Raw genomic sequence first — 57,671 nt, forward strand, 5'->3', positions numbered from 1 at the left:
CGCCGACGGCCTGGACCACGGGTACCGAACTGCGCGGGCTCCCCGCGCCGGCCAGCGGCTTCGGGGCCAACGGGATCAAGGTGCACCAGGACGCGGTCTGGGTGACCAACAGCGACCGCGGGACGCTGCTGCGCATCCCGGTCGGCGCCGACGGCAAGGCCGGGGCGACCGAGACCCGGGCCACCGGCCTCACCGGCGTCGACGACTTCGTCTTCCCCGGGCACTCGGACGTCGTGCTCGCCGCGCTGAACCCGTCCAACGAGGTCGTCATGGTCCGCCCGGACGGCACCCGCAGCACCGTCCTCACCGTGCGGGAGGGCCTGTCCAACCCGACCTCGCTGGCCGTGAACGGCCGCGACGTGTTCGTGGCGGGCGGCGCCTCCTCCACCCAGCGCGACCCGAACCTGCTGAAGGCACGGCTGCGCGCCCACTTCGCCCGCTCGTAGCCGAGGAGGGGAGGCCCGGCACCGGCCGGCCCTCCCCTCGCTGCGGCCCCGGCTCAGGCGATCTCGACCAGCAGGTCGCCGCCCTCGACCTGCTGGATGCGGTTGATGGCGAGCCGGGAGATCCGGCCGGCCTTCGGGGCGGTGATGGTGGCCTCCATCTTCATGGCCTCGATCGTGGCCACCGTGGCTCCCGCCTCGACCTCCGCGCCCTCCTCCACGGCGAGGGTGACGACTCCGGCGAACGGGGCCGCGACATGGCCGGGGTTGGCGCGGTCGGCCTTCTCGGTGGCCGGGATGTCCGAGGCGGCCGCCCGGTCGCGGATCTGGATGGGCCGCAGCTGGCCGTTGAGGCTGGACATCACCGTGCGCAGCCCACGCTCGTCGGCCTCGCCAATCGCCTGGAGCTCGATGAGCAGGCGGACGCCGGGCTCCAGGTCGACCGCGTACTCCTTGCCCGGGCGCAGACCGTAGAAGAAGTCCTTGCTGTCGAGGACGCTGGTGTCGCCGTAGGTCTGACGGTGCGTCTCGAACTCCCGGGTCGGGGCCGGGAACAGCAGCCGGTTGAGAGTCGCGCGGGGCTCCTTGGCGAGGCCCTCGCGGTCCTCGGTGCCCAGCTCCGGTGCCGGCTTGGCGGCGCCGCGGCCCTGCAGGGCCTTGGTGCGGAACGGCTCGGGCCAGCCGCCGGGCGGGGTGCCCAACTCGCCGCGCAGGAAGCCGATGACCGAGTCGGGGATGTCGAACTTGTCGGGGGTCGCCTCGAAGTCCTCCGGGCTCACGCCGGCGCCGACCAGGTGCAGGGCCAGGTCGCCGACCACCTTCGAGGACGGGGTGACCTTCACCAGCCGGCCGAGGATACGGTCGGCGGCCTCGTACATCGCCTCGATGTCCTCGAAGCGGTCGCCGAGGCCGAGCGCGACGGCCTGGGTACGCAGGTTGGAGAGCTGGCCGCCCGGGATCTCGTGGTGGTAGACGCGGCCGGTCGGGGAGGCGAGGCCCGCCTCGAAGGGCGCGTAGACCTTGCGGACGCTCTCCCAGTACGGCTCCAGGTCCTCGATCGCCCGCAGGTCGAGCCCCGTGGGGCGCTCCGAGTAGTCGGTGGCGGCCACGATCGCCGACAGCGAGGGCTGCGAGGTCGTGCCGGCCATGGAGGCCACCGCGCCGTCCACCGCGTCCGCGCCCGCCTGGATCGCGGCCAGGTAGGTGGCCAGCTGGCCGCCCGCCGTGTCGTGGGTGTGCAGGTGGACGGGGAGGTCGAACTCCTGGCGCAGTGCCGAGACCAGCTTCGCGGCGGCGGGGGCGCGCAGCAGGCCCGCCATGTCCTTGACGGCGATGATGTGCGCGCCGGCCTCGACGATCTGCTCGGCGAGCCGCAGGTAGTAGTCGAGGGTGTAGAGCCGCTCGTCCGGGTTGGAGAGGTCGGCGGTGTAGCAGAGGGCGACCTCGGCGACCGCGGTGCCCGTCTCCCGTACCGCTTCGATGGCGGGGCGCATCTGGCCGACGTCGTTGAGGGCGTCGAAGATGCGGAAGATGTCGATGCCGGTGGCGGCGGCCTCGTGCACGAAGGCGTCGGTCACCTCGGTCGGGTACGGGGTGTAGCCGACGGTGTTGCGGCCGCGCAGCAGCATCTGGAGACAGATGTTGGGGACGGCCTCGCGCAGGGCGGCCAGCCGCTCCCAGGGGTCCTCGGCGAGGAAGCGGAGAGCGACGTCGTACGTGGCGCCGCCCCAGCACTCCAGGGAGAGCAGTTCGGGCAGGGTGCGGGCGACGACCGGGGCGACGGCGAGCAGGTCCCGGGTGCGCACGCGGGTGGCGAGCAGGGACTGGTGGGCGTCACGGAAGGTGGTGTCGGTGATGCCGATGGTCGACGACTCGCGCAGCCGGCGGGCGAAGCCCTCCGGGCCGAGCTCGACCAGGCGCTGCCGCGAGCCCGCGGGCGGCTCTCCGGCCGGCAGCGGGGGCAGCTTGGTGGTCGACTCGATCAGGTGGGGGCGCTCGCCGTGCGGCTTGTTGACGGTGACGTCCGCCAGATAGGTGAGCAGCTTGGTGCCGCGGTCGGCGGAGGAGCGGGCGGTGAGCAGGTGCGGGCGCTGCTCGATGAACGAGGTGGTGATCCGCCCGGCCTGGAAGTCCGGGTCGTCCAGGACGGCCTGGAGGAAGGGGATGTTGGTGGCCACACCGCGGATGCGGAACTCGGCGACGGCACGCCGGGCGCGGCCGATGGCGGCCTTGAAGTCCCGTCCCCGGCAGGTGAGTTTCACCAGCATCGAGTCGAAGTGGGCGCTGATCTCCGTACCGGCGTGGGTGGTACCGCCGTCGAGGCGGATACCGGAGCCGCCCGGGGAGCGGTAGGCGCTGATCCGGCCGGTGTCGGGGCGGAAGCCGTTGGCGGGGTCCTCGGTGGTGATACGGCACTGGAGGGCGGCGCCGTGCAGCTGCACCGTGTCCTGGGACAGCCCGAGGTCGGCCAGGGTCTCCCCGGAGGCGATGCGCATCTGGGCCTGGACCAGGTCGACGTCGGTGACCTCCTCGGTGACCGTGTGCTCGACCTGGATGCGGGGGTTCATCTCGATGAAGACGTGGTTGCCGTGCGGGTCGAGGAGGAACTCGACGGTGCCGGCGTTGCGGTAGCCGATCTCGCGGGCGAAGCGGACCGCGTCCGCGCAGATGCGGTCGCGCAGTTCGGGATCGAGGTTGGGCGCGGGGGCCAGCTCGATGACCTTCTGGTGGCGGCGCTGCAAGGAGCAGTCCCGCTCGAAGAGGTGAATGACGTTGCCCTCGCCGTCGGCGAGGATCTGCACCTCGATGTGGCGCGGGTCGACGACCGCCTTCTCCAGGAAGACGGTCGGGTCGCCGAACGCGGAGGCCGCCTCCCGGGAGGCCTGTTCGATGGACTCGCGCAGCGCGGCCGGGTCCTCGACCCGGCGCATGCCGCGGCCACCGCCGCCGGCGACGGCCTTCACGAACACCGGGAAGCCGATCTCGTCGGCGGCGCGGACCAGTTCGTCGATGTCGTTGGAGGGCTGCGAGGAACTCAGCACCGGTACGCCGGCGGCGCGGGCGGCGGCGACCGCGCGGGCCTTGTTGCCGGTCAGCTCCAGCGTCTGGGCGCTCGGCCCGACGAACGTGATGCCCGCCTCCTCGCAGGCGCGGGCGAGTTCCGGGTTCTCGGAGAGGAAGCCGTAACCCGGGTAGACGGCGTCGGCCCCGGCCCGCCGGGCGGCGGCCACGATCTCCTCGACGGAGAGGTAGGCCCGTACCGGATGTCCTGGTTCCCCGATCTCGTAGGCCTCGTCGGCCTTCAGCCTGTGCAGCGAGTTGCGGTCCTCGTGGGGGAACACGGCGACCGTACGCGCGCCCAGTTCATAGCCCGCGCGGAAAGCGCGGATGGCGATCTCTCCACGGTTGGCGACCAGCACCTTGCGGAACATCCCTGGATCCCTTCAGCCTGCCGGCGACGAACACCATGGTGTCAGCCGCGCCCTGCCGTAGCCCGCGCAACATTAGGGGTTGCCCGGACCGGCTGAAGTGCGAAAACCATCACATTGACGTTGTTGAGCAGTTCGGCGGGTCGGCCGCGTGACTTATGGGGTTTCGGGGAAGAAGGCAGGGTTGGGAGTCTCAGGGGATCCGGAGCGACGGTACGGGGCGCTGCGGTGGTTCGGGCCGGGATACGGGCGGGTCGGACCGGGGCGGGGTCGGCGGGGTGCCGAGGTGTTCGGCGGGGCGTTCGACGAGCCGGGCGGAGATCGGCAGCCTGCGGCCGTGCAGCAGGCCGAGGACGATCGCCGTGGCCACCGCGATCAGGTGCTCGCGGCCGGCGAGGTTCGGTACGGCGATGGACTCCCACACCATCGAACCGCCGGTCAGCGCGAAGACGACGGGCGCCCGGCGGACCACGGCCAGATAGGTGAACAGGCCCACCACGGCGGCGGACGGTCCCGTGTCGAGGATCCGGCCGGTCTGCGGGGGCAGTCCGAAGCCCCACCAGCCGGGGCCCAGCGCGACCATCACCCGGGCGGTCATGGTGCCGGCCAGGGTGGTGAGGTACGCGACGGCGAGGGTCCGGGCGCGGCCGAGGACGAGTTCGGCGAGGGCGAAGGCGAGGAAGAGCTGGGTGATGCCGGCCCAGACCGGGAGGTCGAGCGCGGGGACGTAGAGCGAGACCGGGGTGCGCAGCAGGGACAGCCACAGCGGGAGGTCGGCGGTGACACCGCCGAGGTGCCACACCAGCCTCCTGCCGAAGGGGTGCTGGGCGATGCCGTGGAAGAAGATGACGCCGAACGCGGCCACGAACGCCAGCACGATCCCGGAGAGACCACGCCGTACGAGCTGCCGTACCGGCTCCACGACGATGGAGCGCCATTCGCCGCACAGGGTCCGCCCTGCGAACCGGACCGCACGCGCGGCCGCCGTCCCCCAGCTTCCGTTCCCCGTCATGAAAGGCATCGTCCCCTCGACACCGGCCCCGGCCGTCGGCCCTGCGCCCCTGAAGAGCCTCTCCGCTCCCCGGCCGTTCCACGCGTCATCGTAGAGACGTTTGGATCATTTGCGGCGATGCGGGAGCTACTACCGGCCGGATATCGGCGTCGGGTTTGTCACCCGTCCGCGGCGGAACCCCCCGGGGCGTGATCACGTCCCCCTCATCGGAACCTCGGTAAAGGAGTGGTAATGCAGCAGCCGTCGCGCCGTGTTGTACTGACCGCGGCCCTGGGAACCGCGCTGCCCGCCCGCACCGCCCCGAAGACCACGGGCGGATTCCGGGCGCTGGAGCGCGCACACGGGGCCCGGCTGGGGGTGTTCGCCTGGGACACCGGCTCGGGGGCCCGGGTCCGGCACCGTTGCGGTGAACTCTTCCCGATGTGTTCGACGTTCAAGACGCTCGCGGTCTCCGCGGTGCTGCGGGACCTGGACGAGGAGGTGCTCGGCGAGGTCGTCCACTACGACCGGAGCGACGTCGAGAAGTCGGGCGGGGCGCCCATCACGGGCAAGCCGGAGAACCTCGCCGCCGGAATGACGGTCGCGGAGCTGTGCGCGGCGGCCGTCTCGTACAGCGACAACACCGCGGCCAACCTGTTGCTGGAGCAACTGGGCGGGCCGGTGGCGGTGACGCGGCTGTGCCGTTCGATCGGGGACCGGGTGACCCGGCTCGACCGGTGGGAGCCGGAGCTGAACTCGGCGGAGCCCGGCCGGGTCACCGACACCACCACTCCCGAGGCCATCGGCACCAGCTACGCGCGGCTGGTCGTCGGGAACGCCCTGGACGGTGCGGACCGGCGGCGGCTCACCGGCTGGCTGCTCGCCAACACCACCGGCGGGGAGCGGATCCGCGCGGGGCTCCCCGCGGAGTGGACCGTCGGCGACAAGACCGGAACGGGCGCCTACGGCACCGCCAACGACGTCGCGATCGCCTGGCCCCCGGGCCGCGCCCCGGTCGTCGTCGCCGTCCTGTCCACCCACACCGACCCCGCCGCCCAGGCCGACTCGGCGCTGGTGAAGGAGGCGGCCGCCGTGGTGGCGGAGGTGCTCACACGGGGCGATTCGTAAGATCGTTCACAGTCGGGACACGGCAAGTCGGCGTCATGGACAGCGGTTTCCCACAAGGGGACCGGAACTGTTCTGTTTCGATCACGAACTCTCGTATAGTGACGGCCAGTTCAGCACCGAGCGTCACATCCCCTTCACCGGAAACACTTCCCTACCCGCTCCGAGGACCAGACCGGACCGATGACCGCGCCCACGCATACCGGCGATCGACCTGCCCTCCGTACGCTCGTTCTCACCCTCGCGCCGACCGCGGTGGTGTCGGCCCTCGTGGTCGTCGCCGCGGTGACCGCCGCGCCGCCTTCGGTCCGCACCCCCCTCGCCCTGGGGGCCAGTGCGGCCGCGCTGGTGCTGTGCGCGGCGGTGACCTGGGCCGCCCACGCGGCCCGAGCCGCCCGGGGCGCCCGGCGCCGGCTGGAGACGGTGAGCCAGGACATCGGACGGCTGCTCCAGCAACAGGCCCGCACGACCGAGGAGGCACGCCAGGAGCAGCAGCGGCTGATCGACGAACTGGCCCAGCAGCGGAGCGAGTTCGCTGACTCCTTCGAGCAGGAGCGGGTGCGGATCCGCGAGGCCAGCAGCCAGAAGCTGGACTGGTACCGGCAGGAGAACGGCCGGCTCGCCGCCGACCTGGAGCAGGCCTCCCGGGAGCGGGCCGCGGCGATCGCCGCGGCCGGCAACGCGGCCGGCCGGATGCAGGCCCTGGCCACCGCCACCCTCGCCGACCTGCGGGCCATGGAGGAACGGCACACCGACGAGGCGGTGCTCGCCGACCTGCTGCACCTCGACCACCGCACCGCCCAGGCGGGCCGGATCGCCGACTCCATCGCCGTCCTGACCGGGGCGCGCTCCGGCCGCCGCTGGGCGCGTCCGATCAGCATGGAGTCCATCCTGCGCGGTGCGATGGGACGCATCAGCGGCTACCGCCGGGTGCGGGTGCACTCGGTGAGCGAGACCGCCGTCACCGGGCACGCGGCCGAGGGGGTCATGCACGCGCTGGCCGAACTCCTCGACAACGCCGCCAACTTCTCGCCCCCGACGGCCGAGGTCCACGTCTACGTGGAGGAGGTTCCCGCCGGGGTCATCGTGTCCGTGGAGGACAGCGGACTGGTGATGGGTGATGTGCAGCTGCGCCGCGCCGAGCGGGCGGTCGCCGGTGACACCACCGAGCTGGGCGGTCTCACCGGTACCCGGCTCGGGCTCGCGGTGGTCGGCAGGCTGGCCGGCAAGCACGGTCTGAAGGTGTCGTTCCGGCCGTCGGCGCGCGGCGGCACCGGGGTGCTGATGCTGGTCCCGCAGGACCTGCTGACCCGCCCGGTCGCCGACGAACCCGCGCTGCCCAGGCAGCCGGAGGCGGCCGAACCGGTGCCGGCCCTGCCGGACCCGGTACCCGTGCACGAGTCCGCGGAGCCCGACGAGGACGAGGAAGGCCCCACCGGACTGCCCAGGCGGCGCCGCGGCCGGACCCTCGCCGAGGCCGAGCGCCGGTCGGCGCCCCAGTCGGCCGAGCCGCGCCCGGTGCCCGCCGCCGAGGACGCCCGGGTCCGCGCCGCCCGCTTCGACAGCTTCCGGCAGGCCGTCCGCCCGGCCGCGGCCGACTCCGCCGAGGCCCAGGGCGCATCCGGCCACGCCGACGCCCTCGACTCCGCCGAGGCCCAGGGCGCGGCCGACGCCGCCACCGCCCCGTACACCCCCACCCCGGCGCACGACCCGGTCCCCGCGTCCCACCCGGAGTCCGGCCCCGAGCCCACGTCCCACCCGCACGCGCACCCGGAAGGCGACACCACTTCATGACCGGCAGGACCACCGCCGACGACAAGCTCACCTGGCTCATCGAGGGCCTCCTGGAGCGCACCCCCGGCGCGCGGCACGCCCTGGTGCTCTCCCGCGACGGGCTGAAGCTCTGCCGTACTCCGGAACTCTCCGTCGACCAGGCCGACCAGCTCGCGGCGATCGCCGCCGGCATCCAGTCGCTGTCGCACGGGGCGTCCGTCGAGTTCGGCGACGGCAGCGGCGGCGTGCGGTCGGCGATGACCGAGTTCTACGGGGGCGTGCTGTTCATCGTGGAGGCCGGCGACGGCGCCCATCTGGCCGTGGTGACCAGCGAGGACGCGGAGCCGGGGCTGGTCGGGCACAACATGAGCGAACTGGTCGAGCAGCTCGGCGAACACCTCACCGCGCAGCCCCGTACGTCATGAGCCGGCCCGGCAGGGACGACGCACCCGACCGCCTGTACACCATCACCGGCGGCCGCAGCAGCACCGGACCGGACAGCCCCTTCGACCTGGTCACACTGGTCGTCGCCGAGTCGGAGCCGACTCCGGGCATGCAGTCGGAGCACGCGGCGATCCTGCGGCTGGCCGAGTTCCCGACCTCGGTGGTGGAGATCGCCGCGGAGCTGAAGCTGCCGGTGAGCATCACCAAGGTCCTGCTGTGCGACCTGCAGGCGGCCGGCCGGGTCAGCGCCCGCCATCCGTACCGGCCGGCCATCACCGACCCCGACATCCTGGAGCAGGTGCTCGTTGGACTCCGCAACCTCTGACGCGCGTACCCCGTTGGGTGCCTCCGCCGACAACGGTTTCAAGATCGTGGTCGTGGGCGGCTTCGGCGTCGGCAAGACCACCCTGGTCCGTTCCGTCAGCGAGATACGTCCCCTCAACACCGAGGAGACGATGACCCAGGCCGGCGAGGAGGTCGACGACATCCGCGAGGTGCGCGGCAAGTCCGCCACCACCGTCGCCTTCGACTTCGGCCGGATCACGCTGGACGCCCGCAACGTGCTCTACCTGTTCGGGGCGCCGGGCCAGGAGCGGTTCTGGTTCCTGTGGGACCGGCTGTTCTCCGGCACCCTCGGCGCGGTGGTGCTCGTCGACACCCGGCGGATCGACGACTCCTGGTACGCCATCGACCGGCTGGAGAAGCACGGCACCCCGTTCATCGTGGCCTGCAACGACTTCGGCGGCCCGGTGCACACGCCCGAGGACGTCCGGCACGCGCTCGACCTGGACCCGCACATCCCGCTGGTCACCTGTGACGCCCGCTCCCGGGAGTCCGGCAAGCAGGTGCTCATCCAGCTGGTCCAGCACGTCAAGAACCGGTACGCCGGCCCCTCGGCACCGGCGGACCTGCCCCGACAGGAGTTCGTGTGATTCCCGAAGCCGTGCCGCTCGGCGGCCCCCGGTTCCAGACCGAACCGGCGCGTCTGTACCGCGAGATGCGGCGCGACCACGGCGCCGTCACCCCCGTCGTGCTCGACGGGGACGTGCCCGCCTGGCTGGTCGTCGGCTACCGCGAACTGCACCAGGTGACCGGGGACCCGGTGCTGTTCAGCCGGGACTCCGACCTGTGGAACCAGTGGGACGTGATCCCCGACGACTGGCCGCTGCTGCCGATGATCGGCCGCAAGCAGCCGTCGATCCTGTACACCGTGGGCGAGCGGCACCGCGAGCGCGCCGGGATGATCAGCGACGCGCTGGAGGCCGTCGACCCCTTCGAACTGCGGGGCCACGCCGAGCGGTTCGCGGACGAGCTGATCGACGGGCTGTGCACCAGCGGCGAGGCGGACCTGGTCGGCCAGTACGCGATGCTGCTGCCGGTGCGGGTGCTGGCGCGGCTGTACGGCTTCTCCGACGAGGAGGGCCCCGGCCTGGTCACCGCGCTCAACGACATGATCGACGGGCGCGAGCGGGCGATCGCCGGGCAGATGCATCTGGCCACGTCCATGGCGCAGTTGCTGGCCGACCGGAAGGCGGACCCGGCCGACGACGTGGTGTCGCGGATGCTCCAGGACAAGAGCGGGTTCACCGACGAGGAGATCTCCCAGGACCTGATGGTCATGATGGCGGCCGGACACCAGCCGACCGCCGACTGGATCGGCAACTCGCTGCGCCTGATGCTCACCGACGACCGGTTCGCGGCCTCCTTGTTCGGCGGCCGCAACAGTGTCGCCGAGGCGATGAACGAGGTGCTGTGGGAGGACACACCCAGCCAGAACATAGCGGGCCGCTGGGCCTCCCGTGACACCCAGCTGGGCGGCCGCCGGATCCGCGCCGGTGACCTGCTGATCCTCGGCCTCCAGGGCGCCAACTCCGATCCGCAGGTGCGCACCGACGCCTCCGCGCTGACCGGCGGCAACAGCGCGCACTTCTCCTTCGGGCACGGCGAGCACCGCTGCCCGTTCCCGGCGCAGGAGGTCGCCGAGGTGATCGCCCGGACCGGTATCGAGGTGGTCCTCGACCGGCTGCCGGACATCGACCTGGCGGTCCCCGCCGACTCCCTCGCCCGCCGGCCGTCGCCCTGGCTGCGGGGGCTGACCGAGCTTCCCGTCCGGTTCACGCCCGTACCCACCCTGTAATCCGACACCGACGCTCTGGCGCAGCACCGATTGGCGCAGTACTCCGACCCTGCCCTGGGAGGCACGTCACGATGACGACCGGTACCGAACAAGCCCGGATCGCCCTCGACCCCTTCGTCACCGACCTGGACGGCGAGAGCGCGCGGCTGCGTGCCGCCGGTCCGCTCGCCGCCGTGGAGCTGCCCGGCGGGGTGCCCGTCTGGGCGGTCACCCGCCATGCCGAGGCCAAGGCGCTGCTCACCGACCCGCGTCTGGTCAAGGACATCAACGTGTGGGGCGCCTGGCAGCGCGGGGAGATACCGCCGGACTGGCCGCTGATCGGCCTCGCCAACCCCGGCCGTTCCATGCTGACCGTGGACGGCGCGGACCACCGCCGGATGCGCGGACTGGTCGCCCAGGCGCTCACCCCGCGCCGGGTGGAGCAGATGCGGGAGCGGATCGAGAAGCTCACCCAGGACCTGCTGGACGCCCTCCCGGCGGACCAGGAGACCCTGGACCTCAAGGCGGCCTTCGCCTATCCGCTGCCCATGTTCGTGGTCGCCGACCTGATGGGCATCGACGAGGCCGAACTGCCCCGTCTGAAGGTGCTGTTCGAGAAGTTCTTCTCGACCCAGACCCCGCCCGCGGAGGTCATCGCGACCCTCACCGAGCTGGCGGGGATCATGGCGGCGACGGTCGCCGCCAAACGGGCCGAGCCCGGCGACGATCTGACCAGCGCGCTGATCCTGGCCTCCGAGGACGGCGACCACCTCACGGACGAGGAGATCGTCTCCACCCTCCAGCTGATGGTGGCGGCCGGCCACGAGACGACGATCTCCCTGATCGTCAACGCCGTGGTCAACCTCTCCACCCACCCCGGCCAGCGGGCCGGGGTGCTCTCCGGCGAGGTGGACTGGTCGGCGGTGGTCGAGGAGACCCTGCGCTGGTCCACCCCGACCTCGCACGTGCTGATCCGCTTCGCCACCGAGGACGTGCCGGTCGGCGACAAGGTGCTGCCGGCGGGCGACGCGCTGATCGTGTCGTACGCCGCGATCGGCCGCGACGAGGACGCGCACGGGCCGAGCGCCGGGGAGTTCGACATCACCCGGGAGTCGAAGAACCGGCACATCTCCTTCGGCCACGGCCCGCACGTCTGCCCCGGCGCGGCGCTGTCCCGGCTGGAGGCGGGCGTCGCGCTGCCCGCCCTGTACGACCGCTTCCCCGGGCTGGACCTCGCGGTACCGGCGTCCGAGCTGCGCAACAAGCCGGTGGTCACCCAGAACGACCTCTTCGAGCTGCCGGTCCGGCTGAACCCCTAACGGGTCTTGACGGAGTACGACTTGGCTCCCGTGCCGGCCAGCGCACCGCCGTCGACGATCAGGTACTCGTCGCGGATCGGCCGGCCGGCCAGCCAGGACTCCAGGATCTCCCGGGTGCCGGCCGCGTAGCGGGCCTGCGCGGAGAGGCTGGAGCCGGAGATGTGCGGGGTCATCCCGTGGTGCGGCATGGTGCGCCACGGGTGGTCGGCGGGCGCGGGCTGCGGGAACCAGACGTCGCCCGCGTAACCGGCCAGCTGCCCGCTGCGCAGCGCCCGGTCGACGGCGTCCCGGTCGGCGATCTTGGCCCGCGCGGTGTTGATGAGATACGCGCCGCGCTTCATCGTGCCCAGCAGCTCGTCGCCGAACAGGCCCTCGGTCTCCGGGTGCAGGGGCGCGTTGATGGTGACGACGTCGCAGTGCGGGGCCATGGCGGCGGCGCTCTCGTGGAAGGTCAGGTTCAGCTCGCGCTCGACGGACTCGGGCAGCCGGGTGCGGTCGGTGTAGTGCAGCTTCACGTCGAAGGGCGCGAGGCGGCGCAGCACCGCGAGACCGATCCGGCCGGCGGCGACGGTTCCGACGTGCATGCCTTCCAGGTCGTACGACCGGCGCACGCAGTCGGCGATGTTCCAGCCGCCGTCGAGCACCACCTGGTGCGAGGGCAGGTAGTTGCGGACGAGCCCCAGGATCATCATCACCACGTGCTCGGCGACGCTGATGCTGTTGCAGTACGTCACCTCGGCGACCGTCAATCCGTGGGCGATCGCGGCGTCGAGGTCGACGTGGTCGGAGCCGATGCCCGCGGTGACGGCCAGCTTGAGGTTCTTCGCGGCGGCGATGCGCTCCGGGGTGAGGTACGCCGGCCAGAACGGCTGGGAGATGACGACGTCCGCGTCGGGCAGCTCCCGGTCGAAGACCGAGCCGGCGCCGTCCTTGTCCGAGGTGACGACGAGCGTGTGGCCGGCCTTCTCCAGGAAGGAGCGCAGTCCGAGTTCGCCGGAGACGCTGCCGAGGAGATGGCCGGGGGTGAAGTCGATCGCCTCGGGGGTGGGGGTGGTCTGGCCGCCCGGGTAGTGGTCGATGACGGGGACGTCGTCGCGGGCGTAGCTCTTCGGGTATCCGTCGGTCGGGTCGTCGTACAGGACGCAGAGCACCTTGGCCATGGTGGCGGCTCCTCAACTCCGTTGCGGATGGTCTGCCCTTCACGATCCTCGGGGCTACTGCGCAGGTCAAAGCGAACCTGGCTATGTGCTCATAGGCTGCGGCTATCAGTCGCGGCCGACCAGATGGGCGGTCAGCAGGCCGTCCAGCGCGTCCCGCAACCGCGCCTGGCGGGCGACCTTCACGAGCGCCTCGGCGAGCACGGACTGGGGTTCGCTGCGGGCGACCACGAGCCCCACCCGGGGGCCGCGGGCCGGGCCCTCCAGGGGGACCACGCGCATGCCCGCCGGGACGCCGAACATGTGCAGCCAGGCGTGCGAGATCACGCTGGACCAGCGGCCCCCGGGAAGGTGGGCGTAGAGGCCGGCCACGCTGTCGGACTCGACCGCCGGGACCGGTGCGGCACCGTCGGCGGCGAAGCAGTCGTCGATGATCCGCCGGTTGCGCATGCGCGGTCCCAGCAGGCACAGCGGGAGGGCGGCGGCCTGGGACCAGGTGGCGGTGGCCGTGTCGCCGAGGGGGCCGCCGACCGGGGTGAGCAGGACGTAGCGCTCCTCGTAGAGCGGGAAGCGGCGGACCTGCCGCAGTTCGTCGTCGTCCAGGTACGTCATGGCCGCGTCCAGCTCGAACTCCGCCAGACCGTGCCGGATGTCGACGGACGACAGGGACTCCATGGCCACCCGGGCGTGTGGATGCCGGTCGCAGAACGGGCCGGTGAGCAGCGCGGCCACGGGGACCGCGGTGGGGACGATCCCGAGGCGCAGGGTGCCCGTCAGGCCGTCCCGCAGGGCCGACAGTTCCTGGCGCAGCGCGTCCCGCTCGGCGAGGATGCGGTGCGCCCACGCCAGCACCACCTCGCCCTCGGGGGTCAGGCCCTCGTAGCGGCGGCCCCGGCGCACGATCGGCACACCGAGCTCGTGCTCCAGCCTGCGTATCGCGGCGGACAGGGAGGGCTGGGAGACATGGCAGGCGGCGGCCGCGCGGGCGAAGTGCCGCTCCCGGGCGAGAGCGACCAGGTATTCGAGCCGGCGCAGCAGCATGCGGCCTCCCGGGAGGGCTCGGCGGCGGATCGACGGCGGTCGCCGTGTCCGGGTGCGGATGTCCGGGTCCACGTGTACCGGGTCCGCGTACACCGGGTCTACGTGTACCGGGCTACGTGTACGGACGGGGGTACGGACCGGGAAGACGGGGCCGGAGCGGCCGTTTGACATCGAGTGCGCTCGAAGCCGTAGCGTCCGAAGCGCTCCACCGGACCAGGTCCTGGGCGCCGGGATGCCGGTGCGCGGATTCCGCAGCTGAATGGAACGGGGCCCGCGGGCCCTCCGGAACCGGAGCCCGACCCGAGCAGGAACGAAAGGCTGGGAGTGACATGCGACAGCGCAGTCTGCGAGACCTTCAGGTGAGCAGCATCGGCCTCGGCTGCATGGGAATGTCCGCCTTCTACGGCACCGCCGACCAGGACGAGGGCGCACAGACCATCCACCGTGCGCTGGAACTCGGGATCACCTTCCTCGACACGGCGCAGCTCTACGGACCGCTCACCAACGAGACGCTGGTCGGCGAGGCGATCCGGGGGCACCGGGACGAGTACGTGATCGCCACGAAGTTCAACTACCGGATGGACGACGCCGTCCCCGGGGACATGAGCACCATCGGCCCGCAGGACGGCTCGGCCGAGCACGTGCGCAGCTCGGTGCACGGCTCGCTCCAGCGTCTCGGCACCGACTACATCGACCTCTACTACCAGCACCGCGTCGACCCGAACGTGCCGATCGAGGAGACCGTCGGCGCCATGGCCGAGCTGGTAGCCGGGGGCAAGGTGCGGCACATCGGACTGAGCGAGGCGAGCGCCGAGACGATCCGGCGGGCCCACGCGGTGCACCCGATCGCGGCGGTGCAGACCGAGTACTCGCTGTGGACGCGCGACCCGGAGGACGAGGTGATCCCGACCTGCCGGGAGCTGGGCATCGGGTTCGTCCCGTACTCGCCGCTGGGCCGCGGCTTCCTGGCCGGCCGGTTCTCCTCCCCCGACGACCTCGACGCGAACGACTGGCGCCGCACCGGCCCCCGCTTCACCGGCGACAACCTGGAGGCCAACCTGCGGCTCGCCGACAAGGTGAAGGAGATCGCCGCCGAGAAGGACGTGACCCCGGCCCAGCTGGCCCTCGCCTGGGTGCTGGCCCAGGGCGAGCACATCGTCCCGATCCCGGGCACCAAGCGCCGTACCTACCTGGAGCAGAACGCCGGCGCCGTCGACGTCGAACTGACCAAGGAGGACCTGGCCCGCATCGACGTCGAGATCCCGAAGGCGGCGGGCGAGCGCTACGACGAGTCCGGGATGCGGAGCGTGAACCTCTAGGGCCGCCGTCCGGCTCGCGGTGGCCGGGCGCGGGGCGGTGACGCACGCTGGTAGGCATGGGGAGCCGGTGGAGCGCCGCGGAGCGGCGACAGTCGTGGCAGTCCTCGCACGTACTGCTGCTGCTCCCGGTGCTGCTCGTCGTGGCGATCACGGTGGCGGCCATCGAATCGCCGCCCGACGTCCACCTGGGGCCCACCCTCGTCATCGCGCCCGCGCTCACCCCGTCGCTCGCCGGAGCCCGCGCCACAGCGCTGGTGGGCGTGGTGGCGGTGGCCGCACAGGTGGTGATCGCCGTCTTCCACGGCGGGCTGATGAGCGCGAACCACATCGTGCAGATCGTCACGCTGATGATGCTCTCCGTGATGGTGACGGTCTACTGCGCGATCCGCGACCGGCGGCGGGCCCAGCTGGCCCAGGTCCGCTCGGTCGCCGAGGCCGCGCAGCACGTGCTGATGTGGCCGCTGCCCGAGCAGATCGGCCCGCTGCGGATCGCCTCCTTGTACCTGGCCGCCGAGGACGAGGCCCAGATCGGCGGCGACCTGTACGCGGTCACCCGCGCCGACGGCCAGGTCCGGGTGCTGATCGGCGATGTGCGGGGCAAGGGGCTGGCCGCGATCGGCGAGGCGGCGCTGCTGCTCAGCGCCTTCCGGGAGTCCGCCCACCGGGACATCAGCCTGGCGGAGCTGGCCGCCGTCCTGGAGCAGAGCGTGACCCGGTACACGACGGACCTGGAGTCGCCGGAGGAGGCGGGCGAGCGGTTCGCGACCGCCCTGCTGATCGAGATCCCGGACCTGGACCCGATCACCCGGATGACCAGCTGCGGCCATCCGCCGCCCCTCCTGCTCAGCCCCGGGAACGCGGTCACCGTCCCGAGCCTGCACCCGTCGCCGCCGCTGGGCGTGCACGGGACGCGGGCCACGGAGTACACGCTGGACGTGTTCTCCTTCGAGCCGGGCGACACCCTGCTGCTGTACACCGACGGGGTCATCGAGGCGCGGGACGTCCGGGGCCGCTTCTATCCGCTCGCGGACCGGGTGGCGCGGTGGACCGACGGCTCTCCCGAGGCGCTGATCCACCATGTGCGGCGCGATCTGCTGACCCATGCCGGCGGCCACCTCGGCGACGACGCGGCCCTGATCGCCCTGCACCGGACCCCGAGCGTGCACCGGCATCACCACGGGATACTCGGCCACGGCGGCGCCCGGGCCGGGGACGTTTCAGAACTCCCCGGTCTGTGACTCCAGGTAGGTCGTCAGGAAGGCGAGCTTCGCGTCGCTGTCCGCCACCGCGACCGTGCCGAAGTCCGCGCCGAGTTCCATCGTCCGCGGGGTGTCGGTGGCGAGGGCCGGCCAGTCGGTCAGGGAGCCGCCGTTCGGGTCGCCGGTGGCGGCGAAGCGGCCGACGTAGGAGGCGGTGGTGTCGGCGATGTCGTAGTCCTGGGAGGTCCAGGGGCGGTCGGTGCTGTAGAGGTAGCCGAGCAGGTAGTAGACGTCGGAGCCCCGGAAGGCGCCGGTCACGTCGGTGCCGATGGCCGGGTTGGTGGCGTCGTGGCCGGGCGGGACACGGGTCCAGAAGTAGGTGCGGACGGGGCCGGTGTCGCCTGCGGTGTCCGTGAACTGGGTCGCCCACAGGAAGGCGGAGACGCGTTCCTCGTCACGGGCGTAGGCGTTGTACTGCTGGGCCGCCGCCGTGTCGCTGTCCGCCGGGTACAGCTCCAGGAAGGTGTCGGCCAGCCCCAGTGGGCCGAACTCGGACCGGGCGAAGGCCTGGAACGCGTCGAGCGTCGTCCTCGGGTCGGGCGAGGCGCCGTTCGCGTCCTTGCAGACGCCGGTGAGGATCGGCACGTCGGTCTCGGCGCGGGCCGCCAGCACGGCCGTGTAGGTGTCCGGCAGGACGTGTCCGTCGAGCACCTGGGCGAAGTCGGCGGTGGAGTCGGCCAGGGCCCTGGCGACGATGTCGTCGGCGTCCAGCGCGCGCAGTGCGGCGAGGCTGTCGGCACCCAGCCGGGCGGCGAAGTCGGTGCCGTTGGCCTCGGCGTCGGCGAGGGTCCGGTAGCGGCCGGTCTCCCGGGCGATCGCCGGATCCTTCGTGTACCGGACGCCGGAGGAGAGCAGGGCACGGTGGTAGAGGCCCCTGGCACGCCGGGACGCGAGCAGGGTGTTGACGACGGACGCGCCCTGCGCCCAGCCGGCCAGGGTCACCCGGTCCGGGTCGCCGCCGAACGCGGCGATGTTCCGCTGGACCCACTCCAGCGCGGCGACGACGTCCAGGATCCCCCAGTTGCCCGAGCCGCCGTACGTGGACTCGGCGGTCAGTTCGGGGTGGGCGAGACCGCCGAGCGGGCCGACACGGTAGTCGGGGGTCACGACGACCACGCCTTTGGACGCGAGCAGGGAGCCGTCGTAGATCTCCTGGCCCGACCACAGGGCCTGCTCGCCGCCGTAGAGCCAGACGAGGACGGGGCGGCTGTTGCCCGAACCGGTCGCCGCCGTCCAGATGTTGAGGTTGAGGCAGTCCTCGCCGAGTTCGGGCACCTGGTCGGCCGGGATGCCCGTGACGGGCTGCGGGCAGGCCGGGCCCCAGCTGTCCGCGGTGCGCACGCCGTCCCAGGAGGGGGCCGGCTGCGGCGGCCGCCAGCGGTTGGCGCCGGCGGTGGAGGCGGCGTACGGCAGGCCCTTGTAGACGGTGACGCCCCGCAGGCCGCCCTGGACTCCGGTGGCCCGGCCGGACTCGGTGGTGACCGGGTCGGCGTCGGCCGCGCTGCGGGCCGCCTCGGCCGGCGTGGGCAGCGTGCCGAGCAGCCCGGCCGCGGCTGCGGCGCCGAGGAAGCCGCGACGGTTCAGCGCGGCCGGAGGCATGTCTCTGTCGTTCACCGGGCTCTCTTTCGGGTCGTGGGGGGGGCGAGCCGACGAGAAGCCTGGCGTCGGGCCGGGCGGCACGGCAAGCGCAACCGGGCTACTCACAGCAGGTCAACAGGGTCTGACAGAAAGGGAGTTGACCGAGCTGTTCAATTGTCTTTGGGTCAAAATTAAGCCGTAAGGGTGGTCTCGACCATTGGCTGACTGTCAGACTCCGCTTCGCCTTTCAGAGATAGGGAGTCGACATGCCCGACCTGCAACCCCCCACCCGCAGACGGCCGCTCCGCCAGGCCCTCGCCGCCGCACTCGGTGCCCTCGCACTGGTCGTCGCCGTGCCCGCCACCGCACACGCCGACGTCCTGACGCTGCTCCCCCAGAACGCCGACGGCCTGGAGCAGACCTTCTCCCCGGCCTACGACTACGACGGCGACGGCTGCTACACCACCGCCGCGATCGGCGCCGACGGCACCCTCAACCCCGGTCTCGGGCTGGGCGGTGACGTCAACGGCCACTGCCACGACTACGCGCAACTGGCCAACGCCAACACCTACTCGCGCGAGAAGTGCAACAACGGCTGGTGCGCGGTGATGTACGCCAGCTACTTCGAGAAGGACCAGGCGACGTACGGGCCCGCGGCCATCGGGCACCGGCACGACTGGGAACACGTCATCGTGTGGATCCAGAACAACCAGGTGCAGTACGTCTCGGTGTCGCAGCACAGCAGCTACCAGGTGGCGGCAGCCTCGGCGATCCGGTTCGACGGCACCCACCCGAAGATCGTGTACCACAAGGACGGCCTGTCCACCCACGACTTCCGCTTCGCCAACTCCAACGACGACCCGCCGGAGAACGTGACCGGCGGCTGGTTCTTCCCGCGTCTGGTGGGCTGGGACGGCTACCCGGCGGGCTTCCGCGACAAGTTGATGAACGCGGACTTCGGCGACGCCACCATCAAGATCAAGGACGGCTCGTTCAACGCCAACCTGTCCTACTCCATGCCGTCCGGGATCTCCTTCGACCCGAACGCGTGAGTCACCCGCGGCCCTCGACGAGCCGGGCCAGGTTGTCGAGGGCCATCCGGGTGCCCAGTTCGTTGTCCTCGGGGCGGACACCTTCGGGGACGCCCTCGTGCAGGACCTCGACGTCCGTGCCGCCGCCGGCCGCGGTGAGGGCCGTCGTCATCGTCATGGTGCCGCGCACGGCGTCGTCGGCGGACTCGAAGTCGATGACCTCGACGACGAGGCGGTCCGGGACCAGCCGGGCGAAGTGTCCCCGGTAGGTGTCGGTGTGCCCGCCGGACTTCCCGGCGCGCCCGGGGTCGTCGTAGTCGAGGGACACCCGGAACTCTCCGCCCTCCCGGGCGTCGAAGGCGTGCACCCGGGCGGTCATGCCGTCCGGCGTCCGCCAGGCGGCGACCGCCTCCGGGTCGAGCAGCGCCCGGTAGACGGCGGCCGGGGGCGCCTGTACCCGCCGGGTGACGCGCGTGCTGGTCATGACCTCACGGTACCCGTGGGACGACCGTGCCGGGGCCGGGAAGGTGAGCCGGGCCCCGGCACGGGGCTCTGGGTCACGGCTTGCGGGCGACCGCTCCGTACATCGCGATGTCCTCGTCGCGGATGCCTTCCTCGCCATGGCCGTCCGGGAGCCACTTGTGCACCTGGACGATGCCCGGCTCGACCAGCTCCAGGCCCTCGAAGAACTTGTGGGCCTCGTCGATGGTGCGCAGCCGCATCGGCATGTTGCGGGCCGCGTACTCACGGGCGACCCGGCCCACCTCGTCGGGCGCGAACTCGGCGGTGCCGATGGACATCGCCAGGTAGCTGCCGGAGGGCAGCGGCTCCAGCAGCCGTCGTACGACACCGACCGCGTCGTCCGCGTCCAGCATGAAGTGCACGATGGCGATCACCGTGAGCGCCACCGGCTCGTCGAGGTCGAGGGTGTCGCGCAGTTCGGGGGCGTCCAGGATGGCCGCCGGGTCGCGGAAGTCGGCCTCGATGTACGCCGTCCTGCCCTCGGGCGCGCTGGAGAGCAGGCCCTGGGACAGGGTGAGGACGATGGGGTCGTTGTCCACGTAGACGACCCGGGAGTCGGGGGAGACCGCCTGGGCTATCTCGTGGAGGTTCGGGGAGGTGGGTATGCCGGTGCCCACGTCCAGGAACTGGCGCACTCCCGCCTCCTCGGCGAGCCAGCGCACGGCACGGTTCATCCAGTCGCGGTTGGCGCGCATGTGGACCGGGAGCGCGGGCCACTCCCGGGACATGGCGTCACCCGCCTCCTGGTCGGCGGGGTAGTAGTCCTTGCCGCCCAGGATGTAGTCGTAGATCCGGGCGGAGTGCGCGTTCTCGGTGTCGATGCGGTCGGCCGGCCATCCGTTGTCGGGCAACGCCGTGTCTCCCATTCGGGTGAGGGGGTGCGGGGGGTGGAGAGGCGGTACCGAGGGGGTACCGATGCGGGGTGGTGCCGCTGGGGGGTGAGAGGTGTGGGGGGTTGGTCAACGATCAGCTATAGCAAGGAAGTTCCGGGAACAGGGCTCACATCAGGAAGTCGGCGTCACCAGCCTTCACGCCGGACAGGAAACTGGTCATCTCGCGGGGCGTGAAGACCAGCGCCGGGCCGTCCGGATCGGTCGACTGGCGTACCGCGACCCGCCCGTCGGCGAGCTTCTTCACTTCCACGCAGGCGCCGCCGGCGTCGTCGCTCCACGGCTTGGTCCAGCCGCGCGCGCCGAGTTGCCGGGACGGAATGCCGTTGTGTACGGGGTGGTGCACGTCAGAGCTCCTCGCGAATCGCACCGAGGACGACCTCGGTCTTCCTGGCGGGCGCCGCCTGGGCGCCCAACCGGTCCAGGGCCTCGCGGTAGACCACGACATCCTCGCTCTTGTCCAGGTAGACGGCGCCCACCAGGCCGTTGAGATAGACGATGTCGGGCAGTTCGGGGGCCCGGAACCGGAAGAGGTGGTACGCACCCGCGCGCATCGCCGGGTGCGGGCCGTTGGCGAACGGCATGATCTGCAACGTGACGTTCGGCAGCCGGTTGATCTCGATGAGATGGTCGATCTGGGCGCGCATGACCCCGGCGCCGCCGACCGGCCAGCGCAGCACCGTCTCGTCCATCACGACCCACAGCCTGGGCGGCGCCTCGCGGGTGAGCAGTTCCTGGCGGCGCATGCGCAGCGCCACCCGGCGCTCGGTGGCCTCGGTCGACGCGTGCGGGTTGCCGGCGCCGAGCAGGGCGGCGGCGTACTCCCGGGTCTGCAACAGCCCGTGCACGAACTCGTTCTCGTAGGCGCGGATCTGCAACGCGGCCTGTTCCAGGCTCAGATACGCGGCGAACCAGTCCGGCATCACATCGCGGTAGGTGTGCCACCAGCCGCGCTTGTTGGCCTCGCGCACCGACTGCAGGAAGGTGTCGACCTCCTGGCGGTCCGTCACGCCGTAGATCTGCAACAGCTTCTCGGCGTCGGCCAGCCGGAGCCGGGCCACCTTGGCGGCCTCCATCCGGCGGATCGTGGAGTGGCTGACGCCGATCGCGGTGCCGGCCTGCTCGTAGGTCAGGCCCGCCCGGGTCCGCAACTCCTCCAGCTGCCGGCCGAGGATCATGCGCAGGACGGAAGGGGCACCGCCCCAGTCGGTCTCCGAGGTCACGCCCTACCCCCTCGCACCAGGTTTCAGGGTCACCGTCTCACGTGTTCGTGATCGGCTCGCGGACTCATTCGATCACTTCCTGTCGGGAGCAGCATGCACTTCACTTCTTGCAATTTTCAACTTGCTGGTTGCGAGGCGATGTTGGCAGATGTCAGAGTGGACCTACTGCTCCGGCTGACCAAGGAGCAGGCGAAGCAGTCCAGTTGGGGGAGACTGAGCTGCGATCCGGCGCCGCCCAGGCACGGGTCGTCGTCTGCCCGCGTGCGGCAGGGGCGGACGCGACCGTTCAGCCCCCCACGCTGCGAAGCCGGACGAAAGGCGCACGGCGATGGCCCCGCCCTCTCTCCCCCAGCCGCTCGACCGACTGCCCGACGACCGGATACCCGGCCTGCCCCGACCGGCCCTCGCGGCCGACGCCGAGGGCCCGCACCGCCCGTCGGACGCGACGGGCATCCCCCGACCACCCGGAGGCGAACGCCTCGGTCGACTCCCTGGGCCGCAAGGCCTCGACCGGTTCGCCTCCGGGGATCGGCCCGTCCCGCACAGCCTGGCGTTCGACCTGGCGCCGACGCCCCGGGCGGTGGGCAACGCCCGCCGCAGCGTGGGTGAGCTGCTGGCCTCGTGGGGCGTGTGCGAGGAGGCCTGCGACAACGCGGTCCTGGTGACCTCCGAACTGGTCACCAACTCCATCGTCCACTCGGCCGGCCGGCGGATCATCTGCCGGGTGCACGCCGTCCCCGACCGGATCCGTATCGAGGTCGAGGACCAGAGCGGGAGCTTCACGCTCCCGGCGCCCCGGCGGGCCAGACCCGACGAGCAGAACGGACGCGGACTGTTCCTGGTCGACGCGCTCAGCCTCGACTGGGGCGTCACGGTCGCGCCGGAGGGATCCTCCGCACGCGTCGTCTGGGCCGAGCTGTCGACGGCACCGGACTGACCTCCCCGCTTTCTCTCCCCCCACATCTCAGGAAGCACGTCGTCTCATGAACCATCCCCCCACGCCCGACCTCGCCGCCGACCCGTCCTGGACCCGCACCCGTCCGAAGCCCGGCCCCGAACAACCCCACACCACCCCGGCGGGCTGATCCGCTCCCCGTCCCGCCCCGCGGCCCGGGCCTCCCGCGAGGCCCGGGCCGTCGTGTGTCCATGGCGCACGCCCGGCACGGGATGCGGCCGTGGAGGTCGCGCCGCATGATCGGGGGAAGGGGCCCGCGGCGGAAGGCGGCACCTCGATGAAACCGACGGTCGACGAGGCCATCGCCCGCGTGGCCAGGGCCGCCGAGTGGACGCTCGTGGACACGGTGCCGCTGGACTTCGTCTGCCATCGCCCCCAGGGCATGGACCGGGCCGACGGCACCTTCTTCGTGAGCAGCTCGGAGGTCCTGCGGCCGGCCGGGGCCACCGCGGGCCCGGAGGGGCCGTCGCACACCCCGGGCACGGGCCGTGGGCACCTCTTCGAGATGAGCCGGCGGGGGCGGCTGCTGCGGCACTGGGAACTGGGCGAGGACACGTTCTACCACACCGGCGGTCTCACCCACGACGGGCAGTTCGTGTGGGTCGCGGTGGCCGAGGACCGGCCCGACTCGCGGTCCATCGTGTACCGCCTGGACCCGGCGGCCGGCGAGGTGGAGGAGATGTTCCGGTACCCGGACCACCTCCGGGACATCGCCCGCGACCCCGAGACCGGTCTGCTGCACGCGGCGACCTGGGGCGGCCGGCGGGTCCTGGTGCTGTCCACGGACGGCGAGCCCGTCGAAGGGGCCCCCGTGCCGAGCCGTCACGTCGGCGTCCAGGACTGCGCGGCGGTCACCGCCCTCTCCCCCGCCGGGCGCGCGGTCACCGTCAGGGCCGTGGACTTCGAGATCGCCGGCACCGACCGGCTCCGGCTGTACGCGCTGCCCGACGACTCCTCGGCACCGGGCGAGACGTGCCTGCTGGTCCTGGAGGCGGCGCTGCGCGGCTGACGCCGGGCACACCCGCGGTACGCCCGGCGGCCGGCCGCCGGTCAGTTCGTCGCGTGGGACAGCAACGCCGTCGCAGCGGAGCGCAGTTGGGCCGCAGCGGCCGCGCAGGCCGTCGCCTGCCGCTCCAGGGTGGTCCCGCTCCACTCCGGTGACTCGGCACAGCCGGCCAGGGTGACGGCGGCACCGCGCAGCCGTTGCGCGTAGCCGTCCATCCGGTCCGCGTCGACTCTCAGGTCGTCGACGTACGCGAGGAGTTCGGGGGCGGCGGTGGCGGGACGGGGTTCGGTCACCATGGGGGCGCACCTGTCTCGGGCTCAGCGCGGCAGCGGTGCGCCGGCGCTTCTGTGGGCGATGAACCGGGGGCTGGTCAGGACGAACCCGGGCCGGACGGCGTCGAGTTCGAGGATCTGGAGCTGGCGGGCCAGCGGCCCGTGCCCGCCGTCGAGCCGCAGCCGTACCCGGGGCCGGGTGTGGACGCGCGGTCGGCCGTCGGCGCGGACCAGGGTGCGTACGATGCTGTCGCCCCGGCGGCCGTAGAGCACCCAGTCCGCCTCCGGACAGCGCACACCGGGGCCGGGGTTGCCCTCGACGCTCAGGCCCAGCTCCGGTGCCTCGACCCGGAGTTCACGTCCTTGCAGGGCGACCTCGGCGGATCCGTGCACGGCCGGCTGGGCCCAGAGTTCCTCGGCCACCGCCCGCGCCTCCCGGGTGCCGACGGCGAGCGCGACGACGTACCGTCCGGTGCGGCGCAGGTCGACGCGGCGCAGCAGGTCCCTGGCGAGGTCGTACGCGTGCGGCCGCCACAGGTCGTCGACCAGGACGGACAGGCCGAGTTCGGTGTAGGGGCCGATGGTGGTGCAGCGGTGCTCGTACAGGGAGAGCACGGCCAGGGCGCGGCGGCCGAAGCGGGCGGGGACCATCCAGGTGACGTCCGGCAACAGGCTGCGGGCGACGTCCGCGTCGACCGGGTAGCAGAGGTGGGCGGCGGAGGAGTCGTAGTAGCGGACCGGCACGTCGACCGGGCCCGCCGAGGTGGGGACGCTGGTGGTGGGGACGGACAGCAGGGGGTAGCCCTGGGGAGGGCGGGCGCGGTCCCTGAGCCGGTAGACGCGGGTGCGTTCCACGGGGCCCCGGTAGGGGGTGAGGGCCCGGTCGACGTCCCGGGCGACCTGCGGGATCACCGTCTCCAGGTGGTCGATGTAGACGCGGAGCAGGTGGCAGCGCGGGAACTCGTGGTCGGGGCCGGAGTAGTCGGCCCGGTACCGGTTCGGGCGCGGGCCGCGGGCGGCGCCAGTGCCGCGGCCGTCCAGGGCCGGGACGATGTCGTGCCGGTTGGTGATGCCGGCGACCCAGGTGCGCGGGTCGGCGGGCTCCCGGTGGTCGGTCGGCGCGCCGACGGCGACCACGTGGGTGACCCGGTAGGCACGGCAGAACTCCTCGTCCTGGGCGAGGTTCAGCAGTGCGATCGCGCCCTCGCCGTGTCCGACGAGCGCGAGGTCGGCGCCGCGCGGGACGCCGTGGTCCCGGATCGCCAGCAGGATCGAGCGGGTGTAGGGCGAGTCGGTCATGAACAGGTTGCGCCAGGCATCGGCGAAGTCCTGCGGGGAGTCGCCGTGGGGGCGGCCGGGGGCCGTGCCGGGGGCCTGGACGACGTACCGGAGCACGCCGTCGGGGCCGCGTACCTCCTGGACCAGGACGCGGCCCTCGGCGTCGAGGACGTCCAGGTTGCGCAGGAAGGCGAGCAGGGAGCCCTCGGCGGCGATGCCCTGGGCCTCCCGGGCGGACGGTTCGACGGCCTGGACGGCGCCCTCGCCCCGGTCCTGGGCCGAGGGGTGGACGGCGCTGATGCCGCGCGCCGGGTCGGCGGTCAGCTCACGGCCGGCGGCGAGCGCCCAGGCGGTCTCGTCGTTGACCGGGTCCTCGCCCAACAGGCCGCGGACGGCGAGGAGTTCGGCCAGGATCGGGGCCAGCGCGGACAGCGCGTGCCGGGCGTCCTGGTCCTTGAAGAGGGTCCGCAGCGCGCGGACGGCCTCGAAGTCCCGGTCGGCGGTGACCGCGGCCGTCAGCCGGCGCATGCCCGGGTCGTGCCGGAACTCGGGGTGGTCGAGCAGGACTGCGGCGATCCTGAGCCGCAGCGAGGTGACCGCCACCAGCGCGGCCAGGGACTCCCGGCCCAGCGCCTCCCCCGCCGCGCCGAGCAGTCGGCCCACGCCGTCCGGTGCCACGATCGCCGCGCCGCCGAGCCCCTGCCTGTTGGTGAGCGCCCGCAGCAGTGCCCAGCGGGCGGCGTAGCCGGTGCGGGGACGGCGGCGCGCGGAACCCGTCAGCGCCGGGGCGAACAGGACGGAGCTGGTCCGTGCGCACACCTCGCGGATGCCCTCGGCGACGTCCACGACGTCACGGGCGCACTCCCGCAGCAGTTCCTCCGTGGGCGGCCCGGAGGCATGCCGGTGCGCTGCCATCCGGCGCTCCCTGGGATCGACGACATGGCCTGGTCCCATCGTGTGCCCTGGACCCGGTGCGCGCACCTTCGTCCATGCGGGTGACGGTGGGCGCCGCGCGGAGCCCGTCAGGCGTCGTCCGCGAGGCCGGCGGCGACGGTCGCGCCGAGTTCCCAGCACGCCTCGAGGTCGGCCTTGCCGGGCTCGCCCGTCACCGTGACCGGCTGGGCCGCCCGGCGCCAGCCGAGGCCGGTGGTGATGGAGTCGAGGGCGCGCAGGGCGCCGGTGACGTCGTTGCCACCGTGCACATAGGCGCCGAAGGGACGGCCCTGTGTCTCGTCCAGGCACGGGTAGTAGATCTGGTCGAAGAAGTGTTTGAGGGCGCCGGAGACATAACCGAGGTTGGCCGGGGTGCCGAGGAGGTAGCCGTCGGCCGCCAGCACGTCGGAGGCCGTCGCGGACAGCGCCGCCCGCCGCACGACCCGCACCCCCTCGATCTCCGGGGTCGTGGCCCCGGAGACCACGGCCTCGAACATGGCCTGGCAGTGCGGCGAGGGGGTGTGATGGACGATCAGCAAGGTGGGCACACCGGCACCCTGCCGTGCGCGGCCCGCCGACGGCAACCCGCGGGGCCGCCGGTCAGGGCTGTGCGGGCATGGTCCAGCAGTTGGAGACGGCCGGCAGGCCGGACAGCCGGGCGGTGAGCCAGGCGACGGCGTCGCCCTGGTCGGTCAGCAGGGGCCCGAAGTGGTTGAGCAGGGCGCGGCCCGCGTCCGGCAGCACGACCGGCACATAGGTCACGTCCGCGCCTTCGTCGCACCAGTCGACGGCGAGCCGGCGGGCCTGGGCGTGCGGGACGAGGTCGTCGCTGACGCCGGTCGCCAGCCGGACCGGGCTCGCCGGTGCCGTCCCGCCGATGCGCTGGTCGTCCAGGAACGCCTGGAGGGCGGGCTCCTCGCCGATGATCTCGGAGATGGAGCTGCCGTCGGTGGTCCAGGCGGTGCTGTGCTGGGAGCCGTAGGCGAGGATCGCGTCACCGACGCACATGGTGGACAGGTCGGTGAGGGCGGCCCGGCCCGCGGCGCCGAGGTGGGCGTCGACGATCGGCCGCAGCGCCGGGTCGGACTGGACGAAGCCGTTCACCGCCCAGCCGAGGGCGCCGGCCAGGTCCGTGCCGTCGATGGCCGCGGTGACGGCGGTGAGATCGGCGGGCGGCGCCCCGGCGTAGGTGCCGGAGAGGGTGACGTCCGGGGCGTAGTCGGGCTGGAGTTCGGCGGCCGCCGCGGTCGCGCCGCCGCCCTGGCTGTAGCCGAACAGGCCCACCCGCGAGGCGGCGGTGACCGTGGCGCCGGGGACGTTCCGGGCGGCGCGTACGGCGTCCAGGACCGCGTGGGCGCCGTCCAGCCGGTTGACGTAGGTGTGCAGCCGGTCGGTCGCGCCGAGCCCCACGTAGTCGGTGACGACGACCGCGACGCCCTCGGCGAGCAGCCGGTAGATCGACAGGTCCTCGTAACCGACGGACACTGTTCGCCCGTTGAGGAGCAGCGGGTGTTCCAGGCCCAGGGAGGCGGCGCACTGGTCGCCCTGGCCCATGGTGCCGGGCGCCAGGGCGACCAGCGGACGGGCGCCGGGGCCGAGCCAGGGCAGCGTCGGCTCGATGTAGGCGCCGGTGACCGCGACGGGGCCGCCCGCCGAGTCGGTGGACCTGTACATCAGCCGGGTCGCGCGGCCCGGCAGCGGACCGGGCAGGCTCGGCAGGCTCAGGGCCAGCGGGAGGGGTTCGGTGCGGATGAGGGTGCCGTCGGTGGCGGGGAGACCGGCGGGCGGATCGTAGAAGGCGGGGATGGTGACGCCCCGGGAGACCTCCGCCCGGGAGGCCGTGGCCTGCACGGTCTGTACACAGAGGCAGGCCGCGGCGGCGACGGCGGTGGCCAGCAGGCGGATGCGAACAGGCATGGGGGTACCTCCTTGACGTGCGGGACGTGGGAGGTGGCGCGGGGGTCTCCGACGGTAGCGAGCACCTTGTTACCCGCGGTAGCAGCCGTCAGGTTACGGTTCAGTAATATGACAGTCCGTCAACACAGACTCACCGGACCAAAACCCGTCCGGTCCTGTCGTAGCCCTCGATTACAGTGACCGGCCGGGGACGCCGAAGGGGAGGCAACGGGTGGGGACCCTGGGGAGAAGAGCCGTACCGCTCGCGCTGCTCGCGGGGCTGCTGACGGGGTGCGGGGTGTCGGCGCGCGCGACCGACGTCACGGACTCGGGGCAGGCGTCCAGCGGGGCGGCCCAGAGCGGGGGCACGGTCGGCGCCGCCGGTTCGGCCTGCGCGCTGCCGGTCACGTTCGACATCGCCCGCGGCTGGCGGGCGGACGCCGTCGACGGCCTGGCCGCGGACGCCTCGAACGGCACGGACGGCGACCTGGCCCAGAGCCTGCTGCGTCAGGGTCCGGTGACCCTGGCCTGCGAGATCGACGCCAAGCCCGCCGGGGCCATCGGCTTTCTGCGGGTGTCGACCGGAAAGCCGGGCAGCGGTGACGCCGGCGCGGTGCTGCGGGCCTTCGTGGCCGCCGAGAAGGGCACCGGCAAGGCCAGGTACCGGACCTTCACGTCCGGCGGGCTCACCGGGGTACGGGGCGACTACGTCTACACGAGCGAGCTGCTGGACGAGACCAAGAGGGAGTCCGCGCTGGCCGTGGTCACGCCCCGCGGACCCGTCGTCCTGCACCTGGGCGGGCTCGACAGCGCGGAGCACGACGAGATGCTCCCCGCGTTCGAACTCGCCCTGCGGACGCTGCGCTCCGCCTGACCCCGGGCACAGGGGTCAGGCGGAGCCGCGTCGACTCCGTCAGGCCGAGGCCGGACGGAGTCGCGTCGCACGCGTCAGGACGACCGCCACCGGGTGCGCCACAGCAGCACGAACCCGGCGGCCAGCAGCACTCCGCCGAAGAGGGCCGGCCACAGGTGGGCGCCGGTCTCGGCGAGATCGCCCTGGACGGCCTGCGGCTCGGTCTGGGGTGCGGTGGACGGCGCCTCCTGGCCCGCCGGGGCGGCGCCGGCCGTGGTCGCCGTGCCGGTCGGGGTCTCGGTCGCGGGCCGCTCGGTCGGCCGGCTGATGACACCGCCCCCCGTGCCCGACGACTTCTTGGGCGAAGCGCTCGTGTAGACCTGCGGCAGACCGGTGTCGCCGGCGGCGGTCTTCGTGGCGGACGGCTCGGCCGGGGGCTCGGAGGGCTGGGCACTCTCGGTCTCGGCCGGCGGGTCTGCCGGGGTCGCCGTGTCGCTCGGCTCGGTGACCGGGCTCGCCGACTCGGACGGCGGGTTCTCCGGGCTCGCCGACTCCGACGGGTCGGGGTCGGCGCTCTGCGACGGCGGCTGCTCGTCGGCCCCGGCCCCGCAGGTGCGGCCGGAGTTGATGCAGCCGACCATCTTCCGCATCAGGCTCTCGTCGAAGACGTTGATGAAGTCACCGTGGTCGGTCACCGGCTTGTGCAGCTGCTCGGGGAACGAGTCCACCGCGAACAGTGGAACCGTACGGCCGCCGTCCTGGAGGCTCGGTGCGTCGACGTCGTAGACGATGCGCTGCACCAGCTGCGGAATCGCCTGGAACCCGGCCGGGCAACTGCCGTCGGCCGCGGCGAACGCCACATGGGTGCGGTGGTTGGCGCTGTCGATGTTCCGGCCGTCCCAGCAGCTCTGGAACCTGAAGGTGCGCACGACGTCACTGCCCGAGGGGCAGAGCGGGTACTTGTCCTTGAGCTGCCGGTCCTCGAAACCGGTGCAGCTCCAGGAGGCGTTGGCGTTGGCCGGGCCGTTGACGAAGGCCTTGGCGTCGCCGGTGATGATGCGCAGCAGCCGGGGCATCTCGGTGACCTTGGAGGTCGGGTTGCCCTCGAAGGTGAGCGTGACCTTCTTCGCCGTCACGATCTGTCCGGCGTTGCCCTCGGTACCGCCGCCCGGCTTGTCGGCGTCCCGCTCCTGCTTGCCGTTCTGCAGCCGCAGCACGGGCCAGTAGTACGTGGACTTGTCGCCCTGGTCGGCACAGCTCGTGTCGGCGTTCGCGAGGTCGTCGTCGCTGGCGAAGGCGTTGTTGGACTGGTTGCCGATGTAGTCGTGGAAGTGGTGGGCGCCGTTGGAGACTCCGGGCGCCACGATCACGTTGTCCGAGTTGAACAGGCCGTTCGCGTTGACGCCGCAGCTGGAGGCGAAGGTGCCGGTGGAGCCGTCGGGCCGCTCGGCCGGGGTCGTGACATTGGGCTGGACGGTGGTGATGTCGGCGTAGTCGGCGGCGACGGGGCCGTTGCCGCCCTGGCCGCCGATGCCCGCGCCGGCACTTGCACTGGCACTGGCACTGGCGCTCTGGCTCGGTGTGGCGCCGTCCTGCGGCGACGCCGACTGCCCGGCGCCCTGGTCCGAGGAGCGCAGGGTGCAGGCGGCGAGATCGTCGAGGCCCTGCGGGCGGTCGCCCTCGCGGCCGATGGCGTCGGCGATGCGCTGAAGGGACTCCGACCGCTTCTCCTTCAGCGGATCGAGGATCGTCTGGTCGGCGAGGCCGGGGTTCTGCTGGATCGCCGCGGCCGACTCCTTGAGCTGCTGGTAGGCGGCCACGATCTGCTGGTCCAGCTGGGCGAGTTCACCGTCGACGTCCTCCCGGGCCGCGTCGGGCACGTCCGTCAGCCGGCTGCCGACGTCGGGGCAGTAGACGGTGGGCGCGGACAACACCTGAGCGGTGGCGGTCTGCCCGGACTGGTCCGATTCGGTGGCCGAGGCGTAGACGTTCACCGCGACCAGTGTTCCGCCGCCGAGCATCAGGGCGACCGCTGCGAAGGTCGCGCGTTGTGCGCCGGTCGGGCGTCTGCGCCTGTTGGGTCTCAAGGTCGTTCCCCTGCATGTCGTGGTCGGCCGGGCATGGAAATCCCCCGCCCTATACGCGGCGCGGCGCCACCGTGTTCAACGACCCCACGAATTCACGGTGACCTCACAGGAAGCAGCCCCTCGGGCCGCCGCCGGTCCAGCTCCGACGGGCGTACGACGGCGATCGCCACGCCGGCGAAATACCGTCCCGCGACGGCCGGTTGTCGAACGCTACGACGAACATCACAATTACGTATCGGACATTACGCACTTCAACCTTCACACGAGTGACACAAGTTGGCTAAGTTGACGGGCAAGCCGTTCGGCTCCCCCCGGCGAATCCCGTCGGGCCGCGCGGCCTCCGCCTAATCCGGTGCCCAACGGGGCGATCCGGAGCCGGGGACCCAACCGAACCACTGGGGTGAATCGGCCGACTGCCCTGAGGGGCAAGGGCCGTAGGGCATGCCTTCCGGATCGACCCGCCCGAACCCGACAGCTAACTCGGTAGGCGGAGCACGGAAGGAGCACGACCCCCATGGCGTCCGAGAGCCGTGACGAGGTTCGACAGCGGATCGACAGCCTCTACGACCAGGCAGAGAACGCCACCGGGAACTACAACGCCACACGTGCGATGAACGGGGGCTCGCGGTCCCGCGGTGTCCCGCTGTTCAAGCGGCCCCGGCGCGACGACCCGGGCCTCGACAACATCGCCAAGGAGTGGTTCGACAGCGCACGCTCGCGGCTGGGACCGAGTGTCCCGGCGGCCCTGCCCGCCGACCGGCTGCCCGCCCGCCCCGGCCCGCGACGGCCCGTCAGCGCGATGGCGGCCGACCTGCTCGGCCAGTTGGAGGGCTCCGACCCGTCCCGGCCGGAACTGACCGCGGGGCCGTCCGCGAACAGCGACATCGAGGTCGTCCGCGAACTGACGGAGCGCCCGAAGCTGGAACTGACGGCCGGGTCCCCCGCGGCACTGCCCCCGGGACCGTCGAGCGCGGCCAAGGCGCTGCCCGCGGCCGCGCCGCGGCGGGCCACACCGGGCACGTCCAAGACCAAGAGCCAGCTGAAGATCGCCAAGGCGCGCGAGGTGCTGTCGCAGCGCACCGGACAGCGTGCGATCGCGGCGCTCGAACCGGCCGCGCCCGCCCCGGCTCCGCAGGCGGCCCCGGCCGCCCAGACCTCCTGGCCCACGCCCGAGGCCCAGGTCCCGGCGCAGCAGTGGCCGGCTCCCGCCGGTATGCCCGGCCAGTACGGCGACACCGGCTCCTTCCGGACCGACGCCCTGACCGGTACCGGCGCCTTCCCGGCGGTGACCGTGACGGAGACGGGCGCCATCCCGGTGGTGCCCGCGACGGACACCGGCGCCTTCCGGGTCATGTCCCCGGGCGCCGCCCAGCCCATGTCCCCGGCGGACACGGGCGGCTTCCGCATCATGACTCCGGGCGCCGCCCAGCCCATGTCCCCGGCGGACACGGGCGGCTTCCCGGCCGTGCCCCCCATGGACGCGGGTGCGATGCCCGCCGCGAGCCCGGGCGACACCGGTTCCTTCCGGGTCATGACCCCGGGCGCCACGGGCACGTTCCCGATGCCGGCCGACACGGGTGCGTTCCCGACCGCGACGCCCACGAACACGGGGGCGTTCCCGACCGCCGCCCCCACGAACGCGGGCGCCTTCCCCACCGCCGCGCCCACGAACATGGGCGCCTTCCCGACCTCCGCCCCCACCGACACGGGGGCCTTCGCCACCGGCGCGCCCGCCATGCCGGCCGCGGCGGTCCCGGGCACGATGGGCACCGGTTCCTTCCCGGGCATGGCGCCGGACGCGACCGCCGCCTACCTCGGCGCACCCCCGGCCGCCGCGGAGACCGCTTATCCCACCGCCGCGTACGCCATGCCGACCGCCGCGATGCCGACCGCCGCGTACGCCATGCCGACCGCCGCCACACCGTCGGCCGCCGCGTACGCCATGCCGACCGCCGCCACACCGTCGGCCGCCCTGCCGTGGGCCGACTACGGCACCGGCGCCTTCCCCGCGGCGCCCGCCGCCGACCTGGGCGCCTACGCCGCCGGAATGCAGCCCGCTGCCGCCGCCTACGCCACCGCACCGGCCACGACCGCGCTCGATGGACCGATGCCCACGGCGGTGATACCCACCGCGGTGACGGACCCGCCGTGGGCGATGATGGCCTCCCCCGCCGTGCTGACCTCGCCTCCCATGGCGACGGCCACCGCCGCCCCGGCCCCGCTCCCCACCGCGCCTGTCCCCACCACCCCCGTCCCGACGGCGCCCCCGGTGGTCACCACCCCCGTCCCGACGGCGCCCCCGGCCGCCTACCCGACCGCACCCGTCCCCACCGCACCCCCGGTCGCCTACCCCGCGGCGGCCGTCACCGACACCGGCTCCTTCCTCGTGCCCGGTGCCGCGGCCGAGCCCGGCAAGGCCATGAAGGCGCTGGCGTTCGCCCGGGCACAGATCGGGCGGCCCTGTGTCTGGGGCGCGACCGGGCCGGAGTCGTACGACTGCTCCAGCCTCACCCAGGCCGCCTGGCGCGCCGCCGGCGTGTCGCTGCCGCGCAGCGCGCCGGACCAGACGTTCGCCGGCACCCCGCTGACGCTGGCCGCCATCGAGCCCGGTGACCTGGTCTTCTTCTTCGACAACGACAGCCACGTCGGGGTCTACGCGGGCAACGGCATGATGGTCCACGCGCCGAGCCCGGGGGCGTCCATCCGCGAGGAGTCGATCTACACCGCCGGGGAGTCGGCGATCCACCGGGTGGTTCGCCCGGCCTGAACCCCGGCCGTCGGGTTCGTCGGGGTCAGACCCTCCGTCGCCGCGTGCGCCAGCTCTCGTGGTGGTCCAGGAGGGTCTCCTCGACGGGCCGGTAGGTGAGGCCCAGGTCCTGGACGCCCCGGCTGTTGTCGACGCGGAAGCGGATGCCGAGGTGCTTGCGTATGTAGTCCTGGGTGAGGCCGAAGGAGGGGCCGAGGATCCGTACCGGCCAGTGCGGGAGCGCGGTGCGCGGCAGACGCGGATCCCGGGGACGGCGGGTGCGGATGATCCGGGACATCTCGTGGAAGGACGTCATCGTCTCGTTGGCCACGATGTAACGGCCGCTCGCCGCCGGGTTCTCCGCCGCCGCGATGTGCGCGTCGGCCACGTCGCGGACGTCCGCGGTGGTGAAGCTGAAGTCCGGGGCGCCGTAGCAGAAGTAGCCCTTGAACAGCTCGTCCAGCAGGAACAGGCTGCCGGACTCGGAGGCGGGCGTGAGCGAGGGGCCCAGTATCAGGCCGGGGTTGACGGAGACCATGCGCCAGCGGTCCTGGGCGGCCTCGGCGTCCCAGGCGGCGCGCTCGGCGACCGTCTTGGCGTAGTGGTAGGGGTTGCCGGCCACCGTGCTGGTGGTGTTGAAGTACTTCTCCGTCAGGATCCCGCCGGCCATCTCACGGACGTCGGAGTAGTCGCCGAAGATCGCACCGACGGTGGAGGTGAAGACCAGGGTCGCCACGTCCGGGGCGCGGTCCACGCTCGCGAGCACGTTGCGGGTGCCCAGCAACGCCGGGTCCACCACGTCCCGGCGGCCGTCCCTGATCCGCTCCGGCATCAGGAACGGCGAGGCCACGTGGAAGACGGTCGCACAGCCGCGGAACGCCTCGTCGAAGGAACCGTCCTTGAGCAGGTCCGCCTCGAACAGGGCGAGCCGGCCGGGGAAGGCCTCCTGGAGCTCCCACAGGGGCCGGACCTTGGCCGCGTCACAGGCGCTGCGGACGGTCGCGTGCACCCGGTAGCCCCGCTGCAGCAGCCTGCGCACCAGATGGCTGCCGACGAATCCGCTGCCGCCGGTGACCGCGACGGTCGTCTCCCCGCGTGCGTCCACGCTCTCACCCCTCGCCCTCCGGTCACCGTGCCTCGGTGCGCCGCAGAGGACAGGTTGGTGCATGCCCGGGGCGGCCGCCAAGCACCGGGACGGGAGCTGTATCGTCTCCTGGCCATAAGCGGGACCCGACAGAAGTCATAAGTTCGTCTTATGAGGTCATAGACCGGACCCGCGTACTAACTTAGGACTGCCTTAGTTTAGGCTTCCCGTTCGAGATCGAATGTCCTCACTCGAAGGGAACCTGATCATGCCGCGCCCCCTGCGGGTAGCCATCGTCGGAGCCGGCCCCGCCGGGATCTACGCCGCCGACGCCCTGCTCAAGTCCGAGGTGGCCGCCGAGCCCGGCGTGTCCATCGACCTCTTCGAGCGGATGCCCGCCCCGTTCGGCCTGATCCGTTACGGCGTCGCCCCCGACCACCCCCGCATCAAGGGCATCATCACGGCCCTGCACCAGGTGCTCGACAAGCCGCAGATCAGGCTCTTCGGCAATGTGGACTACCCGACCGACATCAGCCTCGACGACCTGCGCTCCTTCTACGACGCGGTGATCTTCTCGACCGGCGCGACGGCCGACCGCGAGCTGCGCATACCCGGCATCGAGCTGGACGGCTCCTACGGCGCGGCCGACTTCGTCTCCTGGTACGACGGCCACCCGGACGTGCCGCGCACCTGGCCGCTGGAGGCCGAGAAGGTCGCCGTCCTCGGCGTCGGCAACGTGGCCCTGGACGTGGCCCGCATCCTCGCCAAGACCGCCGACGAGCTGCTGCCGACCGAGATCCCGCCGAACGTCCACGACGGTCTGAAGGCCAACAAGGCCCTCGAGGTGCACGTCTTCGGCCGCCGTGGCCCGGCGCAGGCGAAGTTCTCCCCGATGGAGCTGCGCGAGCTGGACCACTCCCCCAACATCGAGGTCATCGTCGACCCCGAGGACATCGACTACGACGCGGGCTCGATCGAGACCCGGCGCGGCAACAAGCAGGCCGACATGGTCGCCAAGACCCTGGAGAACTGGGCGATCCGCGATGTCGGCGACCGCCCGCACAAGCTCTTCCTGCACTTCTTCGAGTCGCCGACCGAGATCCTCGGCGAGAACGGCAAGGTCACCGGCCTGCGCACCGAGCGCACCGCCCTGGACGGCACCGGCAACGTCAAGGGCACCGGGGAGTTCAAGGACTGGGAGCTCGGCACGGTCTACCGCGCGGTCGGCTACCTCTCCGACAAGCTGCCCAAGCTGCCCTGGGACATCGACTCGGGCACGGTCCCGGACCAGGGCGGCCGCGTCATCGAGGAGAGCGGCAACCACCTCCGGTCGACGTACGTCACCGGCTGGATCCGCCGCGGCCCGGTCGGTCTGATCGGTCACACCAAGGGCGACGCCAACGAGACGGTCTCCAACCTGCTGGACGACTTCGCGAACGACCGGCTGCACACTCCCGAGTCGCCCGCGCCGCAGGCCGTCGACGCCTTCCTCGCCGAGCGGAACGTCCGCTTCACCACCTGGGAGGGCTGGTACCGGCTGGACGCCGCCGAGCGGGCGCTGGGCGAGCCGCAGGGCCGCGAGCGGGTGAAGCTCGTCGAGCGCGAGGACATGCTCCGGGAGAGCGGCGCGTGACACGACGCTGAACCGCTCGAAGGGCTCGAAGGGCTCAAGGGGGCCGACGGATCGCCGTCGGCCCCCTCACCTGTTCACCGTCGGCCGGGCGAACGGGGCCCGCCCCGATGCGGATGGACGAGCAGACCCCGTTCGCCGCACCATTGTCCGGAATCCGCCTGGTCGGGGACACAGGTGAACCGGCGTCGCACGACGCACACGGTGCACACCCCGGGTGCGGGGCGCATTCCCCGTGCGCGGGCGGCCCCAACCCTGTGTAACACGCTCCCGAGCGGTGATACTGGAACGCACACCCCGCTCCCATCAGCAGATTGGCCCATGTCGAACTCCGCCACCGACCGCGCCGTCCTTCCGCCGACCGTCTGGGCCGCCCGCGGGCGCCACACGGGCCCGGACTCCGAGGAGGTGATCCGCCGGATCCTGCGCCGCCGCAAGGAGACCGGCGCCCTCGACGACTTCGCCGAACCCGCCGTGCCCGCCGTGCCCGCCGTGCCCGCCGATTCCGCCGTGCCCGGGGAATCCGGCCCGCGGATCTTCGAGGCGCGCTGGCGCGTCGACGACGGCACGGTGACGGTGCGCGCCCGGCTGACCCTGGTGGCCCAGGCGGCCGGACGGGAGTGGCAGCTCGTCGCCGAGGCCGAGCGGCCCTGGGACGAGGCCTGGCCCTCTCCGGCGACGGTGTTCTGGCCCGACGGCGACGAGGCCGGGGACGGCGGCGAGGCCGCGTGGGACTACCACCCGGCCGTCGCGGGCCTGCGAATGCGCACGGTCAACCCGCTGCCCGCCGACGACAAGGACATGCGGCGAGTACTGCGCGAGGCCGCGAAGGACGCCTGGTGCGTCAACCTCGTGGTGCACGAGGCGATGACGCCCGACGCGCTCGGCCGGCAGCCGCTGGTCCGGCAGCTGCCGCCCGGCCTCGCCCACCGTGTCGTGGAGCACCGGGCCACGCCCCAGCAGTTCCGTGCCGTCAACTGGGCGGTGCGCGACCTCGGCGTCGAGGTGCCGCGCGGCGGTGCCGTGCTGCTGCCCCCGGATCCGGCACCGTCCGGCTACGACGCGCGGGAGTACGCGGTGCGCAGCGTCTTCCTGGACGGCTCGGAGTCCACCGAACTGATCGCCGTGCTGCGCCGGTTCGCCGCGCTGTCCAAGCCCGCGCCGCAGGGCGCCGAGGAGGCGCTGGCCGATCTGCGCGACAACTGGACCCTGATGACGCTGGAGGAGGAGCTCGCCCGCGAACGCGAGCGGGTCGCGCAGTACGCCGAGGCCCTGGAGGCCATGACCAGGTCCCGCGACCTGTACCGGGAGGCCGCCGCGCGGGCCGACGAGGCGCTCGCCGCCCTCCGTGACACTCCCGCCCCCGCCGTACCGGCCTCCCAACCCGGCTCGCCCTTCCAGCAGTTGACCCGGGTCTTCAAGGGCCTGCGGCCACCGAAGGATAGTGCCGGGCCGGCGGTCATGCCCGAGGACGAAACCGGGAAGACGGACCACTGAGGAGTCCCGGGCCGGACCGGGGCAGGACGGCAGGACAGCCATGGACACCACCACGACCGTGCTCGTGATCTGCGCGATCGTCGCGGCGGCCCTGCTCGCCGGGGCGGTCACCGTGCTCGTACGACTGGTCCGCACCCGGCGCACCCTGCGCCGGGCCGGGCTGCCCACCGGACCGCGCTGGGTGTTCTGGGGCGCCGTCCTGTACCTGGTGCTGCCGACCGACCTCCTCCCCGACCCGATCTACCTGGACGACATCGGCGTCCTCCTGCTGGCCCTGCGCTCGATGCGCGCGGCCCGGGTGCTGCCGACGGAGGAGCCCGAACTCTGAGCCGCCCAGGGCATGATGGGCTGATGCGAACCACGTTCACCGGTGTCTCCGGGCTCTCCTCGCCGCCCGATGTCGCCGTGGTCGTCGACGTGATGCGGGCGTTCACCGTGGCGGCCGGGGCCTTCCGGCGGGGTGCGGAGCGAATCGTCTTCGCCGAAACCCTCGACGAGGCGCTGGAGTTGAAGGCCCGCCACCCGGGCTGGCTGGCCTTCCAGGACGGTCCGGTGGTGCCGGGCTTCGACCTGGCCAACTCACCGGCCCGGCTGCGCTCGCTGGACGTCGCGGGCCGCACCGTCGTCCAGCGGACCACCGCCGGGACGGCCGGGGCGCTGGCCGTCGCCGGGGCCCGGCTGCTGCTGTGCGCGAGTTTCGTGGTCGCCGGGGCCACCGCCGCCGTCCTGCGGCGGGAACGGCCCGCGGAGGTCACCTTCGTCGTCACCGGGGACGGCGGGCGGGCCGAGGAGGACCTGGCCTGCGCCCAGTACATCGCCGGGCGGGTGGCCGACGACGGCCTCGACCCGGGTCCGTTCGTGGACCGGGCCCGGAACTCCGAAGCCGCCGCGCGGCTCGCCGAGGGGGTGCGGCTCGGCTGGGAGGGCATCCACCCCGAGGACGTACCGCTGTGCCTGGAGACGGACGCCTTCCCGTTCGCCATGGCCGCCGCCCGGGAGAACGGTCACCTGGTGCTGCGCCCGGTCGCCGACGGCTGAGCCGGCGCTCCGCGAGGAGCAACCGGTCGGTGCCGCCCGGGTGCGTTCCGTGGGCGTCGTGGCGCATTCTTGCTGTGTCCCCACCCGGCGGTGCACGGACGAGGTAGGACCGGATGACTGGGAGCGGCGAGCACCTGGGCCGGGCGCGTGAACGGCTGACCGCGCTGCTGGTCGACGCCTCGACCGGCGCCCTGGACGCGGCCGGCGGCCACGTAGCCGGGGTGTACCTGCGCGCCGACGCCCCCGGGCTGCTGCGGCTCGCGACGCTGGTGGGGCTGCCCGGCCCGCTGTTCCGGCCCTGGTGGCGGCTGCACATGGACCGGCCCTTCCCGGTCGCGGACGCCTACCGGCTCGGGGTACGGGTCGTGCTGCCCAACGCCACCGAGATGGTGCGCCGCTACCCCCAGTTCGCGGCCGGGCTGCCGTTCCAGTTCGGATCGGTGTACACGCCCGTGCCCGGGGCCGCGCCGTCCTTCGGGGTGCTCACCGTGCTGCGTCCGGCGGTCCCGGACGCGGAGGACGAGCTGCCCGGCCTGGACCACCTGGGCCGGCTGGCCGAGGACCTGGGCGCCGGGCTGCGCGCGCTGGTGGCCGAGGAGGGCGACGCGGCGGTCGCCTGGGAGGGCGAGCCGGTGTGCGTACACCCGCCCACGACGCGTCCGGGGACGGCCCGCGCCGGGCGTTTCACCTGGGATCCGGCCACCTCGGCGGTGTCCGCGGACGACCGGCTGCACGCCCTGCTCGGCGTTTCGCCGAAGGACTTCCCCGCCACCGGCGCCGAACTGGCGGCGGCCGTGACGCCCACCGACGCCCACCAGGTCCTGACCGCGCTGCGCGAGACCGCGGCCGGCCGCCCGCCGGAGTCCCCGCTGCGGGTGCGGGCCGCGGACGGCGCCCCGCGCCTGCTGGAACTGTGGCGGCCGCCCGGCGCCCCGGACCCGCCCCTGGTCTTTGGGGTCGTCGTCGACCCGGGCCCGACCGGGTTCGCCGACAGGGTGGCCGATCTGCTCCCCCAGGGTGTGTTCTGCCTGGACCGCTCGGGGCTGCTGCGCTACGTCAACCCGGCGGCCGCCCGCCTGACCGGCCGGCCGCCCGCCGAGCTGCTCGGGCGGCCCGTGTGGGAGGTCATGCCGTGGCTGGGCGGATCACCGTACGACGACCACTGGCGCGGTGCGCTGCTCTCCCCCGACCCGGTGCACTTCCAGGTCCGCCACGGGGACACCGGCGAGGGCGACTGGCTCGCCCTGTCCCTGCACCCCGGCCCCGACGTCGTCACCGGCACGGTCGTCCCCACCAACCGGATCGACCCGGCCGTGACCCTGCCGAGCCCGCCGGAGCCGGGTGCGGCGGGCGGTCCGGCCGTCGTCGGCGGCGCCCCGACGGCCCCGCTGTACCGGCCGATCGCCCTGGCCATCGCACTGACCGACGCGGTGACCGCACGCCAGGTGTCGGCGGTGGTGATGCAGGAGCTGCTCCCGGCCTTCGGCGGCCGCCGACTGGCCATCTACCTCCTCCAGGACCGGCATCTCTACCTGGCCTGGGAGTACGGCTTCCCGCCGGGCTTCCTCGCCCCCTTCGACGGGGTCGGTCTCGACGCCCGAATCCCCGGCGTCGAGACCCTCACCACCGGCAGACCGCTGTTCTTCGAGTCGATGCGGGGGCTGGCGGACACCTACCCGGGCCTCGCCCTGGACGCCGACGTGGGCGCCCGCGCCTTCCTGCCGCTGATCGCCTCCGGTCGCCCGGTCGGCTCCTGCATCCTCGGCTTCGACGTCGAGCGCGGCTTCACCACCGAGGAGCGCACCGTCCTCACGGCGCTCGCGGGCCTGATCGCGCACGCGATGGAGAAGGCCCAGCGGTACGACACCGAGGCCGCCCTCGCCCGCGGACTCCAGCAGGCGCTGCTGCCCCGCCGGCTGTCGGCCCACCCGGGGGTGGAGACCGCCGGCCGCTATCTGCCGGGCACCCAGGGCATGGACGTGGGCGGAGACTGGTACGACGTGGTCGAGGCCGGCGACGGACTGGCCCTGGTCATCGGGGACGTCCAGGGACACGGGGTGCAGGCGGCGGCCACCATGGGCCAGCTGCGCAGCGCGGTACGGGCGTTCGCGCTCGGCGACCGGCCGCCCGACGAGGTGCTGTGCGGCACCAACCATCTGCTCATCGATCTCGACCCGGGCCAGTTCGCCAGCTGCTGCTATCTGCGCCTGGACCCCGCCACCGGACTGGCCCGGGTCGCCCGGGCAGGTCATCCGCAGCCGCTGCTGCGCGCCCCGGACGGCCGCACCCGCGTCCTGGAGATCCCCGGCGGAGTGGTGCTCGGCGTGGACCCGCGGGCCCGGTATCCGGTGACCGAGCTGGAGCTGGAGCCGGACGCGATCCTCGCCCTTTACACGGACGGGCTGGTGGAGCGGCCGGGCGAGGACATCGACGACGGCATCACGGCGCTGCGGCTGGCCCTGGCCGAGGCCGGGGCGGCGCCGGGCCGGCGCGGCGGCCGATCACTGGCCGGGGTGGCCGACCGGCTCACCGCCACGGCCCGGCACGCCACCGACCGGCCCGACGACGTGGCGCTGCTGCTCGCCACCCGCCGCCGGGCGCCCGGGGACCGGCCATGACCCGACACGACGGGGCATCGGGCCGGTTGCCTCCGGAGACCCTCTCGCCTCGCAGGGCCGGGCAGTGTAGACATGGGCTCATGGTCCGTCTGCCCGGCCGGTCCGAGACCCGGCCGCCTCCTTCCGAGGCTCCGCACGCGCCGCGCGCGGAGCGGGAGCGGACGGCGACCCGGCCGGGGCATATGCGTTCCGGACGGTGGTGGTCGGCGCGCAGCGGCCGCAGCGTGGCCGGACAGATGTTCATGCTGCAGGTGGTGATCGTGCTGCTGCTGGTCGTGACGGCGGCGGTGGAACAGGTCCTCCAGGTGCGGCACGACAGCAGCATGGAGGCCCGCAACCGGTCCGTGGCCGTCGCCGAGTCCTTCGCCAACGCGCCCGGCACCGCCGCGGCGCTGCGGCTGCCGGATCCGACCACCGTCCTCCAGCCGAAGGCCGAGGCGGCCCGCAAGGCGACCGGGGTGGACTTCATCGTCGTCATGAACACCGAGGGGATCCGCTACACGCACCCGAAACCGGACCGCATCGGGAAGAAGTTCGTCGGGAACATCGGGCCCGCGCTGGCCGGCCGGACCGTCACCGAGGAGGTCCACGGCACCATCGGGGAGCTGGTGCAGGCCGTGGTCCCGGTCAGGGACACCGACGGCAAGGTGGTGGGGCTGGTGTCGGCCGGCATCACCACCGCGCACGTGGGTGGCGCCGCCGACCAGCAGCTGCCGCTGCTGCTGGCCTCGGCCGCCGCCGCGCTGGCGCTGGCGACGGCGGGCACGGCGCTGGTCAGCCGACGCCTGAGGCGTCAGACGCACGGCCTCGGCCCGCACGAGATGACCCGCATGTACGAGCACCACGACGCGGTGCTGCACTCCGTGCGGGAGGGGGTGCTGATCGTGGGCGGCGACGGCCGGCTGATGCTCGCCAACGACGAGGCACAGCGCCTGCTGGACCTGCCCCCGGACGCGGAGCACCGCAAGGTGCGGGACCTCGGCCTGGACAGCGACACCGCGGAGCTGATCGCCTCGGGGCGGATGGCCACCGACGAGGTGCACCTGGTCAAGGACCGGCTGCTGGCCGTCAACCAGCGCCCCATCGAGGTGCGCGGCGGCCCGCCCGGCAGCGTCATCACCCTGCGCGACTCCACCGAGCTGCGCGCCCTGTCCGGGCGCGCCGAGGTGGCCCGCGAGCGCCTGAACATGCTGTACGACGCCGGGGTGGGCATCGGCACCAGCCTGGACGTCACCCGTACGGCCGAGGAACTGGCGGAGCTGGCCGTGCCCCGGTTCGCGGACTACGCCGCCATCGACCTGTACGACGCGGTCCTCAAGGGCGAGGAGCCCAAGCCCGGGGACGCGCTGCGCCGGGTGGCGTTCACCGGCCTCCGCAAGGACGCCCCGCTCTACCAGGTCGGCGAACGGATCCGGTTCGTGCCGTCATCGCCGCAGGCCCGCTGTCTGGACACCGGCGACTCCGTCGTCGAGCCGCGGCTGCAGGACGCGCCCGGCTGGCGGGCCCAGGACGTGGAGCTCACCGGCCGGATCCTGGAGTTCGGCATCCACTCGCTGATCACGGTGCCGCTGCGGGCCGGGAACCTGGTGCTGGGGGTGGCCAACTTCTGCCGTTCGGAGAAGCTCGCGCCGTTCGACACGGAGGAGCTGGCGCTCGCGGAGGAGCTGGTGGCCCGGGCCGCCGTCTCCATCGACAACGCCCGCCGCTACACGCGCGAGCACAGCATGGCGGTGGCCCTCCAGCGCAGTCTGCTGCCGCGCAGTCTGCCCGAGCAGAGCGCCCTGGACATCGCCTACCGCTATCTGCCGGCGCAGGCGGGGGTGGGCGGCGACTGGTTCGACGTCCTGCCGCTGTCCGGGGCCCGGGTGGCACTGGTGGTCGGGGACGTCGTGGGGCACGGGCTGCACGCGGCGGCGACCATGGGGCGGCTGCGCACGGCCGTGCACAACTTCGCGGCGCTGGATCTGACCCCCGACGAGCTGCTGAGCCTGCTGGACGAGTTGGTGAGCCGCATCGACCAGGACGAGGTCCCGGCGGACAGCACGGCCCCGGTCACGGGGGCGACCTGCCTCTACGCGATCTACGACCCGGTCTCCCGGCGCTGCACGGTGGCCCGGGCCGGTCATCCGCCGCCGGCGCTGCTCGGGCCCGACGGCAGTGTGCGGTTCCCGGACGTGCCGGCCGGACCGCCGCTGGGGGTGGGCGGACTGCCTTTCGAAACGGCGGACCTGGAGCTGCCCGAGGGCAGCAGCCTGGTCCTGTACACCGACGGGCTGGTCGAGGACCGGCAGCGGGACATCGACGAGGGGCTCGAACTGCTGGCCGGTGCGCTGGAGTCGGCGGCCGGCGGCACCCCCGAGGAGACCTGTGCGGCGGTCCTGGAGCGGTTGCCGGCCCGCCCCAGCGACGACGTGGCGCTGATCGTCGCCCGCACCCGGGCGCTCGGCGCGGACCAGGTCGCCGAGTGGCAGGTGCCGGCCGACCCGGCGGCCGTCTCCGAGGTGCGGGCCAAGGTGACCCGTCAGCTCGCGGACTGGGAACTGGACGAGCTGTCGTTCACCACCGAACTGATCCTCAGCGAGCTGGTCACCAACGCCATCCGCCACGGCCGTGCGCCCATCGGGGTACGGCTGCTCCGCGACCGGACGCTGATCTGCGAGGTCTCCGACGCCAGCACCACCTCGCCGCACCTGCGGTACGCGGCGACCACCGACGAGGGCGGCCGGGGACTGTTCCTGGTCGCGCAGATGGCCGAGCGCTGGGGCACCCGGTACACCCCCGCCGGCAAGGTCATCTGGGCGGAACAGCCGCTGCCCTGAGGCCCCGAGGGGGTGCCTCGCACAATTGTGTTGAGGACACGTCACCCCGCGGGTGATGATCCCCGGTATGTTCTCGCGCCGCAGCCGTCGCCCCAAGTCCGCCGAACTCGTCAAGGCCTGGGAGTACCTGGACTCCGGGGATCTGCCCGGGGCGGTACGCCAGTTGCGGGCCGCCGGGGAGGACGCGCCGGTCGCCGAGGTGGCCCTCGTGGTCGAGCGGGCCGCCGAGGCCGCCGGCTTCGAGGACCTCGGACAGGCCGCCGCCGCGCTCGCCGCCCGGCCCGACCATGCCAAGAACCTCTTCGACTTCGGGTACGCGTGTGTCGAACGCGGCCTGTCCTTCCTGGCGATCCCGCCGCTGCGCACGGTGCTGAGCCACAACCCGGATTCGCTGACCGTCCTGCGGGAGCTGGTGTCGGCGTTCGAGCGGGAGGAGCGCCACCAGGAGGCGATGACCGAACTGGCCCGCCACGAGGGCGACTTCGCCGACTGGCCGGACCGGTATCTGCTGGTGTACAACGCGCTCATGGCGGGCGACCTGGAGACGGCCCGCCGTCAGCACGCGCTGCTGCCCGAGCCGGAGGACGCGCGGTGGCTGCCCACGCGGGAGCGCCAGACCCGGATGCTGGAGCGGGCCGCCGCCCTCGGCGAGCCGTCGGGACTGCGTGACTGGCAGTACGTGATCGGCGGCCAGGTGCTGGGCACGCTGTCCCCGTTCGGCTTCGCCGCGGGCATGTCGGGCCGTTACGCCTGGCTCCAGGACAGCCCCGAGATGTGCCTGCGCGCTCTGCGTCGGCTGGCGCTCCTGCTGTCCACGACGCGGACGAGTCCGCGTTCGGTGTCCCTGCTGCCCGACCGCGGCTCGCGGATCCTGGGCCTGGTCGCCGCCGAGGTGCTGGACCTGCCGGCCGTGCCGTTCGAGCCGGACCGCCGGGACACCGTCGTCGTGGCGTACGACCTCAACGAGCTGGCCGGGCACCCGTCGGGTCCCGAGATCATCGGCGCCCTCTTCGAGCGCGCCCCGGGCCAGGTGTTGCACGAGCACGCGAGCTGCTGGACCGACACCCCGGCCGTCACCGCCGACAGCGTCGGTCTGCTGCACCAGTCGGTGGTGCCCCCGTGGGGCGAGCGACTGCGGGTCGGCGAGGACGGCGAGGCGGAGCGGGAGGCGGCCGACGACCGGCCCGAGGAGGAGCTGGCCGCCCAGATCGCCCGGGCCGACGCGGCTCCCGACGAGGGCGACGGCGAGGGGCCCGACGACCCGGACGAGGCGTTCACCGCGTTCGCGGGGTCCGTCCGGGACGGCTGGCTCACCGGCGACCGGGCCCGCGTCAACTCCTCGGGCCCGGTGCGCAGTTCACGGTTCGGGTGACCGTCAGCCGAGCGCCCGGTCCAGGTTGAAGGCCGCACTGATCAGCGAGAGATGAGTGAACGCCTGCGGGAAGTTGCCCTGTTGCTCTCCGGTGCGGCCGATCTCCTCGGCGTACAGGCCGAGATGGTTGGCGTAGGTGAGCATCTTCTCGAAGGCGAGCCGGGCCTCGTCCACGCGTCCGGCGCGCACCAGGGCCTCCACGTACCAGAACGAGCAGATGGAGAAGGTGCCCTCGTCGCCGCGCAGGCCGTCGGGGCTGGCCTGCGGGTCGTAGCGGTAGACGAGGGAGTCGGAGACCAGGTCCTCGCCCAGGGCGTCCAGGGTGGAGAGCCACTTGGGGTCGGTCGGGGCGATGAACTTGGCCAGCGGCATCATGAGGAGTGAGGCGTCCAGGACGTCACCGCCCTCGTACTGGACGAAGGCGCGGCGCCGCTCGGACCAGCCGCGGTCCATGATCCGCCGGTAGATGGCGTCCCGGGCGCCCAGCCAGTGGGCCAGGTCGGCGGGCAGGCCGCGTCGGCGGGCCAGCCGGATCGCCCGCTCGATGGCGACCCAGCACATCAGGCGCGAGTAGAGGAAGTTCTTGCGGCCGCCGCGGGTCTCCCAGACGCCCTCGTCGGGCTGGTCCCAGTGGTCGCAGACCCAGGCGACGAGCCGGGTGACGTCGTCCCACTGGCCGCTGGAGATGGGCTGGGCCCATTTGTCGTAGAGGTAGATCGAGTCGATGAGGGCGCCGTAGATGTCCAGCTGGAGCTGGTCGGCCGCGGCGTTGCCGACCCGCACCGGGGCGGATCCGCAGTGGCCCTCCAGATGCGGGAGCTCGCGCTCGGGCAGGTCGGTGCGGCCGTCGATGCCGTACATGATCTGCAGCGGCCCCGAGGCGGCGCCGTCGCCGGGGGTGATGCAGGTGGTCAGGAAGTTCATGAAGGCCTCGGCCTCGCCGGTGAAGCCGAGCCGCAGCAGGGCGTAGACGGCGAAGGCGGCGTCGCGGACCCAGACGTACCGGTAGTCCCAGTTGCGTTCGCCGCCGAACTGCTCGGGGAGGCTGGTGGTGGGCGCGGCCACGATGGCGCCGGTGGGCGCGTAGGTGAGCAGCTTCAGGGTGAGTGCGGAGCGGTGCACCATCTCGCGCCAGCGGCCCCGGTAGCGGGACCGGGACAGCCAGCGCCGCCAGTAGCGGACGGTGGCCTCGAACTGTCGTTCGGCCTCGATATGGGCGCAGCCGCGTGGCGCGATGTGCTCGCCGGCCTGGTCGAGGGCGAAGACCGCGGACTCGCCCTCGCCGAGTTTGAAGTCGGCGTGGGCGTCCTGTCCGTCGCTCTCCATGACCACCGTGGCGGTGAGCGCCAGGGACATCGTCTCGGACTCGAACAGGGCGGTGCCGTCGAGCAGGCGCAGAGTGTGCGGGTCGGCGCCGTAGTTGAAACGGGGGGCGACCCGGACCCGGAAGGGTACGGTGCCGCGCACGCAGATCACCCGGCGGATGAGCCGGTGCCGCTCGCTGTCCCCGGAGTCGCCGGTGACGGGCATGAAGTCCTGGACCTCGCCGACGCCGTCGTCGGTGAAGAACCGGGTGATCAGCACGTTGGTGTCGGGGAAGTAGAACTGCTTGGTGCGGGCCGGTACGGCCGGGGCCAGCGTGAAGTGGCCGCCGCGCTCGGCGTCCAGCACGGCCGCGAAGACGCTGGGGGCGTCGAAGGACGGGCAGCAGTACCAGTCGATGGTGCCGTCGCTGCCGACCAGGGCCACGGTGCGCAGATCGCCGATCAGCCCGTGCTCGGCGATCGTCAGGTAGCGGGGGCTACCAGGCGCGTTTTGAACGAACCGCTGGTCGATCATCGCGGCAGCCTCCCCGGAACGGATGTATGGGCACATTACATCCAAAAAGGGATAATTTCCCTCCGGCATCGGGTACCCGGTGCCGGAAGGGCCACGGTCCGCTCCGGATGCGGGGTGCGGCCGGGCGGGCAATCGTGAGAGTGTGCACCCGCTCCGCGAAGGAGAGACCATGTCGACCTCAGAACCCGAAGCGTCCCGGTCGTCCGACGACCGCGCCACGTCGTCCGACGACCGCGCCACCCCGGACTCCCTGCTGCACAGCGCCCCCGGCACCGGGGTGGCGCCCGAAGACCTGGTGATGGCCTCGGGCCGGGACGTCACCCCGGCCACGCTGGAATGGGCCAGGAAGAAGATGGAGCGCGAGGGGCCGAACTGCGTCGAGAGGCTCCTGCCCTGACGTTGGACAGGCGCCGCCTCCTCGGCCTCCTCGGATCGGCGGGCGTGGTGTCGTCCGGGCCCGCCGTACACACACCGCGACCCGCACCCGCCGTCGTCGTCGTCACGTCCACGGACGGCGACGGCGACGGCGACGGCGACGGCGACGGCGACGGCGACGGCGACGGCGACGGCGAGGACAACGCGCGGTACATGGGCGAGGACCACGCGCGGTTCATGCGGGCGGCGGTCGAGGAGGCGCGCCGGAACCCGCGCTACCCCTTCGGCGCGGTGCTCGTGGGCTCGGGCCGGGTCCTGGGACGCGCGGTGAACACCTCGGCCGAGAACCCGACGTACCACGGGGAGATGCTCGCCATGGCCGACTACGTACACCGGGTCGGCAACCACGGATGGGCCGCGACCACCCTGTACTCGACCGGGGAACCGTGTGCCATGTGCATGAGCGCCTGCGCCTGGGCGGGTGTGGGCCAGGTCGTCTGGGGCACCTCGATCGACGGGCTCGGCCGCACCGGGCTGGACCAGATCGCCCTCCCGGCACGGGCGGTGGCCGACGCGGCCAGGTCCTTCTACACCCCCCGGCTGCTGGGCGGCGTCCTCGCCGGGACGACCGACGCGCTGTTCCGGCGGGCCCAGATCCTGCGCGGCGACCGGCCGGTCGGGGCGCGGTGAGCCGGCCGTGCGCCGCGGGAAGCGCAACGACCCAGGTCCGTACCGGATTTCACGCGAAGGTTGACCGTTCTCTCTTTCGAAGCGGGGCCGCCTGCTGACAGACTCCGCAAGGTGCCAGACTTCGACATGCTCGTCATCGGATCCGGACCCGGCGGCCAGAAGGCCGCCATCGCCGCGGCCAAGCTGGGCCGCCGGGTCGCCGTGGTCGACAGCCCCGAGATGGTCGGCGGTGTGTCCATCCACACCGGCACCATCCCCTCCAAGACCCTGCGCGAGGCGGTCCTCTATCTGACCGGTCTCACCCAGCGCGATCTCTACGGCCAGAGCTACCGGCTGAAGGAGGACATCACCGTCGCCGACCTGACCGCGCGCACCCAGCACGTGGTCAGCCGCGAGGTGGACGTCATCCGGAACCAGCTCTCCCGCAACCACGTCACCCTCTGCTCCGGCACCGGCCGGTTCGTCGACCCGCACACCGTCGCCCTGCGCGAACCGAACGGCAACGAAAGACTGTTGACGGCGGAGCACATCGTCATCGCCACCGGCACCCGGCCGGCCCGCCCGGACAGCGTCGAGTTCGACGGCCGCACCATCATGGACTCGGACAACGTGCTGTCGCTGGAGCGGGTGCCGCGCTCCATGGTCATCGTGGGTGCCGGTGTGATCGGCATGGAGTACGCCTCGATGTTCGCCGCGCTCGGCAGCAAGGTCACCGTGGTCGAGAAGCGCGCGGCCATGCTCGACATGTGCGACGTCGAGGTCGTCGAGTCGCTCAAGTACCACCTCAGGGACCTGGCCGTCACCTTCCGGTTCGGCGAGACCGTCGCCGCCGTCGAGCGGCACCCCCGGGGCACCCTGACCGTGTTGGAGAGCGGCAAGAAGATACCGGCGGACACGGTGATGTACTCGGCGGGCCGGCAGGGCCTGACCGACGAACTCGACCTGGACAAGGCGGGCCTGTCCGCGGACCGGCGGGGCCGGATCAAGGTGGACGAGCACTTCCGCACCGAGGTGCCGCACATCTACGCCGTCGGCGATGTCATCGGCTTCCCGGCGCTCGCCGCGACCTCGATGGAACAGGGCCGGGTCGCCGCCTACCACGCCTTCGGGGAACCGGTCGGGCAGATGGACAACCTGCAGCCGATCGGGATCTACACCATCCCGGAGATCAGCTTCGTCGGCCGGACCGAGGACCAACTCACCGAGGAGTGCGTGCCGTTCGAGGTCGGCGTGGCCCGCTACCGGGAGCTGGCCCGGGGGCAGATCATCGGAGACTCGCACGGAATGCTCAAGCTCCTGGTCTCCCCCGACGACCGGCGGCTGCTCGGCGTGCACTGCTTCGGTACCGGAGCGACAGAACTGATCCATATCGGTCAGTCGGTGATGGGCTGCGGCGGCACGGTCGACTATCTGGTGGATGCCGTGTTCAACTACCCGACGCTCGCGGAGTCGTACAAGGTCGCGGCCCTGGACGCCACCAACAAGCTGCGACAGCTCGACCGGCTGGAGGACTGAGGGGCTCAGGGAACCACTGCTTCCGGTGTGGGGGTTGGCCACCCCAAGTGGCATATGTGATTACCGGTCGGTCAGCTTGAAAGGTCAAAGGGTGCCGCTATAGTCACACCCACACACGCGGTGTGACTGTTCGCCGACTCTCGGCATGCGGCCTTCACCACCCCTTTGTCTCTTCCGACCGGCCCCCTGCCCGAGGCCAACCCTCACCGGCTGCGAGGCGGGTCGTGCACCCCCGTACCACCGCGGGCCTGCACTCCCGTGCGCCCTGCACGACCGGAAAGCAGCACAACCATGAGCAACAACAGGGGCAGAGGGCTGCAGGCCAACGCCCTCGGCACGTTCGACACCGTGGTGATGGCCGTGGCGGGCAGCGCACCGGCGTACTCGCTGGCCGCGACCACCGCGGTCCTGGTGGGGGCGGTGGGGCTGGCCAGTCCGGCCGCGCTGCTGTGGTGCGCGATACCCATGCTGGGCATCGCGCTGGCCTTCAGCTACCTGGGCCGGATCGATGTCAACGCGGGCGCGAGCTACTCCTGGGTGGGCCGCACCCTGCACCCCTTCCTCGGCTTCGTCAGCGGCTGGGCACTGGTGGTGTCGGCCACCATCTTCATGGTGGCCGGCTCACTGCCCGCCGGCTCGATGACGCTGTCCCTGTTCGACTCGGGCCTCGCCGACAACGTGGCGCTGTCGACGGTGGTCGGGGCCGCCTGGTTCCTGGTCATGCTGGCGGTGGTGCTCGGGGGTGCCCGGCTCACGGTCCGTGCCCAGCTGCTGATGTCCGGCATCGAGCTGGCGATCCTGCTGCTGTTCGCGGTGCTCGCCCTCTTCCACACCGGCAACGCCCGCGCCTTCCACTGGTCGTGGCTCGGCTTCAGCCACTTCGACGGCGTCTCCGGCTTCGCCTCGGGCGCGCTGATCGCCGCGTTCTACTACTGGGGCTGGGACGTCACCAGCAACCTCAGCGAGGAGACCCGCAACTCCCGCCGTACGACCGGACTCGCGGGCCTGATCGGGGTGGGTGTCGTCTTCGCCCTTTTCGAGGTGTTCACCATCGCCGTGAACATCATCCTCTCCTCGGACCAGATCGCGGCGAACGACGCCAACGTGCTGGCCGTGCTCGGCGACGAGGTCGCGCCGGGCTGGGGCGGCAAGCTGCTGATCGTCGCCGTGATGCTGTCCACCATCGCCACCCTGGAGACGACTCTCATCCAGGTCACCCGCTCGCTGTTCGCGATGGGCCGCGACCGCACGATGCCGGCCGCGCTGGGCAAGGTGCACCGCACCTGGAACACCCCGTACGTGGCGATCGCCGTGGTCGGCGCGGTGGCTCTGGTGATGTTCATCGCCTCCAACGCGCTGGGCTCGGTGGGCGAGATCCTCTCCGACGCCATCTCGGCGATCGGCCTCCAGATCGCCGTCTACTACGGTCTCGCCGGCCTCGCGGTGGTGGTCGCCTACCGCAAGATGCTCTTCAAGTCCGCGGGCAACTTCCTGCTCGGCGGGCTGTGGCCGCTGCTCGGCGCGGTGTTCATGTTCTGGATCTTCGTCGAGTCGCTGAGCGAGCTGAGCAGCGCGGCGATCACGATCGGCGTCGGCGGTCTGGCCGTCGGCCTGATCCCGATGCTCTGGTACTGGAAACAGGGCAGCGACTACTACCGGCCTGCCAAGCTGGACGCCACCCACACCGTCGAGACCGACTACGTGCCCGACGACCACGCCACCGCACAGGCCCAGGCTTACGAAGGCCTCCCCACGGATTTCTGAGGTACGAGCCCGATGGCGAGAGACCGCTTCGTCCCCGACTTCGACCCGGACTGCGGGGACACCGCCCTCACCTCGGCCCGGCAGGACATCGTCATCGGCCGCTGGCAGGGACTGCGGGACCTGCTGCGGGCCACCGGCCCGGACTGGCTGGTCCGGGGACACCGGGTGCGCCTCCTTGCGCAGGCCTGCGCGGGCAGTTCGACGGCGGAGTCCTGGCTGGCCGCGGAACCGCACGGCGCCGACGCGTTGGCGCTGCGGGCGGCGACCGAGACGGCCCGGGCGTTCACCCTGGCCATCTCGGCGGGCCGGGGTGCCCCGATCGACCGGTCCAGGATCGACGCCGCCGTGCTGGCCTGTCTGGCGGCCACGGAGGCGTACCCGCAGGACCCTACCCCCTGGGTCTCCCTGATCTCGGTGGCACGGCTGTATCCGACCGGGGTGCGCCGGCAGGAACTCGCCCGCTGGTGGGACGAGTTGCACCGGCGCGACCCGTACAACGTGGAGGGCCATCTCCAGGTGCTCCACTACTACTCCGCACGCTGGCACGGCACGCACGGCCTGATGTACGACTTCGCCCGGGACGCGGCCGGGGTCGCCCCGCCGGGCTGCGCGCTGCCGGTCCTCGTGCAGTACGCCCGCGTCGAGGAGTTCCGCTACGCCCTGGACGAGGCGAGCGGGCAGCAGACCTCGGTGGGGCACGGTCAGCACTGGAAGCACGACGGCGCGGTCAGCGACGTACGGCGCACCTGGGAGCGCTGGATCGCCCAGCGCGGTGAGGAGCCCGTCGCCCCCGGCGAACTGCGTGACCTCAACTACCTCACGCACGCGGCCTGCCAGGCGGGGGTCACGGACATCGCCTCGGCCCTGCTGCGGATCCAGGGGCCGCGGGTGACCCGCACCCCGTGGTCGTACACCGGTGACGCGGAGAAGCAGATCGCCAAGTGGCGGGCGGACCTGAAGATCCGCGGCTGACGGCGGCGGGCTACGCCTCGGTCTGCTCGGCGGGCCGGGCGAGGCCCGTCGTCCACTTCTCCTCGATGCGGCCCGCCTTCCAGATCAGCAGGGCGATCGCCCAGGTGGCGAAGAACAGGCCGACGATGACGAAGCCCACGGTGTTGAGGTCGAGGCCGGAGACCCAGTCCCAGAAGGCGCCGTGCAGGTCCAGCTTGTCGGCGAGGAGGCCGAGGAGTTCCACCGTGCCGATGATGAGGGCGACGGCGACGGACAGGCCGGTGATGGTGAGGTTGTAGTAGACCTTGCGGACGGGCTTGGAGAACGCCCACTCGTAGGCGAAGTTCATGAACGAGCCGTCGATGGTGTCGAGCAGCGACATCCCGGCCGCGAAGAGCACCGGCAGGGTCAGGATGGCGTACCAGGGCAGTCCGGAGGCGGCGCCGGAGCCGGCCAGGACCAGCAGGGCGATCTCCGTGGCGGTGTCGAAGCCGAGGCCGAACAGCAGGCCCAGCGGGTACATCTGCCAGGGCTTGCGGATGGAGCCGGTGACCCGGCCGAGGAAGCGGTTCATGAAGCCGCGGTTGTTGAGCTGCGTCTCCAGGGCGGCCTCGTCGTAGGCGCCGGAGCGCATCTGCCGGAAGACCTTCCAGATGCCCGCCAGGATGACGAGGTTGATGCCGGCGATGAGGTAGAGGAAGGTCCCGGAGACCGTCGTACCGATGAGGCCGGTGACCTCGTGGAGGTGCGAGTTGTCGTCCTGGACCGGGCCGGCCAGGGTCTTCATGCCGAGCGAGAGCAGCAGGGCGAGGCCGAAGACGATGCTGGAGTGACCGAGGGAGAACCAGAAGCCGACGGACAGCGGGCGTTGTCCCTCGCCCATCAGCTTGCGGGTGGTGTTGTCGATCGCGGCGATGTGGTCGGCGTCGAAGGCGTGTCGCATGCCCAGGGTGTAGGCGGTGACGCCGATGCCGATCCCGAAGGACTCGGTGCCGACGCTGAAGTGCTGCGGCGCGATGATCCCGACCAGGGTGCCCCAGCCGATGACGTGCAGGGCCAGCACGAAGGCGGCCATCCCGCCGACCCTGATCCACTCCTGCCGTGTCATGGAGCCCCGGACACGGTGCCAGGCCGAGCGCTTGGACTCGGCCTGGGCGGGGAGGGACGGAGCGGAACCAGGGGCGGCCGTCATCGGGAGGTGCATCCTTCGGTCGAGCAAGTTGAGCAGCTGCGGTAAGCAGCCTGGTGTCATCCTCCCGTACTTGCAAATCGTTCGCACTAAAGGCAGTGGCAGGCCTTTCCCATGGGAAGGTAAAGGGAAGGTAAGGCGCTCAGCCGGCCAGCAGCCCGCTGCCCAGCCAGTCCTTGCCGTTCTTCACCCCGGGGAGGGCGAAGAAGTAGCCGCCGCCGGTCGGGGAGATGTAGTCGACGAGGGGCTCGTCGATCAGCCGGGTCTGGGTCGCCTCGAACTGGCGCCGGACGTCCTGCTGGTAACAGCAGAAGACCAGGCCCATGTCGAGGTTGCCGACGCCGTCGACACCCCGGTCGTAGTTGTAGCCGCGGCGCAGGATGCGGGAGCTGTCGGTCCCGGCGGTGCGCGGGTTGGCGAGCCGGATATGGGCGTCCAGCGGGATCGCGTTGCCCTGCGGGTCCTTGGCGTAGTGCGGGATGTCGGTCTCCTTGGCGCCGTCCAGCGGGGCCCCGGTGTCCTTGCGGCGGCCGAACATCAGCTCCTGCTCGCTGAGCGAGACCCGGTCCCAGAACTCGACCAGCATCCGGATGATCCGGATCACCTGGTAGCTGCCGCCGGCCGTCCAGGCGGGCTCGCCCTGGCCGTCGCCGACCCAGATCAGCCTGCCGGTCTCGCGGGCCGAGTTCACGTCCGGGTTGGCGATGCCGTCCTTGAAGCCGAGCAGGTTGCGCTGGGCGCCGGTGGGGCGCGGGGCGTTCTGGAAGCCGTCCACGCGCCACTTGATCTGCATGGCGCCGCGGGTGTGCTTGGCGATGTCGCGGAGCGCGTGCAGCACGGTGTCCTGGCTGTCGGCACAGATCTGCAGTGACAGATCACCGTGGCACTCGGCGGGCTTCAGGTTGTCGTTCGGGAAGGTCCGCATCGGGGTCAGCCGGGCCGGCCTGGCCTTCGCCAGGCCGTAGCGGTCGTCGAAGAGGGAGGCGCCGACACCGACGGTGACGGTCAGCGCGTCGGAGGGCACCTCGGGGCCGAGGATGCCGTTGTCGGCGGGCGGCGCGCCGACGCCGAGGTCGGCCGGGGTGCCGCCGGAGGTGAGGAAGCGGGCCCGCTCGGTGATCGTCCTCAGCAGGTCGGCGAGGTCCTGCCGGGTGTCGGCGATGACGTCGAGGGAGACGAAAGTGGCGGCGGCCGGGGCGGGGGTGAGGATGCCTGCCTGGTGGGTGCCGTGGAAGGGGACCCTGGCGGTGCCGCTCGCGTCGGCGGCCCGGGCCTCGGTGGTGGAACCGGCCTGGCTCAGCGCGAGTCCTCCGCCGGCCAGGACCGCGCCCGCGGCGCCGGCGCCCAGTGCCGTCCGCACGAACGAACGGCGGCCCGCGCCCATCGGGCAGGACGGGGTCTCGGCAGCGGACATCGGAGGGTTCCCTTCGTCGTACGGGTGCTGGTGCGGTGCGGGGTTCATCAGGCGGACTTCCTGATCTCCAGGAGGTCCGGCACCGGGGAGAGGTCCTCCAGGAGCTGGCCGGTGGCTCCGCTGATCCGCTGCCGGGTGACGGTGTCGAGCTTCTCGACCGGGGTCCAGCTCGCCCCCTGGTGCTCGGCGTCCAGGAGCTTGCGCAGACGGTCGAGGTCGGCGTCGACGGTCGGCAGCAGCTCGGGCGCACGGGTGGTCAGCAGCGGCCTGAGCACGGTGAGCAGCTCGCGGGTGCCGGCCAGGTTGGCGTCGGCGGTGGCGAGGTTGGTGCCGCTGCCCTCGTCGGTGTCGGCGGTCAGCTCGAACTGGAGGGTGTTCTCCAGGATCTCGTGGGCGCGCAGCGGCAGGTCGCCCGGATCGAAGTCCTGGGCGGGGAACGCCTTCTGGAGTCCGGCCGCCGCGTCGGCGAGTGCCTGGGCGGGGGCCTTCAGCCGATCAGCCGACTGCTCGTGCCACAGCCCGTACTCGACCCGGTGGAACCCGGCGAAGTCCTTGTCGGCCACCCCGCCGGCGAGCCCGTCGGCGCGGCCGTTGATCTTCTGGTCGTAGTCCTCGAAGGTCCCGTAGGCGGCACCGAGCGAGGCGTAGGTGAGATGGGCGGTCAGCCAGTCGGTGCGGGCCTTGTCGAGGTGGTCGCCCGCGATGTCGGCGTCGAGCGTGCGGGTCTGGGTGACGAGGGTGGCCAGGCCCTGCCCGACGTACGCCTTGTAGGCCTTCAGGGGCGCCGCGAGGTCCTGTTCGGAGACCGGTACGACGGCCCGGGCGCCGCTGCCGCCGCCGGAGACCGTGACCGACGCGGAGGTGACGGCCCTGCCGCTGGAGGGGACACAGCGCCAGGCGTAGGTGCCGCCGGCGACGGTGGCGACCAGGGCGCGGGTGGTGCCGGGGGCGAGACCCTCGACCTCGCCGTAGACGGCGTTGCTGCTCGGATCGATCAGATACACCTCGGCGGTCCTGCTGCCGGTGTTCCGCATCTGGAAGGTCTGCCGGCCGGGCCTGGGCGCGGTGAAGCCCTTGCCGCACTCGGTCCCGGAGACGGCGACGGTCTCGCCGCCGGTGGACTTGGGCCGGGCGAAGGCGACGACGAGTCCGGCGACGACGGCCGGGACGGCGACCACGGCGACCGGGACCACCCAGCCCGGCCGCCGACGCGGCACCCCGACCGGCCGCGGGCGGGGGCCGTCGGCCACGGGCGCCGGCCGCGGTTCCGGCCTGTCGACGGCGGACGTCGACTCCGGGTCCGACTCCTGCTTGTCCGCGGCGGGCGCCGACTCCGGCTCCGACTCCTGCCCATCCGCGGCGGACGTCGGCTGCGATGCCAGTTCCTGCTTGTCCGTGGCGGGCCGCGCCTCGGGCTCGGCGCTGGTCGGGCGCGGTGCCGTGGCCCGCACTCCGCGCACGAACAGCGTCATGACGACGGCGAGGTATCCGGCGTACCCGATCACCTGGAGCCAGGTCATGGCCGGAGTGATGTTGAGGACGCCCTGGAGGAGGGTGCTGTACCAGGAGCCGGCGTCGATGGAGCCGCTCAGGTCGAAGGCGTACGCCGTTGGGCCCGGAAGGACCCCGCCCTCCTGGAGGTCCCGCAGCCCGTAGCCGAGGACGCCGGCCGCGATCACGATCAGCACCGCCCCGGTGCGGGTGAAGAACCTCGTCAGGTTGATCTTCAGGACCCGGCGGTACAGCCCCCAGCACAGGGCCGCCGCCAGGACCAGGCCGATCCCGGCGCCGGTCAGCGGGCCCGCGGACTCGCCGGCCGCCTGGGCGGTGGTCCACAGGAACAGCGCGGTCTCCAGGCCCTCACGGCCGACGGCGAGGAACGAGGTGACGACCAGTACGCCCGAGCCCATGGCCAGGGCGCCGGTCACCTTCTCCCTGATCTCGCCGGAGAGGCTGCGGGCCGAGCGGCGCATCCAGAAGACCATGGCGGTGACGAAGGCGACCGCGATCACACTGAGGCTCCCGCCGAAGGCCTCCTGCGCGGTCGCGGAGAGCGAGGCGGCGGTGAAGGTGAGGACCGCGCCGAAGCTCAGCGCCAGCGCGATCGCGGCCAGGACACCCGTCCAGACCTGTGGCAGCCGGTTCCTGGCGCCGGCCCGCACCAGGGTGGCCACGAGGATCGAGACGATCA

General features: G+C 72.5%; 46 protein-coding genes and 1 riboswitch (2 of these 47 only partly in view). Of the genes, 27 read left to right on the forward strand and 19 right to left on the reverse strand.

What is annotated here, in order from left to right; genetic code table 11:
• On the forward strand, positions 1-446 hold the 3' portion of the coding sequence (locus ABZ642_RS07320; RefSeq protein WP_360478526.1) for a hypothetical protein. 532 nt of this gene lie to the left of the window's left edge; only the last 446 of its 978 coding nucleotides appear in the window; the start codon falls outside the window, past its left edge; the stop codon is at positions 444-446.
• 53 nt (positions 447-499) lie between these two features.
• On the opposite strand, the gene ABZ642_RS07325 is transcribed toward ABZ642_RS07320, so the two are convergent.
• Positions 500-3,874 carry a pyruvate carboxylase gene (locus ABZ642_RS07325; RefSeq protein ID WP_360478529.1) on the reverse strand — a complete coding sequence of 1,125 codons (3,375 nt, stop codon included), beginning with the start codon at positions 3,872-3,874 and terminating at the stop codon, positions 500-502.
• Positions 3,875-4,064: 190 nt separating this feature from the next.
• Positions 4,065-4,883, reverse strand: a complete 819-nt coding sequence (locus ABZ642_RS07330; RefSeq protein ID WP_360478532.1) for a hypothetical protein — start codon at positions 4,881-4,883, stop codon at positions 4,065-4,067.
• 231 nt (positions 4,884-5,114) lie between these two features.
• On the opposite strand from ABZ642_RS07330, the gene bla reads away from it, so the two are divergent.
• The 7 genes from bla (at position 5,115) to ABZ642_RS07365 (ending at position 11,639) form a co-directional block, all read left to right on the forward strand.
• Positions 5,115-5,990 carry a class A beta-lactamase gene (gene bla / locus ABZ642_RS07335; protein WP_360478535.1) on the forward strand — a complete coding sequence of 292 codons (876 nt, stop codon included), beginning with the start codon at positions 5,115-5,117 and terminating at the stop codon, positions 5,988-5,990.
• Between the two features lie 180 nt (positions 5,991-6,170).
• Positions 6,171-7,781, forward strand: coding sequence for an ATP-binding protein (locus ABZ642_RS07340; RefSeq protein WP_360478538.1), 1,611 nt, complete (start codon positions 6,171-6,173; stop codon positions 7,779-7,781).
• On the forward strand, positions 7,778-8,185 hold the full coding sequence (locus ABZ642_RS07345) for a roadblock/LC7 domain-containing protein (RefSeq protein ID WP_360478541.1): 408 nt from the start codon (positions 7,778-7,780) through the stop codon (positions 8,183-8,185). Before ABZ642_RS07340 ends, ABZ642_RS07345 begins: the two co-directional genes overlap by 4 nt.
• Complete coding sequence (locus ABZ642_RS07350; RefSeq protein ID WP_351696726.1) at positions 8,182-8,529, forward strand: DUF742 domain-containing protein; 348 nt, start codon at positions 8,182-8,184, stop codon at positions 8,527-8,529. Before ABZ642_RS07345 ends, ABZ642_RS07350 begins: the two co-directional genes overlap by 4 nt.
• Before the next feature lie 13 nt (positions 8,530-8,542).
• Positions 8,543-9,136: an ATP/GTP-binding protein gene (locus tag ABZ642_RS07355; RefSeq protein ID WP_360478920.1), complete on the forward strand. Its 594-nt coding sequence runs from the start codon at positions 8,543-8,545 to the stop codon at positions 9,134-9,136.
• Positions 9,133-10,341: a cytochrome P450 gene (locus tag ABZ642_RS07360; RefSeq protein WP_360478546.1), complete on the forward strand. Its 1,209-nt coding sequence runs from the start codon at positions 9,133-9,135 to the stop codon at positions 10,339-10,341. The genes ABZ642_RS07355 and ABZ642_RS07360 overlap by 4 nt, the downstream gene beginning before the upstream one ends.
• Before the next feature lie 71 nt (positions 10,342-10,412).
• On the forward strand, positions 10,413-11,639 hold the full coding sequence (locus ABZ642_RS07365; protein ID WP_360478549.1) for a cytochrome P450: 1,227 nt from the start codon (positions 10,413-10,415) through the stop codon (positions 11,637-11,639).
• Here ABZ642_RS07365 and ABZ642_RS07370 read toward each other — a convergent pair.
• Together ABZ642_RS07370 and ABZ642_RS07375 are read right to left on the reverse strand one after the other, a co-directional pair.
• On the reverse strand, positions 11,636-12,799 hold the full coding sequence (locus ABZ642_RS07370; RefSeq protein WP_360478552.1) for an NAD-dependent formate dehydrogenase: 1,164 nt from the start codon (positions 12,797-12,799) through the stop codon (positions 11,636-11,638). The genes ABZ642_RS07365 and ABZ642_RS07370 overlap by 4 nt on opposite strands.
• A gap of 105 nt (positions 12,800-12,904) precedes the next feature.
• Complete coding sequence (locus ABZ642_RS07375; RefSeq protein ID WP_360478554.1) at positions 12,905-13,837, reverse strand: LysR substrate-binding domain-containing protein; 933 nt, start codon at positions 13,835-13,837, stop codon at positions 12,905-12,907.
• 329 nt (positions 13,838-14,166) lie between these two features.
• Here ABZ642_RS07375 and ABZ642_RS07380 point away from each other — a divergent pair, with 329 nt between their 5' ends.
• On the forward strand, positions 14,167-15,156 hold the full coding sequence (locus ABZ642_RS07380; RefSeq protein ID WP_360478557.1) for an aldo/keto reductase: 990 nt from the start codon (positions 14,167-14,169) through the stop codon (positions 15,154-15,156).
• Between the two features lie 56 nt (positions 15,157-15,212).
• Positions 15,213-16,394 carry a PP2C family protein-serine/threonine phosphatase gene (locus tag ABZ642_RS07385; RefSeq protein ID WP_360478560.1) on the forward strand — a complete coding sequence of 394 codons (1,182 nt, stop codon included), beginning with the start codon at positions 15,213-15,215 and terminating at the stop codon, positions 16,392-16,394.
• On the opposite strand, the gene ABZ642_RS07390 is transcribed toward ABZ642_RS07385, so the two are convergent.
• Positions 16,374-18,029, reverse strand: a complete 1,656-nt coding sequence (locus ABZ642_RS07390) for a carboxylesterase family protein (RefSeq protein WP_360478563.1) — start codon at positions 18,027-18,029, stop codon at positions 16,374-16,376. The genes ABZ642_RS07385 and ABZ642_RS07390 overlap by 21 nt on opposite strands.
• Before the next feature lie 230 nt (positions 18,030-18,259).
• Between ABZ642_RS07390 and ABZ642_RS07395 the strand changes: the two genes are divergently transcribed.
• A complete protein-coding gene (locus tag ABZ642_RS07395; protein ID WP_360478565.1) occupies positions 18,260-19,045 on the forward strand; it encodes an NPP1 family protein in 786 nt (261 codons plus the stop codon).
• A gap of 1 nt (position 19,046) precedes the next feature.
• Here ABZ642_RS07395 and ABZ642_RS07400 read toward each other — a convergent pair whose 3' ends face one another.
• From ABZ642_RS07400 to ABZ642_RS07415, 4 genes are all read right to left on the reverse strand, one after another.
• Positions 19,047-19,508 carry an SRPBCC domain-containing protein gene (locus ABZ642_RS07400; RefSeq protein ID WP_360478568.1) on the reverse strand — a complete coding sequence of 154 codons (462 nt, stop codon included), beginning with the start codon at positions 19,506-19,508 and terminating at the stop codon, positions 19,047-19,049.
• 73 nt (positions 19,509-19,581) lie between these two features.
• Complete coding sequence (locus tag ABZ642_RS07405) at positions 19,582-20,397, reverse strand: SAM-dependent methyltransferase (RefSeq protein WP_360478571.1); 816 nt, start codon at positions 20,395-20,397, stop codon at positions 19,582-19,584.
• 148 nt (positions 20,398-20,545) lie between these two features.
• The gene (locus ABZ642_RS07410; protein ID WP_360478574.1) at positions 20,546-20,782 is read right to left on the reverse strand and encodes a DUF397 domain-containing protein; all 237 of its coding nucleotides are present in this window, start codon (positions 20,780-20,782) and stop codon (positions 20,546-20,548) included.
• 1 nt (position 20,783) lies between these two features.
• Entirely contained in the window at positions 20,784-21,659 is an 876-nt protein-coding gene (locus tag ABZ642_RS07415; protein WP_360478577.1) for a helix-turn-helix transcriptional regulator, read from the reverse strand.
• Positions 21,660-21,987: 328 nt separating this feature from the next.
• On the opposite strand from ABZ642_RS07415, the gene ABZ642_RS07420 reads away from it, so the two are divergent.
• Positions 21,988-22,596 carry an ATP-binding protein gene (locus tag ABZ642_RS07420; protein WP_360478579.1) on the forward strand — a complete coding sequence of 203 codons (609 nt, stop codon included), beginning with the start codon at positions 21,988-21,990 and terminating at the stop codon, positions 22,594-22,596.
• Positions 22,597-22,891: 295 nt separating this feature from the next.
• Positions 22,892-23,623, forward strand: coding sequence for a DUF6454 family protein (locus tag ABZ642_RS07425; RefSeq protein ID WP_360478582.1), 732 nt, complete (start codon positions 22,892-22,894; stop codon positions 23,621-23,623).
• 41 nt (positions 23,624-23,664) lie between these two features.
• Here ABZ642_RS07425 and ABZ642_RS07430 read toward each other — a convergent pair whose 3' ends face one another.
• The 4 genes from ABZ642_RS07430 to ABZ642_RS07445 all read right to left on the reverse strand — a co-directional run bounded on the left by ABZ642_RS07430 (position 23,665) and on the right by ABZ642_RS07445 (position 28,020).
• Positions 23,665-23,916 (reverse strand): hypothetical protein, encoded by a 252-nt coding sequence (locus tag ABZ642_RS07430; protein ID WP_360478585.1) that lies wholly within the window; start codon positions 23,914-23,916, stop codon positions 23,665-23,667.
• A 21-nt stretch (positions 23,917-23,937) separates the two neighbouring features.
• Positions 23,938-26,085: a hypothetical protein gene (locus ABZ642_RS07435; RefSeq protein ID WP_360478588.1), complete on the reverse strand. Its 2,148-nt coding sequence runs from the start codon at positions 26,083-26,085 to the stop codon at positions 23,938-23,940.
• 107 nt (positions 26,086-26,192) lie between these two features.
• Complete coding sequence (locus tag ABZ642_RS07440) at positions 26,193-26,651, reverse strand: NAD(P)H-dependent oxidoreductase (RefSeq protein WP_360478591.1); 459 nt, start codon at positions 26,649-26,651, stop codon at positions 26,193-26,195.
• 52 nt (positions 26,652-26,703) lie between these two features.
• The gene (locus tag ABZ642_RS07445) at positions 26,704-28,020 is read right to left on the reverse strand and encodes a lipase family protein (protein WP_360478594.1); all 1,317 of its coding nucleotides are present in this window, start codon (positions 28,018-28,020) and stop codon (positions 26,704-26,706) included.
• Between the two features lie 211 nt (positions 28,021-28,231).
• Here ABZ642_RS07445 and ABZ642_RS07450 point away from each other — a divergent pair, with 211 nt between their 5' ends.
• Positions 28,232-28,873, forward strand: a complete 642-nt coding sequence (locus ABZ642_RS07450; protein ID WP_360478597.1) for a lipoprotein — start codon at positions 28,232-28,234, stop codon at positions 28,871-28,873.
• A gap of 74 nt (positions 28,874-28,947) precedes the next feature.
• On the opposite strand, the gene ABZ642_RS07455 is transcribed toward ABZ642_RS07450, so the two are convergent.
• The gene (locus ABZ642_RS07455; protein ID WP_360478923.1) at positions 28,948-30,873 is read right to left on the reverse strand and encodes a DUF1996 domain-containing protein; all 1,926 of its coding nucleotides are present in this window, start codon (positions 30,871-30,873) and stop codon (positions 28,948-28,950) included.
• Between the two features lie 397 nt (positions 30,874-31,270).
• Positions 31,271-31,445, forward strand: a riboswitch (cyclic di-AMP (ydaO/yuaA leader).
• An 8-nt stretch (positions 31,446-31,453) separates the two neighbouring features.
• Between ABZ642_RS07455 and ABZ642_RS07460 the strand changes: the two genes are divergently transcribed.
• A complete protein-coding gene (locus tag ABZ642_RS07460; protein ID WP_360478600.1) occupies positions 31,454-33,706 on the forward strand; it encodes an NlpC/P60 family protein in 2,253 nt (750 codons plus the stop codon).
• A 25-nt stretch (positions 33,707-33,731) separates the two neighbouring features.
• Here ABZ642_RS07460 and ABZ642_RS07465 read toward each other — a convergent pair whose 3' ends face one another.
• A complete protein-coding gene (locus ABZ642_RS07465) occupies positions 33,732-34,790 on the reverse strand; it encodes an NAD-dependent epimerase/dehydratase family protein (RefSeq protein WP_360478603.1) in 1,059 nt (352 codons plus the stop codon).
• Between the two features lie 247 nt (positions 34,791-35,037).
• Between ABZ642_RS07465 and ABZ642_RS07470 the strand changes: the two genes are divergently transcribed.
• From ABZ642_RS07470 to ABZ642_RS07500, 7 genes are all read left to right on the forward strand, one after another.
• A complete protein-coding gene (locus ABZ642_RS07470; RefSeq protein ID WP_360478606.1) occupies positions 35,038-36,402 on the forward strand; it encodes an FAD-dependent oxidoreductase in 1,365 nt (454 codons plus the stop codon).
• A 318-nt stretch (positions 36,403-36,720) separates the two neighbouring features.
• The gene (locus ABZ642_RS07475; RefSeq protein WP_360478609.1) at positions 36,721-37,896 is read left to right on the forward strand and encodes a hypothetical protein; all 1,176 of its coding nucleotides are present in this window, start codon (positions 36,721-36,723) and stop codon (positions 37,894-37,896) included.
• Between the two features lie 40 nt (positions 37,897-37,936).
• The gene (locus tag ABZ642_RS07480) at positions 37,937-38,224 is read left to right on the forward strand and encodes a DUF1232 domain-containing protein (RefSeq protein WP_351696789.1); all 288 of its coding nucleotides are present in this window, start codon (positions 37,937-37,939) and stop codon (positions 38,222-38,224) included.
• 23 nt (positions 38,225-38,247) lie between these two features.
• Entirely contained in the window at positions 38,248-38,934 is a 687-nt protein-coding gene (locus tag ABZ642_RS07485; protein WP_360478612.1) for a 2-phosphosulfolactate phosphatase, read from the forward strand.
• Between the two features lie 113 nt (positions 38,935-39,047).
• Positions 39,048-41,552 (forward strand): SpoIIE family protein phosphatase, encoded by a 2,505-nt coding sequence (locus tag ABZ642_RS07490; protein WP_360478615.1) that lies wholly within the window; start codon positions 39,048-39,050, stop codon positions 41,550-41,552.
• A gap of 182 nt (positions 41,553-41,734) precedes the next feature.
• Positions 41,735-44,371 (forward strand): SpoIIE family protein phosphatase, encoded by a 2,637-nt coding sequence (locus ABZ642_RS07495; protein WP_360478926.1) that lies wholly within the window; start codon positions 41,735-41,737, stop codon positions 44,369-44,371.
• A 67-nt stretch (positions 44,372-44,438) separates the two neighbouring features.
• Positions 44,439-45,743: a hypothetical protein gene (locus ABZ642_RS07500; protein ID WP_360478618.1), complete on the forward strand. Its 1,305-nt coding sequence runs from the start codon at positions 44,439-44,441 to the stop codon at positions 45,741-45,743.
• 3 nt (positions 45,744-45,746) lie between these two features.
• Here the strand turns inward: ABZ642_RS07500 and ABZ642_RS07505 are convergent, their stop codons facing one another.
• Entirely contained in the window at positions 45,747-47,582 is a 1,836-nt protein-coding gene (locus ABZ642_RS07505) for a glycoside hydrolase family 15 protein (RefSeq protein WP_360478621.1), read from the reverse strand.
• A 169-nt stretch (positions 47,583-47,751) separates the two neighbouring features.
• On the opposite strand from ABZ642_RS07505, the gene ABZ642_RS07510 reads away from it, so the two are divergent.
• The 5 genes from ABZ642_RS07510 to ABZ642_RS07530 all read left to right on the forward strand — a co-directional run bounded on the left by ABZ642_RS07510 (position 47,752) and on the right by ABZ642_RS07530 (position 52,898).
• Complete coding sequence (locus ABZ642_RS07510; RefSeq protein WP_360478624.1) at positions 47,752-47,979, forward strand: hypothetical protein; 228 nt, start codon at positions 47,752-47,754, stop codon at positions 47,977-47,979.
• 2 nt (positions 47,980-47,981) lie between these two features.
• On the forward strand, positions 47,982-48,647 hold the full coding sequence (locus ABZ642_RS07515) for a nucleoside deaminase (protein ID WP_360478627.1): 666 nt from the start codon (positions 47,982-47,984) through the stop codon (positions 48,645-48,647).
• 111 nt (positions 48,648-48,758) lie between these two features.
• Positions 48,759-50,162, forward strand: a complete 1,404-nt coding sequence (gene sthA, locus ABZ642_RS07520; RefSeq protein ID WP_360478630.1) for a Si-specific NAD(P)(+) transhydrogenase — start codon at positions 48,759-48,761, stop codon at positions 50,160-50,162.
• A gap of 291 nt (positions 50,163-50,453) precedes the next feature.
• Positions 50,454-51,926 (forward strand): APC family permease, encoded by a 1,473-nt coding sequence (locus ABZ642_RS07525; RefSeq protein WP_360478633.1) that lies wholly within the window; start codon positions 50,454-50,456, stop codon positions 51,924-51,926.
• 12 nt (positions 51,927-51,938) lie between these two features.
• Positions 51,939-52,898, forward strand: coding sequence for a hypothetical protein (locus ABZ642_RS07530; protein WP_360478636.1), 960 nt, complete (start codon positions 51,939-51,941; stop codon positions 52,896-52,898).
• A 10-nt stretch (positions 52,899-52,908) separates the two neighbouring features.
• On the opposite strand, the gene ABZ642_RS07535 is transcribed toward ABZ642_RS07530, so the two are convergent.
• The 3 genes from ABZ642_RS07535 to efeU all read right to left on the reverse strand — a co-directional run.
• Positions 52,909-54,069: a HoxN/HupN/NixA family nickel/cobalt transporter gene (locus ABZ642_RS07535; protein ID WP_360478639.1), complete on the reverse strand. Its 1,161-nt coding sequence runs from the start codon at positions 54,067-54,069 to the stop codon at positions 52,909-52,911.
• Positions 54,070-54,208: 139 nt separating this feature from the next.
• Positions 54,209-55,480: an iron uptake transporter deferrochelatase/peroxidase subunit gene (gene efeB / locus ABZ642_RS07540; protein ID WP_360478642.1), complete on the reverse strand. Its 1,272-nt coding sequence runs from the start codon at positions 55,478-55,480 to the stop codon at positions 54,209-54,211.
• A gap of 47 nt (positions 55,481-55,527) precedes the next feature.
• Positions 55,528-57,671 carry the 3' portion of an iron uptake transporter permease EfeU gene (efeU, locus tag ABZ642_RS07545; RefSeq protein ID WP_360478645.1) on the reverse strand. It continues 61 nt past the right edge of the window, so 2,144 of the gene's 2,205 nt are visible here — the last part of the coding sequence; its start codon lies beyond the right edge, outside the window; the stop codon is at positions 55,528-55,530.

This window comes from Streptomyces sp. NPDC007157 (assembly GCF_040634235.1).
In the GTDB taxonomy this organism is placed as follows: Bacteria; Actinomycetota; Actinomycetes; order Streptomycetales; family Streptomycetaceae; genus Streptomyces.

Bases quoted from the DNA above. Each gene is read 5' to 3' on its own strand.
- ABZ642_RS07325 (WP_360478529.1), bottom strand. From the start codon at position 3,874: ATGTTCCGCAAGGTGCTGGTCGCCAACCGTGGAGAGATCGCCATCCGC.
- ABZ642_RS07330 (WP_360478532.1), bottom strand. From the start codon at position 4,883: ATGACGGGGAACGGAAGCTGGGGGACGGCGGCCGCGCGTGCGGTCCGG.
- bla (WP_360478535.1), top strand. From the start codon at position 5,115: ATGCAGCAGCCGTCGCGCCGTGTTGTACTGACCGCGGCCCTGGGAACC.
- ABZ642_RS07340 (WP_360478538.1), top strand. From the start codon at position 6,171: ATGACCGCGCCCACGCATACCGGCGATCGACCTGCCCTCCGTACGCTC.
- ABZ642_RS07345 (WP_360478541.1), top strand. From the start codon at position 7,778: ATGACCGGCAGGACCACCGCCGACGACAAGCTCACCTGGCTCATCGAG.
- ABZ642_RS07350 (WP_351696726.1), top strand. From the start codon at position 8,182: ATGAGCCGGCCCGGCAGGGACGACGCACCCGACCGCCTGTACACCATC.
- ABZ642_RS07365 (WP_360478549.1), top strand. From the start codon at position 10,413: ATGACGACCGGTACCGAACAAGCCCGGATCGCCCTCGACCCCTTCGTC.
- ABZ642_RS07370 (WP_360478552.1), bottom strand. From the start codon at position 12,799: ATGGCCAAGGTGCTCTGCGTCCTGTACGACGACCCGACCGACGGATAC.
- ABZ642_RS07375 (WP_360478554.1), bottom strand. From the start codon at position 13,837: ATGCTGCTGCGCCGGCTCGAATACCTGGTCGCTCTCGCCCGGGAGCGG.
- ABZ642_RS07380 (WP_360478557.1), top strand. From the start codon at position 14,167: ATGCGACAGCGCAGTCTGCGAGACCTTCAGGTGAGCAGCATCGGCCTC.
- ABZ642_RS07385 (WP_360478560.1), top strand. From the start codon at position 15,213: ATGGGGAGCCGGTGGAGCGCCGCGGAGCGGCGACAGTCGTGGCAGTCC.
- ABZ642_RS07395 (WP_360478565.1), top strand. From the start codon at position 18,260: ATGCCCGACCTGCAACCCCCCACCCGCAGACGGCCGCTCCGCCAGGCC.
- ABZ642_RS07400 (WP_360478568.1), bottom strand. From the start codon at position 19,508: ATGACCAGCACGCGCGTCACCCGGCGGGTACAGGCGCCCCCGGCCGCC.
- ABZ642_RS07420 (WP_360478579.1), top strand. From the start codon at position 21,988: ATGGCCCCGCCCTCTCTCCCCCAGCCGCTCGACCGACTGCCCGACGAC.
- ABZ642_RS07425 (WP_360478582.1), top strand. From the start codon at position 22,892: ATGAAACCGACGGTCGACGAGGCCATCGCCCGCGTGGCCAGGGCCGCC.
- ABZ642_RS07430 (WP_360478585.1), bottom strand. From the start codon at position 23,916: ATGGTGACCGAACCCCGTCCCGCCACCGCCGCCCCCGAACTCCTCGCG.
- ABZ642_RS07435 (WP_360478588.1), bottom strand. From the start codon at position 26,085: ATGGCAGCGCACCGGCATGCCTCCGGGCCGCCCACGGAGGAACTGCTG.
- ABZ642_RS07445 (WP_360478594.1), bottom strand. From the start codon at position 28,020: ATGCCTGTTCGCATCCGCCTGCTGGCCACCGCCGTCGCCGCCGCGGCC.
- ABZ642_RS07455 (WP_360478923.1), bottom strand. From the start codon at position 30,873: ATGCTCGGCGGCGGAACACTGGTCGCGGTGAACGTCTACGCCTCGGCC.
- ABZ642_RS07460 (WP_360478600.1), top strand. From the start codon at position 31,454: ATGGCGTCCGAGAGCCGTGACGAGGTTCGACAGCGGATCGACAGCCTC.
- ABZ642_RS07470 (WP_360478606.1), top strand. From the start codon at position 35,038: ATGCCGCGCCCCCTGCGGGTAGCCATCGTCGGAGCCGGCCCCGCCGGG.
- ABZ642_RS07475 (WP_360478609.1), top strand. From the start codon at position 36,721: ATGTCGAACTCCGCCACCGACCGCGCCGTCCTTCCGCCGACCGTCTGG.
- ABZ642_RS07480 (WP_351696789.1), top strand. From the start codon at position 37,937: ATGGACACCACCACGACCGTGCTCGTGATCTGCGCGATCGTCGCGGCG.
- ABZ642_RS07485 (WP_360478612.1), top strand. From the start codon at position 38,248: ATGCGAACCACGTTCACCGGTGTCTCCGGGCTCTCCTCGCCGCCCGAT.
- ABZ642_RS07490 (WP_360478615.1), top strand. From the start codon at position 39,048: ATGACTGGGAGCGGCGAGCACCTGGGCCGGGCGCGTGAACGGCTGACC.
- ABZ642_RS07495 (WP_360478926.1), top strand. From the start codon at position 41,735: ATGCGTTCCGGACGGTGGTGGTCGGCGCGCAGCGGCCGCAGCGTGGCC.
- ABZ642_RS07500 (WP_360478618.1), top strand. From the start codon at position 44,439: ATGTTCTCGCGCCGCAGCCGTCGCCCCAAGTCCGCCGAACTCGTCAAG.
- ABZ642_RS07505 (WP_360478621.1), bottom strand. From the start codon at position 47,582: ATGATCGACCAGCGGTTCGTTCAAAACGCGCCTGGTAGCCCCCGCTAC.
- ABZ642_RS07510 (WP_360478624.1), top strand. From the start codon at position 47,752: ATGTCGACCTCAGAACCCGAAGCGTCCCGGTCGTCCGACGACCGCGCC.
- ABZ642_RS07525 (WP_360478633.1), top strand. From the start codon at position 50,454: ATGAGCAACAACAGGGGCAGAGGGCTGCAGGCCAACGCCCTCGGCACG.
- ABZ642_RS07530 (WP_360478636.1), top strand. From the start codon at position 51,939: ATGGCGAGAGACCGCTTCGTCCCCGACTTCGACCCGGACTGCGGGGAC.
- ABZ642_RS07535 (WP_360478639.1), bottom strand. From the start codon at position 54,069: ATGACGGCCGCCCCTGGTTCCGCTCCGTCCCTCCCCGCCCAGGCCGAG.
- efeB (WP_360478642.1), bottom strand. From the start codon at position 55,480: ATGTCCGCTGCCGAGACCCCGTCCTGCCCGATGGGCGCGGGCCGCCGT.